Annotated in this window: 52 protein-coding genes and 2 pseudogenes (1 of these 54 only partly in view); 30 read left to right on the forward strand and 24 right to left on the reverse strand. The window is 55.4% G+C overall.

The window, feature by feature from the left end:
- A protein-coding gene (locus J2Y91_RS21135; protein ID WP_133623404.1) for a hypothetical protein crosses the window boundary here: on the forward strand, positions 1–432 show its 3' portion. The gene continues 12 nt to the left of window position 1, outside the view; 432 of the gene's 444 nt are visible here — the last part of the coding sequence; its start codon lies off the left edge, out of view; the stop codon is at positions 430–432.
- Between the two features lie 283 nt (positions 433–715).
- Here the strand turns inward: J2Y91_RS21135 and J2Y91_RS21140 are convergent.
- From J2Y91_RS21140 to icd, 4 genes and pseudogenes are all read right to left on the reverse strand, one after another.
- Positions 716–972, reverse strand: a pseudogene (locus J2Y91_RS21140) (DDE-type integrase/transposase/recombinase); the annotation flags it as partial.
- Positions 973–1,052: 80 nt separating this feature from the next.
- Complete coding sequence (locus tag J2Y91_RS21145) at positions 1,053–1,367, reverse strand: hypothetical protein (RefSeq protein ID WP_133623402.1); 315 nt, start codon at positions 1,365–1,367, stop codon at positions 1,053–1,055.
- 19 nt (positions 1,368–1,386) lie between these two features.
- Positions 1,387–2,100, reverse strand: a complete 714-nt coding sequence (locus J2Y91_RS21150) for a YoaK family protein (RefSeq protein ID WP_133623401.1) — start codon at positions 2,098–2,100, stop codon at positions 1,387–1,389.
- 1,219 nt (positions 2,101–3,319) lie between these two features.
- The gene (gene icd, locus J2Y91_RS21155; protein ID WP_048916323.1) at positions 3,320–4,570 is read right to left on the reverse strand and encodes an NADP-dependent isocitrate dehydrogenase; all 1,251 of its coding nucleotides are present in this window, start codon (positions 4,568–4,570) and stop codon (positions 3,320–3,322) included.
- A gap of 102 nt (positions 4,571–4,672) precedes the next feature.
- On the opposite strand from icd, the gene rluE reads away from it, so the two are divergent.
- The 8 genes from rluE to J2Y91_RS21195 all read left to right on the forward strand — a co-directional run bounded on the left by rluE (position 4,673) and on the right by J2Y91_RS21195 (position 12,566).
- Complete coding sequence (gene rluE, locus J2Y91_RS21160; RefSeq protein ID WP_133623400.1) at positions 4,673–5,329, forward strand: 23S rRNA pseudouridine(2457) synthase RluE; 657 nt, start codon at positions 4,673–4,675, stop codon at positions 5,327–5,329.
- 48 nt (positions 5,330–5,377) lie between these two features.
- Positions 5,378–5,851 carry an NUDIX domain-containing protein gene (locus J2Y91_RS21165; RefSeq protein WP_048916325.1) on the forward strand — a complete coding sequence of 158 codons (474 nt, stop codon included), beginning with the start codon at positions 5,378–5,380 and terminating at the stop codon, positions 5,849–5,851.
- A gap of 67 nt (positions 5,852–5,918) precedes the next feature.
- Positions 5,919–7,037, forward strand: coding sequence for a tRNA 2-thiouridine(34) synthase MnmA (gene mnmA / locus J2Y91_RS21170; protein WP_048916326.1), 1,119 nt, complete (start codon positions 5,919–5,921; stop codon positions 7,035–7,037).
- 24 nt (positions 7,038–7,061) lie between these two features.
- The gene (hflD, locus tag J2Y91_RS21175; RefSeq protein ID WP_048916327.1) at positions 7,062–7,706 is read left to right on the forward strand and encodes a high frequency lysogenization protein HflD; all 645 of its coding nucleotides are present in this window, start codon (positions 7,062–7,064) and stop codon (positions 7,704–7,706) included.
- A gap of 29 nt (positions 7,707–7,735) precedes the next feature.
- A complete protein-coding gene (gene purB, locus J2Y91_RS21180; protein ID WP_133623399.1) occupies positions 7,736–9,106 on the forward strand; it encodes an adenylosuccinate lyase in 1,371 nt (456 codons plus the stop codon).
- Between the two features lie 121 nt (positions 9,107–9,227).
- Complete coding sequence (gene phoP, locus J2Y91_RS21185) at positions 9,228–9,896, forward strand: two-component system response regulator PhoP (RefSeq protein ID WP_048916329.1); 669 nt, start codon at positions 9,228–9,230, stop codon at positions 9,894–9,896.
- Positions 9,897–11,360 carry a two-component system sensor histidine kinase PhoQ gene (gene phoQ, locus J2Y91_RS21190; protein ID WP_133623398.1) on the forward strand — a complete coding sequence of 488 codons (1,464 nt, stop codon included), beginning with the start codon at positions 9,897–9,899 and terminating at the stop codon, positions 11,358–11,360.
- Between the two features lie 78 nt (positions 11,361–11,438).
- Entirely contained in the window at positions 11,439–12,566 is a 1,128-nt protein-coding gene (locus tag J2Y91_RS21195) for a ribosomal protein uL16 3-hydroxylase (RefSeq protein WP_133623397.1), read from the forward strand.
- Positions 12,567–12,738: 172 nt separating this feature from the next.
- Here J2Y91_RS21195 and pepT read toward each other — a convergent pair whose 3' ends face one another.
- Entirely contained in the window at positions 12,739–13,986 is a 1,248-nt protein-coding gene (pepT, locus tag J2Y91_RS21200) for a peptidase T (RefSeq protein ID WP_099754443.1), read from the reverse strand.
- 90 nt (positions 13,987–14,076) lie between these two features.
- Entirely contained in the window at positions 14,077–14,640 is a 564-nt protein-coding gene (locus J2Y91_RS21205; RefSeq protein ID WP_133623396.1) for a helix-turn-helix domain-containing protein, read from the reverse strand.
- Between the two features lie 100 nt (positions 14,641–14,740).
- Here J2Y91_RS21205 and J2Y91_RS21210 point away from each other — a divergent pair, with 100 nt between their 5' ends.
- Positions 14,741–15,913 carry a benzoate/H(+) symporter BenE family transporter gene (locus J2Y91_RS21210; protein WP_133623395.1) on the forward strand — a complete coding sequence of 391 codons (1,173 nt, stop codon included), beginning with the start codon at positions 14,741–14,743 and terminating at the stop codon, positions 15,911–15,913.
- Here J2Y91_RS21210 and cobB read toward each other — a convergent pair.
- From cobB to lolC, 5 genes are all read right to left on the reverse strand, one after another.
- Complete coding sequence (gene cobB, locus J2Y91_RS21215) at positions 15,863–16,774, reverse strand: Sir2 family NAD+-dependent deacetylase (protein WP_133623394.1); 912 nt, start codon at positions 16,772–16,774, stop codon at positions 15,863–15,865. The genes J2Y91_RS21210 and cobB overlap by 51 nt on opposite strands.
- Positions 16,775–16,865: 91 nt before the next feature.
- Positions 16,866–17,792 carry an N-acetylglucosamine kinase gene (gene nagK / locus J2Y91_RS21220; protein WP_133623393.1) on the reverse strand — a complete coding sequence of 309 codons (927 nt, stop codon included), beginning with the start codon at positions 17,790–17,792 and terminating at the stop codon, positions 16,866–16,868.
- 60 nt (positions 17,793–17,852) lie between these two features.
- Positions 17,853–19,097, reverse strand: coding sequence for a lipoprotein-releasing ABC transporter permease subunit LolE (gene lolE / locus J2Y91_RS21225; protein WP_099754440.1), 1,245 nt, complete (start codon positions 19,095–19,097; stop codon positions 17,853–17,855).
- A complete protein-coding gene (gene lolD, locus J2Y91_RS21230; RefSeq protein ID WP_048916339.1) occupies positions 19,097–19,801 on the reverse strand; it encodes a lipoprotein-releasing ABC transporter ATP-binding protein LolD in 705 nt (234 codons plus the stop codon). The genes lolE and lolD overlap by 1 nt, the downstream gene beginning before the upstream one ends.
- Positions 19,794–20,993 carry a lipoprotein-releasing ABC transporter permease subunit LolC gene (gene lolC, locus J2Y91_RS21235; RefSeq protein ID WP_133623392.1) on the reverse strand — a complete coding sequence of 400 codons (1,200 nt, stop codon included), beginning with the start codon at positions 20,991–20,993 and terminating at the stop codon, positions 19,794–19,796. Before lolC ends, lolD begins: the two co-directional genes overlap by 8 nt.
- 458 nt (positions 20,994–21,451) lie before the next feature.
- Between lolC and J2Y91_RS21240 the strand changes: the two genes are divergently transcribed.
- On the forward strand, positions 21,452–22,846 hold the full coding sequence (locus tag J2Y91_RS21240) for a GGDEF domain-containing protein (RefSeq protein ID WP_133623391.1): 1,395 nt from the start codon (positions 21,452–21,454) through the stop codon (positions 22,844–22,846).
- A 51-nt stretch (positions 22,847–22,897) separates the two neighbouring features.
- Here the strand turns inward: J2Y91_RS21240 and J2Y91_RS21245 are convergent, their stop codons facing one another.
- The 6 genes from J2Y91_RS21245 to J2Y91_RS21270 form a co-directional block, all read right to left on the reverse strand.
- Entirely contained in the window at positions 22,898–23,161 is a 264-nt protein-coding gene (locus tag J2Y91_RS21245) for a hypothetical protein (protein WP_048916342.1), read from the reverse strand.
- A 133-nt stretch (positions 23,162–23,294) separates the two neighbouring features.
- Complete coding sequence (locus tag J2Y91_RS21250) at positions 23,295–25,043, reverse strand: putative phage tail protein (protein WP_133623390.1); 1,749 nt, start codon at positions 25,041–25,043, stop codon at positions 23,295–23,297.
- A 267-nt stretch (positions 25,044–25,310) separates the two neighbouring features.
- A complete protein-coding gene (locus J2Y91_RS21255; RefSeq protein WP_133623389.1) occupies positions 25,311–25,610 on the reverse strand; it encodes a hypothetical protein in 300 nt (99 codons plus the stop codon).
- On the reverse strand, positions 25,607–25,921 hold the full coding sequence (locus J2Y91_RS21260) for a DUF7940 domain-containing protein (protein ID WP_396018888.1): 315 nt from the start codon (positions 25,919–25,921) through the stop codon (positions 25,607–25,609). The genes J2Y91_RS21255 and J2Y91_RS21260 overlap by 4 nt, the downstream gene beginning before the upstream one ends.
- Before the next feature lie 29 nt (positions 25,922–25,950).
- Positions 25,951–26,418 carry a glycoside hydrolase family protein gene (locus J2Y91_RS21265; protein WP_133623388.1) on the reverse strand — a complete coding sequence of 156 codons (468 nt, stop codon included), beginning with the start codon at positions 26,416–26,418 and terminating at the stop codon, positions 25,951–25,953.
- Positions 26,419–26,648: 230 nt separating this feature from the next.
- The gene (locus J2Y91_RS21270; protein ID WP_133623387.1) at positions 26,649–27,020 is read right to left on the reverse strand and encodes an antiterminator Q family protein; all 372 of its coding nucleotides are present in this window, start codon (positions 27,018–27,020) and stop codon (positions 26,649–26,651) included.
- 91 nt (positions 27,021–27,111) lie between these two features.
- On the opposite strand from J2Y91_RS21270, the gene J2Y91_RS21275 reads away from it, so the two are divergent.
- The 3 genes from J2Y91_RS21275 to J2Y91_RS21285 all read left to right on the forward strand — a co-directional run bounded on the left by J2Y91_RS21275 (position 27,112) and on the right by J2Y91_RS21285 (position 28,765).
- Positions 27,112–27,396, forward strand: a complete 285-nt coding sequence (locus tag J2Y91_RS21275) for a hypothetical protein (protein WP_133623386.1) — start codon at positions 27,112–27,114, stop codon at positions 27,394–27,396.
- A gap of 146 nt (positions 27,397–27,542) precedes the next feature.
- A complete protein-coding gene (locus J2Y91_RS21280; RefSeq protein ID WP_133623385.1) occupies positions 27,543–28,100 on the forward strand; it encodes a LexA family transcriptional regulator in 558 nt (185 codons plus the stop codon).
- Positions 28,101–28,492: 392 nt separating this feature from the next.
- Positions 28,493–28,765, forward strand: coding sequence for a hypothetical protein (locus J2Y91_RS21285; RefSeq protein WP_133623384.1), 273 nt, complete (start codon positions 28,493–28,495; stop codon positions 28,763–28,765).
- A 44-nt stretch (positions 28,766–28,809) separates the two neighbouring features.
- On the opposite strand, the gene J2Y91_RS21290 is transcribed toward J2Y91_RS21285, so the two are convergent.
- The 3 genes from J2Y91_RS21290 to J2Y91_RS21300 form a co-directional block, all read right to left on the reverse strand.
- A complete protein-coding gene (locus J2Y91_RS21290) occupies positions 28,810–28,968 on the reverse strand; it encodes a YciX family protein (RefSeq protein ID WP_166643173.1) in 159 nt (52 codons plus the stop codon).
- 261 nt (positions 28,969–29,229) lie between these two features.
- Positions 29,230–30,186 (reverse strand): chemotaxis protein, encoded by a 957-nt coding sequence (locus J2Y91_RS21295; RefSeq protein WP_048916349.1) that lies wholly within the window; start codon positions 30,184–30,186, stop codon positions 29,230–29,232.
- 347 nt (positions 30,187–30,533) lie between these two features.
- Positions 30,534–30,671, reverse strand: coding sequence for a hypothetical protein (locus J2Y91_RS21300; protein ID WP_180276764.1), 138 nt, complete (start codon positions 30,669–30,671; stop codon positions 30,534–30,536).
- Positions 30,672–31,077: 406 nt separating this feature from the next.
- On the opposite strand from J2Y91_RS21300, the gene yegR reads away from it, so the two are divergent.
- The gene (gene yegR, locus J2Y91_RS21305) at positions 31,078–31,398 is read left to right on the forward strand and encodes a lipoprotein YegR (protein ID WP_133623383.1); all 321 of its coding nucleotides are present in this window, start codon (positions 31,078–31,080) and stop codon (positions 31,396–31,398) included.
- An 82-nt stretch (positions 31,399–31,480) separates the two neighbouring features.
- Here yegR and J2Y91_RS21310 read toward each other — a convergent pair.
- Together J2Y91_RS21310 and fliE are read right to left on the reverse strand one after the other, a co-directional pair.
- A pseudogene (locus tag J2Y91_RS21310) lies at positions 31,481–31,684 on the reverse strand (IS3 family transposase); the annotation flags it as partial.
- A 397-nt stretch (positions 31,685–32,081) separates the two neighbouring features.
- Positions 32,082–32,393: a flagellar hook-basal body complex protein FliE gene (gene fliE, locus J2Y91_RS21315; RefSeq protein WP_133623382.1), complete on the reverse strand. Its 312-nt coding sequence runs from the start codon at positions 32,391–32,393 to the stop codon at positions 32,082–32,084.
- Between the two features lie 241 nt (positions 32,394–32,634).
- On the opposite strand from fliE, the gene fliF reads away from it, so the two are divergent.
- The 15 genes from fliF (at position 32,635) to J2Y91_RS21390 (ending at position 46,580) form a co-directional block, all read left to right on the forward strand.
- Positions 32,635–34,386: a flagellar basal-body MS-ring/collar protein FliF gene (fliF, locus tag J2Y91_RS21320; RefSeq protein ID WP_133623381.1), complete on the forward strand. Its 1,752-nt coding sequence runs from the start codon at positions 32,635–32,637 to the stop codon at positions 34,384–34,386.
- Complete coding sequence (gene fliG / locus J2Y91_RS21325; protein ID WP_048916353.1) at positions 34,383–35,375, forward strand: flagellar motor switch protein FliG; 993 nt, start codon at positions 34,383–34,385, stop codon at positions 35,373–35,375. Before fliF ends, fliG begins: the two co-directional genes overlap by 4 nt.
- Positions 35,368–36,057 carry a flagellar assembly protein FliH gene (gene fliH, locus J2Y91_RS21330; RefSeq protein WP_133623380.1) on the forward strand — a complete coding sequence of 230 codons (690 nt, stop codon included), beginning with the start codon at positions 35,368–35,370 and terminating at the stop codon, positions 36,055–36,057. The genes fliG and fliH overlap by 8 nt, the downstream gene beginning before the upstream one ends.
- Positions 36,057–37,418: a flagellar protein export ATPase FliI gene (fliI, locus tag J2Y91_RS21335; RefSeq protein WP_048916355.1), complete on the forward strand. Its 1,362-nt coding sequence runs from the start codon at positions 36,057–36,059 to the stop codon at positions 37,416–37,418. Before fliH ends, fliI begins: the two co-directional genes overlap by 1 nt.
- Positions 37,419–37,438: 20 nt before the next feature.
- The gene (gene fliJ / locus J2Y91_RS21340; protein ID WP_048916356.1) at positions 37,439–37,885 is read left to right on the forward strand and encodes a flagellar export protein FliJ; all 447 of its coding nucleotides are present in this window, start codon (positions 37,439–37,441) and stop codon (positions 37,883–37,885) included.
- Positions 37,882–39,183, forward strand: a complete 1,302-nt coding sequence (locus J2Y91_RS21345) for a flagellar hook-length control protein FliK (RefSeq protein ID WP_133623379.1) — start codon at positions 37,882–37,884, stop codon at positions 39,181–39,183. Before fliJ ends, J2Y91_RS21345 begins: the two co-directional genes overlap by 4 nt.
- Positions 39,184–39,338: 155 nt before the next feature.
- Entirely contained in the window at positions 39,339–39,821 is a 483-nt protein-coding gene (gene fliL / locus J2Y91_RS21350) for a flagellar basal body-associated protein FliL (protein WP_048916358.1), read from the forward strand.
- A gap of 9 nt (positions 39,822–39,830) precedes the next feature.
- Positions 39,831–40,838 (forward strand): flagellar motor switch protein FliM, encoded by a 1,008-nt coding sequence (fliM, locus tag J2Y91_RS21355; RefSeq protein WP_048916359.1) that lies wholly within the window; start codon positions 39,831–39,833, stop codon positions 40,836–40,838.
- Complete coding sequence (gene fliN, locus J2Y91_RS21360; RefSeq protein WP_048916360.1) at positions 40,831–41,232, forward strand: flagellar motor switch protein FliN; 402 nt, start codon at positions 40,831–40,833, stop codon at positions 41,230–41,232. The genes fliM and fliN overlap by 8 nt, the downstream gene beginning before the upstream one ends.
- Positions 41,233–41,622, forward strand: coding sequence for a flagellar biosynthetic protein FliO (gene fliO / locus J2Y91_RS21365; protein WP_048916361.1), 390 nt, complete (start codon positions 41,233–41,235; stop codon positions 41,620–41,622).
- Complete coding sequence (fliP, locus tag J2Y91_RS21370) at positions 41,619–42,356, forward strand: flagellar type III secretion system pore protein FliP (protein WP_048916362.1); 738 nt, start codon at positions 41,619–41,621, stop codon at positions 42,354–42,356. The genes fliO and fliP overlap by 4 nt, the downstream gene beginning before the upstream one ends.
- Positions 42,357–42,370: 14 nt before the next feature.
- On the forward strand, positions 42,371–42,640 hold the full coding sequence (gene fliQ / locus J2Y91_RS21375) for a flagellar biosynthesis protein FliQ (RefSeq protein WP_048916363.1): 270 nt from the start codon (positions 42,371–42,373) through the stop codon (positions 42,638–42,640).
- Positions 42,640–43,425, forward strand: a complete 786-nt coding sequence (gene fliR, locus J2Y91_RS21380; protein ID WP_048916364.1) for a flagellar biosynthetic protein FliR — start codon at positions 42,640–42,642, stop codon at positions 43,423–43,425. Before fliQ ends, fliR begins: the two co-directional genes overlap by 1 nt.
- Positions 43,426–44,079: 654 nt before the next feature.
- Positions 44,080–44,715 carry a transcriptional regulator RcsA gene (gene rcsA / locus J2Y91_RS21385; RefSeq protein ID WP_133623378.1) on the forward strand — a complete coding sequence of 212 codons (636 nt, stop codon included), beginning with the start codon at positions 44,080–44,082 and terminating at the stop codon, positions 44,713–44,715.
- Positions 44,716–44,879: 164 nt separating this feature from the next.
- Positions 44,880–46,580: a methyl-accepting chemotaxis protein gene (locus tag J2Y91_RS21390; protein ID WP_133623377.1), complete on the forward strand. Its 1,701-nt coding sequence runs from the start codon at positions 44,880–44,882 to the stop codon at positions 46,578–46,580.
- Between the two features lie 79 nt (positions 46,581–46,659).
- Here J2Y91_RS21390 and J2Y91_RS21395 read toward each other — a convergent pair whose 3' ends face one another.
- On the reverse strand, positions 46,660–56,754 hold the full coding sequence (locus J2Y91_RS21395; RefSeq protein WP_133623376.1) for a non-ribosomal peptide synthetase: 10,095 nt from the start codon (positions 56,752–56,754) through the stop codon (positions 46,660–46,662).
- Positions 56,755–57,115: 361 nt separating this feature from the next.
- Complete coding sequence (locus tag J2Y91_RS21400) at positions 57,116–57,622, reverse strand: Lrp/AsnC family transcriptional regulator (protein ID WP_048915662.1); 507 nt, start codon at positions 57,620–57,622, stop codon at positions 57,116–57,118.
- Positions 57,623–57,671 lie beyond the last annotated feature (49 nt).

Genomic DNA, 57,671 nt, shown 5'->3' on the forward strand with positions numbered 1-57,671 from the left:
TTTCGTATTTCACTTGCCACTTTATTGTCAGCAGCATTTGGATTTACATTTCATGTATTATATGGAAGAGGAGTGGCTGCTGAATACATGGATAATGCCATAAAAACAGGCAAGATGGACGGCGTATTACAAGAGCCTTACCCCTTATATATTATAGTTATCGCTGCGTTGACCTCTTTGATACCTACTATAGGAAAGGTTTTTATCTGGTTGTTTGTTCGTGATAAACTCCCTGGAAATAGACTCTTAACTAAAGGATTTGTTTTCACCTGTCTAATGATTATTGCTGACGGAGGATTATTACGCCAGGACTTCATGAATCTCCTTGTAGGAATGCCTATGGATGTTTGGTTTGTACATGGTGCGGAACAATGGATTATTGTTCCAGTTATGTGCTTTCTTATTGTTTTTTTATCCCCTAAGAAGATATGAAAAAATAATATTGTCAGCATACTTTTTGTAAGCGTCATTATTGATGATTTCAAGTGACCAGCTAAGATCAACCAGACCTTTATCGTTTTCCAGTATTGGTTTTCTGACTGATTAAGTGATTATCAACCGTGATTTTCATGCGTCTGGAGGCCAGTCATGCACTGAGCAGTACGCCACTGCCATTTCCTGGCACTGTTGCAAAGTTCGCGATGAGGTAGCCTTTTGTCTTATTAATAGGCCTCACATTTCAAAAATTCTGCTTATCAGACGCATTTCGCCCAGGCGGGCAACGACCTTCGCATTTGAGTAACGCAGCGCACGTCCATAGTTAGGCGCTTTATCCGTGTTAATGGAGCGTGGGAACTGTCACTTCTTCACGTTATTGAAGATTTTACCCAAGAACCGGTATGCCGCCTTGCTGTTACGACGCTGGGAGAGGTAAAAATCGACAGTGCGGCCCATGCTGTCAACTGTGCAGTACCGGCGAACCGCCCATAGGATGATGTCTCTCTGAAAATGCCGGCCTTTGAATAGGTTCATGTGTTACTCCATCAGCAAATGGGGCGATCAGTCTATCACCTACAGATTTTTGCAACAGAGCCCATTTACTGGCCTTGGCCTCATTCTGGCGCTGTCATTTCAGAGACTTCATGCTGGAAAACGTAAGGGTCTGACAGCAGCTGGAACTGCTCATCATCCGGGTAGGTCACCGCCACGTGATAATCCTCACCCGCGAATGCTTTTACTGCCGTGAGGTCTAACCAGTAAGTCGCGAGGAAGAAATGCTCCCACTCGCCCTGAGTTGCGCGCCGGACAAATGCTCCCTGATTTCCGGGGGTGTTTTGAGAGTGTTCAATACCGGTTTTCTGCAGGTGTGCGCTGAAGCCTTCGGCATGTTTGAGAGGCACGCAGCCGTGCCAGGTTCTGACGATCATGGGCTATTCCTTTTTTTCATCAATCCTTATTCTTATGCAGCATGTTGTGCAATGCCAGCATAATCACACATATCCCTACAAATATCAGAAACCCATATCCCAGCAGATGGAACAGCCAGATACCCGCCACTCCACCGAAAAGAAATGCCCCTAACGTCGAGGCGTGCAGCCTGAGCCTTTCAAGATATAGCGGGGCATCTTTAGGGGATTCTTTGCGTCTGACCACATCAAATAACATGGCCAACTCTATACCTATATCCGTAGACGTTCCTGAAATATGCGTTGTTCTGACTCGTGCGTTGGATATTCGCGTTACCACGGCGTTCTGTAATCCCATCAGAAAACTCAGGCTCAGGATAAGTATGACGCCTGCTGAAACAGGTTTCAGCCAGATTTCAACCATACCCAGTACGACAAGGCCAATCCCCTCACAAATGATGTTCACGGCATAAACCGCGCGCATGTTTCTTCTGCGACCCGCATTGATCATAAAGGTAGAGACTGCTGAGCCGGCGATGAAGATACAGACAATTTCGAAAAAGAAAATGCCGGGTGCAAGGTTGGCTTTAGCAAGGTGATCCGATAGAGAAGAGACGTTACCGGTCATGTTGGCAGAGAAAAAGCCCACAACTTCAAAGGCTGCTGTGTTCAGGGCTCCGGCAACCGCAGCTAGCGTGCAGGCAAGTTTGGTATCTGCACTGTTGCTACGTAGATTTTCAGTACTAATTAACATAGAAGCAGCCGCGTTCAACTGAGGTCATCCTATGTTCCGCTCATTTCAAATCAGGAACAAGACCACAAACTGAAAAAGGAAAATGCTCCGGTTGCCTAAAGCATTGCTGGCGAACGATCTTCACAGGTGCGCAGTTCCGAAAACGCACGCCAGAGTGACAGATGCCTGTCTGTTCATTCATACATACTGATTGAATGTCCACTTATTGTACTACTTCAGCTCAGCTTATGATTGAAGGGGTAGTTATAATGACTCTCAAGTCAATTCCCACTTCAGAACTTCCAGCAAGATTTCGCTGATGTCAGTGCCGCTATCGCAAGGCTCGTGCAAAAGCTAAGACATCTGATTCAGAACACCGAATTTTCGACACTTATGAGTATGGGTATCAGTGCTGGTCTTTCCCGGTAAAGACCTAAAAGTAAAATCAAACGCGGGCGCAGTACCGGTTTTTTTGGCCTGACTTTCCTCCCCTTCTACCTGATACTTGCTCTGTACTCATCGAATTATATTAAAGTTTTTCCTAACGCGAGGAGAGTGCTCACGCAGCTTAGGCTGTGTTTGGATTACCTTTCCCTTGCACGAATTTATGCCTGTGTAACGCAGGCTTTTATCTGCATCTAACGACTTGAGCGAGAGAGGTGCAAAATCGGAACGATGAAGATTAATCATAGTAGCACGCTATCTAATAGCGCATTAATGAACTACCTTAAAGAAAGGATCCATTGCTGGTTCCATTTAGGGTGCAGATTATACCGCCGGCAGCTTGCCGGTTTTTTTTTTGCCTAAAATTGCAATTATAACTGGCACTACTAAACTCAAATTGACACAAGATAGTGTCAACCTCATAGAGCCATGGCTCTGCGTAACAAGGATTTTCGCCCGCCATAACTTTTGCGGGCAATTTTTTGCATGTTTTTTAGTGCCACATTAGACTGGTTTTACTTGCGCATCACCTGCGCAATTGTTACCTGGTAAGAGATTTATCTCTATCAATCGCGAGCGGTTCAGAGCCTCTACTTAGTTCATTTAGGGCATGCAACGTCGCAAGCTGTGCATGGCGAGCTCCATCACAACCACGTTCAATAAAGCCAGATTATATAGAACTGTAATTAGGCTGAGTTTTATACAGTTTGGGGAAGGGTTGTGGGGACGTTTAGAGGAAAAGTTTTCTCGGGGTGAAACGATGGCGGGAACACGCGGTCCCCGCCGACAAACACCATTACATGTGTTTGATCATCGCGTCGCCAAACTCTGAAGATTTCAGCAGCTTAGCGCCGTCCATCAGGCGCTCAAAGTCATAGGTCACGGTTTTGGCAGCGATTGCGCCTTCCATGCCTTTAACGATCAGGTCTGCAGCTTCGAACCACTCCATATGGCGCAGCATCATCTCTGCGGACAGGATAACGGAACCTGGGTTCACTTTATCCTGGCCTGCATACTTAGGTGCGGTGCCGTGGGTGGCTTCGAACAGGGCACATTCGTCACCGATGTTTGCACCCGGAGCAATACCGATACCGCCAACCTGCGCCGCCAGGGCGTCAGAAATGTAGTCACCGTTCAGGTTCATACAGGCGATAACGTCATACTCGGCCGGACGCAGCAGGATCTGCTGCAGGAACGCATCGGCAATCACGTCTTTAACCACGATCTCTTTGCCGGTGTTCGGGTTCTTGATTTTCATCCACGGGCCGCCATCGATCAGCTCGCCGCCGAACTCTTCTTTCGCCAACTGGTAACCCCAGTCTTTGAAAGCGCCTTCGGTGAACTTCATGATGTTGCCTTTGTGAACCAGCGTAACGGAATCACGGTCGTTAGTGATGGCGTATTCGATGGCAGCACGAACCAGGCGTTTGGTGCCTGCTTCAGAGCACGGCTTCACGCCGATACCACACTGCTCAGGGAAGCGAATTTTCTTCACGCCCATCTCATCACGCAGGAACTTGATGACTTTATCTGCTTCCGCGCTACCCGCTTTCCATTCGATACCTGCATAGATATCTTCGGAGTTCTCGCGGAAAATGACCATATCGGTCTCTTCCGGGCGTTTAACCGGGCTTGGTGTGCCGGTGTAGTAACGGACAGGACGCAGGCAGATGTACAGATCCAGCTGCTGACGCAGGGCAACGTTCAGGGAACGAATACCGCCGCCGACCGGGGTGGTCAGTGGGCCTTTGATGGCTACGCGATATTCTTTAATCAGTTCGAGAGTTTCTTCTGGCAGCCAAACATCCTGGCCATAAAGCTCTACCGATTTCTCACCGGTATAAATTTCCATCCAGGAAATCTTACGCTCACCGTTGTAAGCCTTCTGCACAGCGGCATCGACAACTTTAATCATCACTGGAGACACGTCAACGCCAATGCCATCACCTTCGATAAACGGGATGATTGGATTGTTTGGTACGTTGAGTTTTCCCTGGACCAGGGTGATTTTCTGACCTTCCGCCGGAACAACTACTTTGCTTTCCATTAACCTCTCCTATCGAGCGCTTTTTTGTTAATGATTTGTAAGATGCGCGTCAATACTACTTGAATATTGACTCCGCGCCAATCTTCTCGGGTTTGCGGTATAATGCGCCTATTGTTACCAAGTGCAAAGACTATGCGAAAAACTCCCGTTACGAATCACCGCCTTAAACGTTTCAGCCAGCGTAAAGCCGCACCGATCGTGGACAAAGGCCCGCGTACCGTGGTGCTGTTTAATAAGCCTTTTGACGTGCTGCCACAGTTCACGGATGAAGCCGGGCGCGCCACGCTGAAGGATTATGTTCCGCTGCCGGGTATCTACGCCGCCGGGCGTCTTGACCGCGACAGCGAGGGGCTGATGGTGCTGACCAACGATGGCGCACTGCAGGCGAAGCTTACGCAGCCGGGTAAACGCACCGGGAAAATTTATTATGTTCAGGTGGAAGGCGACCCGCAGGAGAGCGACATTCAGCCACTGCGCACTGGCGTAAATCTGAAAGATGGCCCTACTCAACCTGCACAGGTAGAAAAAGTGGCCGCTCCGGAGTGGTTGTGGGATCGTCAACCGCCCATTCGTGAACGCAAGGCCATCCCGACCTGCTGGCTGAAAATCACCCTGTTTGAAGGGCGCAATCGCCAGGTACGCAGGATGACCGCACATATTGGCTTCCCGACTTTGCGTCTGATCCGCTATTCAATGGGGGCACTGCAACTCAACGGGCTGGCCCCCGGCGAATGGCGCGATATCAGCAGTGAAATCTGACGACTTCGCGTGTGACAACCCATGCGCTTTAACCTAATGGAGAGCACCATGTTTAAACCGCACGTAACCGTAGCCACCGTGGTCCAGGCCGAAGGGCTGTTTCTGGTGGTGGAGGAGCGGGTGCGCGGGCGTGCCACGCTGAATCAGCCTGCCGGGCATCTGGAAGCCGATGAAACGCTGCTGCAGGCCGCCGTTCGCGAACTGTCCGAGGAGACCGGTATTGATGCCGTACCGCAGGCTTTCTTACGCCTGCACCAGTGGATAGCGCCGGATAACACCCCGTTTTTACGCTTCCTGTTCGCACTCGACCTGCCAAAAGCTGTGGAAACTTATCCGCAGGACCGCGATATCGACCGCTGCTGGTGGCTGCCGCCGGAGGAGATTATCACTTCGCGCAAGCTGCGTTCGCCGCTGGTGGCGGAAAGCCTGCAGATTTACCTGAGCGCCCCGCGCTACCCGCTGGAGATCCTCAGCGCCTTCCAGTGGCCGTTTAGCGAGAGTGCGCTGATCGCCGACGCATGATAGAATGCGCCGCAATTTTATCAGAGTCGCCTTTAACGACTCCTTAAAACTTAAAGTCGGGTAATTCATGTCAAACAGCTCTAATAGCCAAAAAAAAGTGATCGTCGGGATGTCCGGCGGTGTTGACTCCTCCGTTTCCGCCTGGCTGCTGATGCAGCAGGGCTATCAGGTTGAAGGCCTGTTTATGAAAAACTGGGAGGAGGACGATGGCGAAGAGTACTGCACGGCGGCGGAAGATTTAGCCGACGCGCAGGCAGTCTGTGACAAACTCGGGATTTATCTGCACACGGTCAACTTTGCCGCCGAATACTGGGACAACGTGTTCGAGCACTTCCTGGCGGAGTACAAAGCTGGCCGCACGCCAAATCCGGATATTCTCTGCAACAAAGAGATCAAGTTTAAAGCCTTCCTCGAATTTGCCGCCGAAGACCTGGGTGCCGACTATATCGCTACCGGTCACTACGTGCGCCGCGCGGATGTGGACGGCAAAAGCCGTCTGCTGCGCGGTCTTGACGGCAACAAAGATCAGAGTTACTTCCTCTACACCCTCGGCCATGAGCAGATTGCACAAAGTCTGTTCCCGGTGGGTGAATTAGAGAAACCCGAAGTGCGCCGCATTGCCGAGCAGCTGGAGCTGGTGACCGCGAAGAAGAAAGATTCAACCGGTATCTGCTTTATCGGCGAGCGCAAATTTACCGAGTTCCTCGGGCGCTATCTTCCCGCGCAGCCAGGGCCGATTGTTTCCACAGAGGGCGATACCGTAGGCCAGCATCAGGGGCTGATGTATCATACGCTCGGCCAGCGTAAAGGGCTGGGCATCGGCGGCACTAAAGACGGCAATGAAGAGCCGTGGTACGTGGTCGATAAAGACGTCGCCGGCAATACGCTGGTGGTGGCGCAGGGCCACGATCACCCGCGCCTGATGTCGGTGGGCCTGATTGCCCAACAGCTGCACTGGGTTGACCGCGAAGTGCTGAGCGCCCCGCTGCGCTGCATGGTGAAAACCCGCTATCGCCAGGAAGATATCCCCTGCACCGTAACCCCGATCGATGCAGACCGCATTGAAGTGCGTTTTGACCAGCCGGTTGCCGCAGTGACGCCGGGTCAGTCAGCGGTATTTTATCTCGATGAAGTTTGCCTTGGTGGCGGCATTATCGAACAGCGCCTGCCGCTGGTAAACGCGTAATTCGGTCCGCATACAGGAGTAAACGTGGCGAAGAACTATTATGATATTACTCTGGCGCTGGCGGGCATCTGCCAGTCAGCTCACCTGGTGCAACAGCTGGCGCATCAGGGCCAGTGCCCGCCGGACGCGCTGAAAATCACGCTGAACAGCCTGCTGGACCTCAATCCGTCCTCCACGCTGGCGGTGTACGGTGACAATGAAGCCAATTTGCAGTTTGGCCTGGAAACCCTGATTGCGGTGCTGAACAGCAACAGCCGCCAGGGCCTGGGCGCCGAGCTGACGCGTTATACCCTGAGCATGATGGTGCTGGAGCGTAAGCTCAACGCCAGTAAAAGCGCGCTGAATGAGCTTTCAACCCGCATCGCCCAGCTCGATCGTCAGCTGGCGCACTACGGTCTGGAGTCCGATACCCTGCTGAGCGCCATGGCCGCAATTTATGTCGACGTAATCAGCCCGCTCGGCCCGCGCATTCAGGTCACCGGTTCTCCGGCGGTTCTGCAAAATGCCCAGGTGCAGAGTAAAGTTCGAGCCTCACTGCTGGCGGGTATCCGCGCAGCAGTGCTGTGGCAGCAGGTCGGCGGTGGCCGCCTGCAGCTGATGTTCTCCCGTAACCGCTTAGTCAACGAGGCGAAAGCGATTCTGGCCCGCATCAACGGGACCGCAACCTGATTTTATTAAACCGATCTGGAGCAGCAACAATGGAATTATCCTCTCTGACCGCCGTCTCACCTGTTGATGGTCGTTATGGCGACAAAGTCAGCCCACTGCGTAGTATTTTCAGCGAATTTGGCCTGCTGAAATTCCGCGTTGAGGTTGAAGTTCGCTGGTTACAGAAACTGGCCGAAACCGCTGTGATCAAGGAAGTTCCTGCATTTGACGCCGACGCAAACGCTTTCCTTGATGCCATTGTCAGCAATTTCAGCGAAGCTGATGCTGCGCGCATTAAAACCATCGAGCGTACCACCAATCACGATGTGAAAGCCGTCGAATACTTCCTGAAAGAGAAAGTTGAAGCCGTCCCTGCCCTGCACGCGGTATCTGAATTTATTCACTTCGCCTGTACCTCTGAAGATATCAATAACCTGTCGCACGCGCTGATGCTGGAAACCGCTCGCCGTGAGGTGATTGTGCCTTACTGGAACAAAATCATCGCTGCAGTGAAAGACCTGGCGGTGCAGTATCGGGATATCCCGCTGCTATCACGTACCCACGGCCAGCCAGCCACCCCGTCCACGCTGGGCAAAGAGATGGCGAACGTCGCTTACCGCTTCGAACGCCAGCTGCGCCAGCTGGAACGCATCGAAATGCTGGGTAAAATTAACGGTGCTGTCGGTAACTATAACGCCCACATTGCGGCCTATCCGGAAGTGGACTGGCATCAGCTGAGCGAAGAGTTCGTCACTTCCCTGGGCATTACCTGGAACCCGTACACCACGCAGATCGAACCGCATGACTATATCGCCGAGCTGTTTGACTGCATGGCGCGCTTTAACACCATCCTGATCGATTTCGATCGCGACGTCTGGGGCTACATTGCGCTGAACCACTTCAAGCAGAAAACTATTGCCGGTGAAATCGGTTCTTCTACCATGCCGCACAAGGTTAACCCCATCGACTTCGAAAACTCAGAAGGTAACCTGGGCCTGGCGAACGCGGTGATGCAGCATCTGGCAAGCAAACTGCCGGTATCCCGCTGGCAGCGCGACCTGACCGACTCCACCGTGCTGCGCAACCTTGGCGTGGGCGTGAGCTATGCGCTGATTGCATACCAGGCAACGCTGAAAGGCATCTCCAAGCTGGAAGTGAACCGCGACCGCCTGCTGGACGAGCTGGACCACAACTGGGAAGTACTGGCCGAGCCAATCCAGACCGTCATGCGCCGTTACGGCATCGAGAAGCCTTATGAGAAGCTGAAAGAGCTGACCCGCGGCAAGCGTGTCGATGCGGAAGGCATGAAGGTGTTTATCGACGGTCTGGCGCTGCCGGAAGAAGAGAAAACCCGCCTGAAAGCGATGACGCCAGCGAACTACATTGGCCGTGCTGTGCAGATGGTTGACGACCTGAAGTAACCCCTCCCCACGCGGGCTGGCGCTAGTCAGCCCGTGTTAAGCTGCTGTTTATCTGCTTCCTCCTATACTCAAGGCAGTTTATGCTGTCGACTCCGGCAGTTCTTTGTTTAAGGATTAGATTATGCGTGTGTTAGTTGTGGAAGATAATCCACTGCTGCGTCATCATCTTGCGGTACAGCTGCGTGAGATGGGTCATCAGGTGGACGCCGCCGAGGGCGCGAAAGAAGCTGACTATTTTCTCAATGAGCACACTCCGGATATCACGCTGGTCGACCTCGGCCTGCCTGATGAAGACGGCATGGCGATGATCCGCCGCTGGCGCAGCCAGGAAGTGCGTCAGCCGATTCTGGTGCTGACCGCGCGCGACGGCTGGCAGGCAAAGGTCGAAGCGCTGGAAGCCGGTGCCGATGACTACGTCACTAAACCGTTCCATATCGAAGAAGTGGTGGCGCGCATGCAGGCGCTGATGCGCCGCAATAGCGGGCTGGCCTCACAGATTATTACCCTGCACCCTTTCCAGGTGGATCTCTCGCGCCGCGAGCTGACCATCAACGACAACCACATTAAGCTGACCGCCTTTGAGTACACCATCATCGAAACCCTGATCCGCAATGCCGGAAAAGTGGTGAGTAAAGATTCGCTGATGCTGCAGCTCTACCCCGATGCTGAACTGCGCGAAAGCCACACCATCGACGTACTGATGGGGCGCCTGCGCAAAAAAATGCAGGCGGAGCATCCGCTGGAAGTGATCACCACGGTGCGCGGTCAGGGCTACCGCTTCGACCTGTAAATGCGCTTTAGCTGGCGCCGAAGAAAACCGCTCTCGCTGCGGGTCCGTTTCCTGCTTGCTACCGCTGCAGTAGTGTTAACCATGTCTCTCTCCTACGGCATGGTTGCCGTGGTGGGCTATGTCGTTAGCTTTGATAAGAATACCTACCGCGTTCTGCGCAGCGAAAGTAACCTGTTTTTTACCCTTGCTCAGTGGCAGGACAATAAGCTCAGTATCGTGCAGCCGGAGCGGATGAGCCTCAATTTTCCGGCGCTGGTGTTTATCTATGACGATCGCGGCAACCTGCTGTGGCAGCAGCGCGACGTGCCGGATATCCGCAGCAAAATCCGCCGTGAATGGCTGAATAAATCTGACTTTTACGAAATCGATACCAATAACCACACCAGCCGCGAAGTGCTCGGCAATGACCGTGATGCGCAGAATAAGCTGACCGCCTATGATGACGACGGGGATGACACCTTTACGCACTCGGTGGCGGTTAACCGCTATGAGGCCACGGCTAGCCTGCCGGAACTGACCATTGTGGTGGTCGACTCAATCCCGCAGGAGCTTCAGCACTCGGACGTAGTCTGGTCGTGGTTCAGCTATGTCCTGCTGGCCAACCTGCTGCTGATTATTCCGCTGCTGTGGCTGGCGGCGCACTGGAGCCTGCGCCCGATTGGCGCGCTGGCGGGCCAGGTGCGCGAACTGGAGAGCGGCAGCCGTGAAACGCTCGATCCCGCGCCGCCGCAGGAGCTGAAAGGGCTGGTGCGCAACCTGAATATGCTGCTGGATAACGAACGTCAGCGCCATACCCGCTATCGCACGACTCTGAGCGACCTGACCCACAGCCTGAAAACGCCGCTGGCGGTATTGCAGACCACGCTGCGTTCACTGCGCGGTGGGCAGAACCTGTCGGTGGAGCAGGCTGAGCCAATTATGCTGGAGCAGATCAGCCGTATCTCGCAGCAGATTGGCTATTATCTGCACCGCGCCAGCATGCAGGCGGATCACCACGCGCTGAAACGCGATCTGCACTCCGTCCCTGCCCTACTCGACAGCCTCTGCTCCGCGCTGAACAAGGTCTATCAGCGCAAAGGCGTGGTGCTGACGCTGGATATCTCTCCCGAGCTGATTTTCGTCGGTGAACAGAACGACTTTATGGAAGTGATGGGCAACGTGCTGGATAACGCCTGTAAATACTGCCTGGAGTTTGTGGAGATAACCGCCCGTCAGACTGACAACTCACTCCACCTGATTGTTGAGGACGATGGCCCCGGCATCCCGGAAAATAAACGCGATCTGGTGTTTATTCGCGGCCAGCGCGCCGACACCCTGCGCCCCGGCCAGGGGCTGGGCCTGTCGCTGGCACGTGATATTCTGGAACAGTACGCCGGTGATATCATCGCCAGCGCCAGCCCGTTGGGTGGCGCCCGCATGGAGGTGATCTTCGAGCGCCAGGAGCCGCTGCACAAGCACGAGTAACAGATTTCTGCGTGGTGGTACACAGCAACTGCCGCGCGCTGTTATAATCGTTTCACTTTCGCGTTTCAGGAAATCATCATGGATTATCAGCTCGATCTCAACTGGTCCGACTTTATTCAGCGCTACTGGCAGAAACGCCCGGTAGTGCTGAAACGCGGCTTCAAAAACTTCGTTGACCCGATCTCCCCGGATGAACTGGCCGGCCTGGCGATGGAAAACGAAGTCGACAGCCGACTGGTCAGCCACCAGGATGGAAAATGGCAGGTCGCTCACGGCCCGTTCGAGAGCTATGACCATCTTGGCGAGAACAACTGGTCGCTGCTGGTGCAGGCGGTCGATCACTGGCATGAAGCGTCTGCCGCGCTGATGCACCCCTTCCGCACAATCCCCGACTGGCGTATGGACGATCTGATGATCTCCTTCTCGGTGCCGGGCGGCGGCGTGGGGCCGCATTTCGACCAGTATGACGTATTTATCATTCAGGGCACCGGCCGTCGTCGCTGGCGCGTGGGTGAAAAAACCGAACTGAAACAGCACTGTCCGCATCCCGACCTGCTGCAGGTGGAGCCGTTCGAGGCGATCATCGATGAAGAGCTGGAGCCGGGCGATATTCTCTATATTCCGCCAGGATTCCCGCATGAGGGCTATTCGCTGGAAAATGCGATTAACTACTCGGTGGGATTCCGTGCGCCAAGCGGGCGTGAGCTGATCAGCGGCTTTGCCGACTACGTGCTGGCCCGCGAACTGGGCAGCCGCCGCTTCAGCGACCCGGACGTGCAGCCACGCGAGCATCACGCCGAAATTCTGCCCGCGGAGCTGGCGGGCATTCGCGCCATGATGCTGGAAGTGATTGACCAGCCGCAGCACTTTAATCAGTGGTTCGGCGAGTTTATCTCCCAGTCGCGTCACGAACTGGACATCGCGCCGCCGGAGCCGCCGTATCAGCCGGATGAGATTTATGATGCGCTACAGCAGGGCGAGCAGCTGTCACGCCTGGGCGGTCTGCGCGTGGTGTCGATCGGTGAAGCAGTGTTTATCAACGGTGAGCAGGTGGAATCCCCGCACCGTGCTGCCCTCACTGCGCTGGCCAACCAGCTGACGCTTGGCCAGGAACAGCTTGGTGATGCGCTCGACGATCCGTCATTCCTTGCGCAGCTTGCCGCGTTGGTAAACAGCGGCTACTGGTATTTCCCGGAAGAAGAGTAAACCTTTGCGGGGCGACCAGAACAGCGGTCGCCCCCTACGAAATCTTGCCGTCGTAGGGGCGGACCCTCTTTTCCGGTCCGCCCGCAGATCCCGCCGTGGACACGGGGCGACCGAAACAATAGGTCGCCCCCTACGAAATCTTGCCGTCGTAGGGGCGGACCCTCTTTTTCGGTCAGCCCGCAGACCCTGCCGTTTTCGCCTGTTCCGCCGCCAGCGCCGCAATGCGCACAATCACCTGTACGGCCCGCTCCATATTATCCAGCGAGGCAAATTCATGCCTGCCGTGATAGTTGTAGCCGCCGGTAAACAGGTTCGGGCATGGCAAGCCCATAAATGACAGCTGCGCACCATCGGTGCCGCCGCGGATCGGTTTCACCTGCGGGGTAATATCGCAGTCGCGCATCGCCTGCAGCGCCAGCTCGATACTCTGCGGGCAGGCTTCCACCTTTTCACGCATATTGTAATAGCTGTCCTCGACCAGCAGCTCAATCCCCGCCGCGGCAGGCAGCGTCTGTTCCAGCCGTGCGGCGATTTCCGCCAGCAGCTGCTTACGCTGGCTGAAGCCGCTGCGCGAGAAGTCACGCACAATGTAGTGCAGCTCGGCACGATCGACCGCGCCCTTGATCCCGTGCAGATGGTAGAAGCCTTCGTAACCGGCGGTTTTCTCCGGTACCTCATCTTCCGGCAGCTCACGGTGGAAACGCATCGCCACGTCCAGCGCGTTAACCATTACCCCTTTTGCAGTTCCGGGATGCACATTATTGCCGGTGATCTTTACCGTCACCGAGGCCGCATTAAAGTTCTCGTACTCGAACTCGCCCATGCCACCGCCGTCAACGGTATAGGCCCAGTCAGCGCCGAATGCCGCCACGTCAAAGTTGTGAATGCCTTTACCAATCTCTTCATCAGGGGTGAACGCTACGCGCACTTCACCATGCTCAACGCCGCCCTGCGTTAAGTGCGCCAGCGCGGTCATGATCTCGGCAATACCGGCTTTATCATCAGCGCCGAGCAGGGTTTTGCCATCGGTGGTGATCAAGGTATGGCCGATCAGCTCGTGCAGCACCGGGAACATCACCGGGGAGAGGATCTCATCGCCAACGCCGAGCGCGATATCGCCCCCGCGGTAGTTTTCAATCACCTGCGGATTGACGTTTTTGGCGGTAAAATCCGGCGAGGTATCCATATGCGAGATAAACCCGATCGCCGGCGTCGGCCAGCTGACGTTGGACGGCAGCGTCGCCATGACAATACCCTGCTTGCTGCAGCGGATATCCTGCATGCCAAGCGCTCTCAGCTCTTCACACAGTATCTGCGCCAGGCGTAGCTGCCCCTCGGAGCTGGGTATCTGACGCACGTTAACTTTTGATTGCGACTCCACGGATACATAGTTTAAGAAGCGATTGAGTAAATTGTTCATCTGTCGTCCCTCTGAATGCCAGCGTTTATTATGGGTAGCCGTACCAGGGCAAATATTGTTTCAAATCACTTTGCGTCGGTGAACGCGTGACTAACGCCGGGGATAATGAATCAGATCATGAAAACGCACTTTTTCATTACCCACATTATGGTAGCTGTGCACGCAGTCGGCCTGAAAGCGCAGCGCCTCCCCCCTGCCCAGCCGCTGAACCTGACCATCAACCACCAGTTCCAGCGCCCCTTCCAGCACAATAACATGTTCTATCACGCCCTTCTCATGGGCGGCGGATTCACTCAGCGCGCCGGGTGCCAGTTCAATCACCAGCATTTCGAAGCGTAGCTCAGCATCGAAAGGAAACAGTGAAACGATCTGCATCCCGTTCCCCGCCGGTGAATAGCCCGGCAGAAGGGATTCACGGCGCGGAGCGCGATCATCATCGGCGGCGACCGGTTCAATAAACAGAGAGAACGGCAGATTAAAACCGGTGGCGATTTTCCATAGCGTGGCGATTGTCGGGCTGGACTCGGCGCGTTCAATCTGCCCGAGCATCGCCTTACTCACCCCAGTGATCTGAGCCGCATGGCTCAGACTCCAGCCGCGCAGCGTACGCTGCTGCTTTAGCGTGTTGGCCAGATAATGTTGCAGAGCGTCCACAATGTTCCTCCCGCGATCTTTTGCCGAGTATAGCCGCTTGTACGTTATAACGCACGATGCTACCTTGTGCGTTATAACGTACAACCTGCGGAAACCGTATATGCGCCCTCCACTCACGCTCAGCCATCTGACCTTTCCCGCGATTGTTGCCGGGTTCGTCGCCGTACTGGTGGGCTACACCAGCTCCGCGGCCATTATCTTTCAGGCCGCCGCTGCCGCCGGGGCCAGCCCCCTGCAAATTGGTGGCTGGCTGACCATGCTCGGGCTGGGGATGGGCGCCACATCGCTTGGGCTGTCGCTGTGGTATCGCACTCCGGTGCTTACCGCCTGGTCAACCCCCGGGGCTGCGCTGCTGGTGACCAGCCTGCCCGGCACGCCGCTGAATGAAGCGATAGGGGTATTTATTTTTGCCTCCGCGCTGATCCTGATCTGCGGCGTAACGGGGCTGTTTGCGCGCGTGATGAACGCGATTCCGCAGGCGATCTCGGCGGCAATGCTGGCCGGTATTTTGCTGCGCTTCGGCATGGATGCCTTTGGCGCTCTGCAGGTTAACTTCGCGCTCAGCGGCAGCATGTGCCTGGTCTACCTGCTGGCAAGAAGGCTGCTGCCGCGTTATGCCATCATCCTGACGCTGCTGGCCGGGCTGCTGGTGGCGGCCATTCAGGGCAATATCCACGTTATGCCGGGGCAAAGCAGGGTTATGCCACAGTTTATTGCGCCATACTTCAGCCTCTCCAGCCTGCTCGGCATCGGTATTCCGTTCTTTGTGGTGACGATGGCTTCGCAGAATGCGCCCGGCATCGCCACGCTGAAAGCGCACGGCTATACGCTGCCGGTGTCGCCGCTGATCGCCTGGACCGGGCTGACCGCCCTGCTGCTGGCGCCCTTTGGCGGTTTCACCGTCTGTATCGCCGCGATTACTGCCGCAATCTGCATGGGGCCGGAGGTGCACAGTGACCCGCAGCGGCGCTACTGGGCTGCGGCAGCGGCCGGGGTGTTTTATCTGCTGGCGGGGATATTTGGTGGGGCGATTGGCGGGTTATTTACCGCGCTGCCGCAGGCGATGATCCACACCATCGCCGGGCTGGCGCTGTTGGGGACCCTTGCCGCCAGCCTGCAGCGGGCGCTCAGCGATGAGAAACAGCTCGATGCAGCGGCGATCGCCTTTTTGATCACCGCTTCCGGCGTTACGCTGCTGGGCGTGGGCGCCGCGTTCTGGGGATTAATCGGCGGAGTTATCGCCCATCTGATCCTGACGCAGGCCAAACGCTGACGGCGCATCGGGACCTTTGCGCGCATCAGGCCTGGCGATATTTTCCAGCAGGTCGTGCACCCACTCCGGCACCACTTCGCTGGCCAGGCCATACTGCTTCTCTTCAAACTCGCTGCCAACCTGGCTTGGCTCCAGGTTGAGCTCAACGGTGTGCGCGCCCTGCAGCCTGGCCTCATGGACAAAACCGGCCGCCGGATAGACGTGGCCGGAGGTACCGATAGCCACAAAGTAATCCGCCTGCGCCAGCGCCTGATAGATCTCATCCATCTGCAACGGCATCTCGCCAAACCACACCACGTGCGGTCGCAGCACCGACGGGAACTGGCAGCAGTGGCAGCGATCGTCCGGCTTAACGTCTTCAGTCCAGTGCAGGACCTGCCCACTGCTGACACAGCGCACTTTCAGCAGTTCGCCATGCATGTGGATCACGTTGCGGTTACCGGCACGCTCGTGCAGGTTGTCGATGTTCTGCGTGACCAGCAGGAAATGGTCACCAAGGGCGGCTTCCAGCTCGGCCAGCGCCAGATGCGCAGCGTTAGGCTGGATCGCCGGCTGCTGCAGCTGCTGGCGACGCAGATTATAGAACTGCTGCACCCGTTCAGGGTTGCGGGCGAAGCCTTCGGGCGTGGCGACATCTTCGACCTTGTGCTCTTCCCACAGGCCATCGGCAGCGCGGAAGGTCTGAATGCCGGACTCGGCAGAGATGCCAGCCCCGGTCAGTACCACCACGCGCGGCAGCGGATGACGGGCTATTTCGATATTACGGTCGCGTTCGAAAATGCGCTGACGAAAACGCTGATGTACCTGGCGTCGGGTCTTCTTGTAGCGTGCCAGCCTTAAGCGGCGACGAGGTGTACGCATAACCAAATCCTCTAATCCTTAGAACCTGTCCCATCAGGCTATTTTACTTGCCGTTTTGAACCTGAGCAGTGCTCAAAATTGTCTGCGACAATTACGCCTGTTGGGACAGGTTCTTAATGTGCAGGAATGCGGCACCGCGCATTCCGCCTGCGTCTCCATGACGTGCCTTTGCAAAGCGCGGGGGCCTGGCAACCGGTAACAGGTGTGGCGTTACCCGCTGCGCAAGGTCGTCATACAGCGCATCGAAATTGGACAAACCTCCGCCCAGCACTACCAGCTGGGGGTCGAGCAGCGTCAGGATGTTGCCCAGACAGACTGCCAGCAGGTCACGATAACGTTCGACGTGTGCCAGCGCGGAAGTATCTCCCTGATAATACCGGGTGATTATCTCAGGCGCACTGAGAGTCTGCTGATAAAAGTGCTGCCACAGCCATGAAAATCCTGTTCCTGAGAGATAGCCCTCAATACAGCCTTTTTTTCCACAGCCGCAGGTCAGCAGGGGGATATCACGGCCCAGCACCTCCAGCGCATCGACCGGCAGGCGCATATGTCCCAGCTCCCCGACCACGTAATTGCGCCCGGTGACCGGTTTGCCGTCAACGATCAACCCACCGCCGACGCCGGTGCCGAGGATGATCCCCAGCACCACCGGGTAGCGCTGAAATTCATCATCCCAGGCTTCCGACAGCGCAAAACAGTTGGCATCGTTATCAATGCGTACCTGACGATTCAGGCGCTGGCTAAGATCGGCACACAGCGTGCGTCCGCGTGCCGCCGGAATATTGGCGGTGAACAGCGTGCCGTCATCCGGCACCGGCAGCCCCGGCACGCCCAGCCCGACGCTGCCCTGCAGCCCGCAAAACGCATCGGCCTCAAGCGTTAACTGCTCCAGCAGCGCCAGCAGCTGCGGATAATCATTCTGCGGCGTGGCAACGCGCTGCTGCCAGACCAGCTGGCGCTGAGCGTCATACACTCCAAGGGCGATTTTGCTGCCGCCAATATCAAAGCCGTAATACATGCTGCCCCCGCGATGATTAACCGCTGCCTTACTGTCCACTGTACTTATTGACCGCTGTACTTATTGACCACTTAGCACGCGCGCCGGGTCGATGCGGCTGGCGCGGCGTGCCGGATACCAGCTGGCGATCAGGCTCAGCAACAGGGAGGTCACCAGCACAATGCCAACGTCGCCCCAGTGCAGCTCGGAAGGCAGGAAGTCGATAAAGTAAATATCCCCCGAAAGGAAATGATAGCCAGTCAGCGCTTCAATCGCATGAATGATCGGTGTCAGATTCAGGGCGGCCAGCACGCCCACCACCACGCCGCTGACGCTGCCCACCAGCCCGGCCAGCAGGCCGTACCAGACAAAGATGGCGCGAATTAAGCCATCTTTAGCCCCGAGGGTGCGCAGCACGGCAATGTCGCCGCTCTTATCTTTCACTGCCATCACCAGCGTGGAGACAATGTTGAAGCAGGCCACGCCGATCACCAGCACCATCGCCAGGTACATAATGGCGCGGATCATCTGGATGTCGCGGTACATATAGCCGTAGGTGCCAATCCAGCTGCGGATATAGACGGTAGCGTGGGTGACTTCGCCCGCCGCCCGCACCACGCTCATCGCGCTAAAGGGATCGGTGGCCTTCAGGGCAATCCCGGTGACGCTGTCGCCCATGCTCAGCAGCTGCTGCGCGTCGGCCAGCGGCACCAGCGCCAGACTGTGGTCGAGCATGCCGCTCAGCTTGAGGATACCCGCCACCTGCAGGCGCACCCGCTTTGGCTGCAGCAGCTTATGCCCGGCGTCGCTGTTGGGGATCATGATCGTCAGCCAGTCGCCCTGCTTAACCTTCAGGCTATCGGCAACGCCCTGCCCCAGCAGGATCTGCTGCTTGCCTGCGGCGAAGCTGGCCCAGGCATTATTCTGCACGTAGGAGGGCAGCGCGCTGAGCTGGCTCTCCTGCTGAGGGTCAACGCCCTTCACCTGCACGGCTTCCAGCTTGCTGCCGCTCTCGATCAGACCGGTAAAATTGATATAGGGTGCGGCGGCGGCCACGCCCGGCACCTGGCGGATCTTCGGCAACATCGCCTGCCAGCCGGCAAACGGCTGATCCTGCGGTTCAATCTCGCCGTGCGGCACCACCGCCAAAATACGGTTGTTCAGCTCGCGCTCGAAGCCGTTCATCGCACTCAGCCCGACAATCAGTACCGCCACGCCGAGCGCGATACCGACGGTGGAGATCACCGAGATCAGCGAAACCATGCCGCCGCGGCGACGGCCGCGGCTAAAGCGCAGGCCGAGCAGTAAAGAGAGAGAGCCGGCCATCAGAGGCTACCTGCCAGTTGCACCTGGTCGCTCAGCACGCCGTCGCGCATCTCCATCTGGCGCTGCATGCGTTTCGCCAGGCTCAGGTCGTGCGTCACCACCAGGAAAGCGGTGCCCTGAGTCTGGTTCAGCTCACCCAGCAGCTCAAAAATGGCATTGGCATTGCGTGCATCGAGGTTGCCGGTCGGTTCATCCGCCAGCACCAGGCGCGGGCTGTTGACCAGCGCCCGGGCGATAGCCACGCGCTGACGCTCGCCGCCGGAGAGCTCTGCCGGGCGGTGCGCAGCACGATGATCCAGGCCAACCGCTTTCAGCATCGCCAGCGCCTTCGCCTGCGCCCCGGCCTTCGCCGTTTTGCCAATCAGCAGCGGCATCGCGACGTTTTCCAGCGCGCTAAAGTCCGGCAGCAGGTGGTGGAACTGGTAGATAAAGCCAAGTTCGCGGTTGCGCAGCTCGGCCTTGGCCGCTGACGACATGGCGTTCAGCGATTTGCCGTCAAACACCACCTCACCGGAGGTAGGGGTATCCAGCCCGCCCAGCAGGTGCATCAGGGTACTTTTACCGGAGCCGGAGCTGCCGACAATCGCCATCATTTCACCCGGCTTCACGCTGAAGGATACGTTGCGCAGGACATCGGTCTGCACGCTGCCTTCCTGATAGCGTTTACACAGGTTGTCGCACTGCAACAGGATGTTGTTACTCATAACGTAAAGCCTCAGCGGGTTGAACGGCGGCCGCGCGCCAGGAAGGGTAAAGCGTGGACAGCAGCGCCACCACAATCGCCGTAACGGTGATGGTGGCAACCTGCGTCAGAGAGATATCGACCGGAAGCGCGGCGCCATCAAGGAAGGCACCGATAACCGGCATTAAATTATTTAGCTGGCTGGCCAGCAGTACGCCCAACAGCGCGCCCAGCACCGCGCCCACCACTCCGGCGGTCGCACCCTGCACCATAAACACGGCGACAATCTGGCGACGCGTCAGCCCCTGGGTTTGCAGGATAGCCACTTCACCCTGCTTCTCCATAATCATCAGGCCAAGCGAGGTGACGATATTAAAAGCGGCAACGGCGACGATCAGGCTGAGCAGCAGCCCCATCATATTTTTCTCCATCTTCACGGCCTGGAACAGTTCGCCCTTGCGCTCGCGCCAGTCTTTCCACACCAGCCCTTTCGCCAGCGGCTGCTGGCTGATGGTGTCGACCTGCAGCGGCTTATCCAGCCACAGACGCCAGCCGGTGATATTGCCTGCCGGGTAACGCATCAGGCGCGACGCATCCTGCTGGTTGACCAAAATCTGGTAGCCATCGACATCGCTGTTAGCGGCAAAGGTGCCGATCACGGTAAACAGACGCTGGCTGGGAATGCGGCCCATCGGGGTGAACTGGCTGGCGGATGGCACCATCAGGCGGATTTTATCGCCGCGCTGCACGCCCAGCTGATGCGCCAGCTGCTCGCCGACGATGGTATTGTACTGGCCCGACTGCAGCTGCTGCTGACGCACGTTATAGAGATACGGTGCCAGCGGGTCCGGCTCATCGGGGTTAATCCCCAGCATAACGCCAACGCCCACGCTGGCGGCGCTCTGCATCACCACTTCCCCGGTGGAAAGCGGCGTAATGCGGCTGACGCCGGAGAGATGCAGGCTGCTGGCAGGGGTCTGCTGCGGGTTGATGGAGCCGCTGTCGCGGGTAATTAACGCCTGCGGCATCAGCCCGAGGGTGTTTTTTTCCAGCTCGTGCTCAAGCCCGTTCATTACGGAAAGCACGGTAACCAGCGCCATCACGCCCAGCGTAATGCCAATGGCAGAGAGCCAGGAGACAAACCGGCCGAAGCGGTCTGAGGCGCGCCCGCGCATATAGCGCAGGCCGATAAATAAGGCGACAGGTTGATACATGACATCCGTCTTTTAATGGCCGAAACAATTGCTGGGGATAATAAAGGTTAGTCCGGCGTTATGGAACCACTAAGCCTCTGACTGCGCGCATTGTTTTGTCAATTACTGAAACATTTCAGCGCCGTGGGTCACTGTACCAGGAATTCTCCCAAACCTTCTGATGCCCGACTTTTTTATTCGATCGCGCCGTTTAATTGCGTTATATGTGGCACCACCTAACGGAACCAGCCATCCAGCGCATTCATTTAGCTTAACTTTAGCCGCTCACGCAGCGCATATCACTGGCTCCAAAGGCACCTGGATTAATCTTAAGAAATTGCTTTCAGCAGGGTTGTCGCGTATGTTGTGTGCGCATAAAATTACGCCAGCCCTCAGATCGCAGTCTGTTGTCAACCTGAAGCCAGCCCTTAAATTCGACCGTCCATAAGCGATCCGTTTTAACCGTCCTGAGCCTAAAGATGCCAAAGTATAAAAATAATGTTAATCGGGCAGTCATCCTCTTTGTCCTCGCTATGCTGCTGTCGATTATCGGCCTTGAGGCGCGTAACCTCGGTTCGTTGTCACTTTTCTGGCCGGGCAACGCGATACTGCTTGGGCTGCTCATTCGCTTTCCTTCGCTGGACAAACGCAGCACGCTGCTCACGCTCTTTTTGGGTATCCTCAGCGCGGACATACTGTACGGCACGCCCCCGATCATTGCTGTTGGCCTTGATGGGGCAAATATTCTCTTTATTGCCTGCGCGCGCTGGATACTGCTGACCAACCACTTTACCCGCGGTTACCCCCGCCGCCTGCAGGCGCTGCTGCACGTTTTCCCGGCCTCACTGTTCGGTGCCGCCGGCTGTGCGCTGGTCGGTGCGATTGTCAGCGAGCGCTACTTTGAGGATGAGCTGTTTAAGGCCTGGTTCTCATGGTTCTCCGAGCAGATGTCGACCTCCATCCTGCTGCTGCCGCTGGTCATTAGCCTGCCGCGCCGCGATGAGCTGGCTCAGCTGGCCAGCGCCCTGCGTGAATGCACCGTGCTGCCGCTGGTTGCGCTGATTGCCACCACTCTGGCCGGTACCTGGGTTGGCGGCGGCGGCAGCATGCTGTTTCCCCTGCCCGCGCTGCTGTGGTGCGCCATCAGCTACCCGCTGTTTATCACCTGCTTCCTGACGATGATCACCGGAATTAGCGAGATCATCCTGGTGGCGGGCAACGTGCTTAATATTCAGGGCAAGGACGATCTGTTCCGCATCGATTCTCTCTCTTCTGCCCGCCTCGGCGTGGCGGCCATGCTGATCAGCCCGCTGATTGTGGCACTGAGCAGCACTTCCAATAAAAAGCTGGTCGCGCGCATCACTAAGCGCGCCGACTATGACTTTTTAACCGGCGCACTGACGCGCAGCGGGCTCTCCTCAAAACTTGAAACGCTGGTGACGCCCCGCAATCGCCCGCACGGCTTTTTCGGCGCGGCGTTTTTGATCGATATCGACCGCTTTAAAAATATCAACGACACCTACGGCCACGCCGCCGGGGATTTTGTGCTGGCGAAAACCGTCGAGTGCATCCGCCAGTCGCTGCAGCAGACCGCGCTGGTGAGCCGAATGGGCGGTGAAGAGTTTTTGGTATTAATCGAAGGGATTTCTCAGCCGCGCGCGTTTCTGCTGGCGAATCGCCTGCGCCACAGCATTGAACAAAACAGCATTATGCTGAACGGCAACGATCTGAGCGTGACGGTGAGTATTGGGATTAGCACGGTCAACCTGAAGAACGTCAACAGCCTGGATGAGTCAATCAAACAGGCTGATGAACAGTTGTATCTTGCGAAGAGTAGCGGGCGAAATCAGGTTCGCCCGGAGTTTGTTCTGTAGGGGCCAGGTTTGCCCGGCCCGCTATAACTTAGCGCGGTTTCACCCGCTGCATCAGGCTTCGTTTTCGATGCGGTTAGCTTCGATTTCGAAGTCCTGGATGGCGGCGTCTAACGCCTCCAGCAAAGTCCCCTGCTGATTCAGCAGCTGGTTAATCTTTTCCGCAGCTGACGGATCTTTATACTCGCCCTCATCAAAGGCCAGCCACTGGCTGGAGAGCGTCTCAGTATTGGTCTGCGCGTAATGGCGCATCTCTTTTAGCTGTGAAGTCACGTCGCGTAAGTGTTCAGTCTGCGTTTTGCTTTCGATCTCACTCATGGATATTTCCTTTCATAGTTAAAAGATGACTACATAAATCGGACCGAAGCGGTGCCAGAAAGTTCACAACAAATTTCCATCAACTCCAAAAAAAGCAAAAAAAAGGCCGGGTAGCCCGGCCTTAACTCTCTGATTAATAATAAGCAATTTTACGATCCGTGCCGTTGATATTAACGGTGATATATCCGGCTGCGGTGGTGGTGGTAGGCGCCGTCGCCGGGGTGGTTGCCAGCGTCAGCACCCCTTTCTCGTTGGCCCCTACGCCTGCCAGCCCGTTGTGCATGCTCATGCGTGCCGCGGGCGTGTTGGTGCCGATGGTGGTGATATCGGTGGTCTCCGTTAAGTCCGGGGTAAACAGTGAGCACTCGCCGGACTCAAAGCGCGTTGGCCCGGTGGATTTCAGGTTAAACATGGTATCGCCGCTGGCGGCCTTCAGCTTCACCCAGATCTCCGTGGTGGTCACGCCGATGCGGTTATACTTGATATCCAGCACTGCCGGGGTGCCATGATGACGAATATCCGCATAAATCGCCGTGGCGCAGCGTGAGATACCGAGATAACTGGAGCAGGAGGAGACCGACGTGACCGGGCTACCCGCCGTGCCGGTTACCGCATCGCTGGAGACCTTGCCAATCATCTCAATAATCCACTGCTGATTCTCTTTCGGCATAAACACCTTGCCGAGCTTGTACCATTTGTCGGCGCTGGAGGTATTGGTAATTTTGTAGCCGGTATACCAGCCGGCCCGCATCGAACCGGTCATCAGCGTGCCGAAACTCTCCTCGCGCCGCCATCCCGCCTCATAGCCGGACAGCCAGCGTGTGGTGCTGGTACCCTGACTGAGCGATGCCCCAGCCTGCAGATTGAGCTGGCGCAGCTGCACTCTGGCATGGTCGAGGATCAGCGGGCTGGAGCAATCCTCAAGGCTCAGAGCATCTATCAGCCACTGACCGTTATTAAGGTCGCCCGGCGCGCGGGTATGCTCAATCCATACGTTGCGCAGTACCCCCTGCGTGACGCGCGGCATCATCAGCGTAGCGTCGCCATAGCCGTACTGGAAATTGGCATTCGACAGTTCAATGGCCGTTGAGTGGTCCCATACGCCCTTCACAGTATCCGACCAGCCGACGTCAAATACCCGGCCGTAGGTGTTAATGGTGTAGATTTGGTCGAACTTACTGTCGAGCGTATCCAGCAGTTTGAATATCGTGCCACCGTTGTTCTGGCCGCGGAAGCAGCTGATCAGAACAATTTCCCCCGCCACGGTGGTGTTTTCAAAAAACGGCTGCTGATTGGAACACATGGCGGAGGTGATCACGCTTTTATTGGCGCTGACATCCGCACTCGCCTGCCCGTTCCAGCTGATCCCCTTGATGGCCGTGCGCCGCGCCTGCACTTTAAATACCGGGCTGGTCGATTTGTCAGAGATAATCGTCGTGCGCGGAATGCCGCCCTGCGGATTGCTATCGCCGTACAGGTAGAAGAACGGCAGTTCGCTGGCCGAAAGGTCAATGGGATTGATCAGGAACTTGCCGCCCGGAAAACGGACCCCAAGATCCTTACAGCTGCTGCTACAGGTCTGCGCCCAGCTCATCATCAGCTTAAATGCCCCACTGTCATCGGTATAGCCATCGCCTTTGGCGCCGAAGTGCAGGATATTGACCTCGTCGTAGTCGTTAATTACACGCTTCCAGTAAAAGCCGCTGCCGACCGCCAACGTTCCGCTATCATCCGCAGGAAGCGTGGTCGTGACAAATCCGACAAAATTACCGCCGCCGCGGAAGGTGGAGTCTTTATCGTAATACCGTTTGAGCAGGGCAATATCGCCAGATTTAGCCGGCGCGGTAGTACGTAATTCAGCAAATGAGTTAACTTCAATCATAATAACCTCCTGGCGGCGCGCACGGGCAGACCGCCTTATTAAGGGTAAATTAGCAGAATGAGCGGGGAGAGAAAGATAACTAAATTCCTGTCACCTCCTGGCAGATAATTAAATCCGCGGATCTATTTTTTATTACCACAAAGCGAAACCCACAGATCGTTATGGGTATTAATCTGCCTGACGGTTCTGATATCCATCAGCTGGGCATCCTGGTTGTGGGTATATATCGGCGAAAATAACGTACAGCTTGCGTCGGAAATCACTTCGTTATTTATCGTCGGCGTGGAATGGCGACTGCTGCATCCTGCGGCGAGCGTCACCGTCAGTAACAGCAGCATTGTCTGCTTGAACACGTTTTGCCTCCTGACTGTTAGCGGCCTGTTGTTTAGCAACGGCCGAGATTTGCTGCGCACTCTTTTGCGCGGCGGCAATATCGGATGTCGCGCGCTGCTGGCTCTTGCCGACCTGCCTGCCGCCAAACCATGCGGCAACAAAGGCCGCCACCACGGCGCCAATGGCCAACAGCCCACTCCAGCCGCCGCTGACCAGCGAAATTAGTGTGCTCATACTTTGCCTCCTGCGAGGGTATCACGCTGTTTAGAGAGGTTTTTCTGGCGGATAAACTGCGCCATCACCGCCATCGCCACCATAAATGCGCCGATCATGCCGAGGAAGTTATGCGGCAGCCACGATTTCACATCCTCAGGCAGCGTACTCCAGGCGCTAAGCGCCGAGTCAGGAAATGACTGCACCCAGGCACTGAGCGCGGAGCCAGCCGAGGCCAGCCACACCGACCAGGTCTTAAACAGCAGGCGGGCGTGATTGACCACCACAACTTTGCCGCAATGCACAAACAGCAGCACCGCCAGCGCCAGCATCGCTACCAGCAGAATAAATAAGGTGAATTTCATAGAACCTCCTGATAACTGGCATAAGTGCCGCTGCGCATCATCTCTGCCTGCCGCTGCGCGCGCTTCGGCGTCTGGCGCGCCCACAGGCTGGCGAGCATCGCCTCTGCGGCTCCGCTGAAGTTGCCGTTGGCAATCATCAGCAGGGTATTTTTAAAGGCCGCCAGCCCGTCCACCCCCAGCTGGTAAGCCATGCTGTAAAGCACATCGCTGCGCGGAGGATTACACTGGCGCAGCGCGGCCAGCATCGCCGGGCGCTGCTTCATTTCAGCAATTTTGCTGTTAAGCATCAGCTGCATCCAGACATCGCCAACGGTGCGCGGCAGCGTGAAGGTGTAATTTTCCAGCGCCGCCCCTTTCGGACCGAGTTTAATTCCGCAGCCAACGGTGGGATATCCCTCGCTATCGCGATAGGGCTGCTCTTTATATCCCTCTTCGAATACCAAAATCTGAATAATATTGCTCATCGTTCACCTCGCTTCCAACCAATAAAAAAAGGCCGCCTCAGCAACCTTATTCACTATTCAATCTGATTTTTCACTTTCACAACCGTGGCCCGACCATTTCAATAGCGCCGGGCGTTTCCCCTGATGCCGCCAATCCGACATTAACAGTCTGGATCATAAATTGCGTACGCAATCCAGAAAGTGAAATTAATCTATTTCCCTGCTGATTAATGATTAATAAATATAAGAAATCAGATCGTCTCTTCGCACTCTAATTCACACTCCAGCGCGCTTAATACGCCAGCGATAAACCCTTCGGCGGTCTGAATCTGTTTGCGGATAGTGCCGTCCGCGCAGCGGCGGCGGCGGGCGATGGCGCGCAGGGAGATCTGCCAAAGATAGTGAGCAACCAGAATGTCGTGCTGCTCGGGATGATTCTTTTTCAGACGGCTGATGCAGGCGTCGAGGATCATACCGTCATTGTCGCTACAGCTCGGGCGTTGCCCCGGGCGGGAATGCACCAATCCCCGGAACCCGGCAGCCACTGACGAATAGCCCAGACCGCGTTCACCCGTTGCCGCCCAGCCCCCCCAACGCTCCAGTAAATTTTTCATATCGCGCATGATGTGCCCCTTTTGTCAGCTGCAACCTGCCGCCAGATATCATCATCCGGCAGCAGAGACTCATTTAACACGGCGTCAGCGCGGCTGAAGGATGACTGCCACGGTGACGCAGGAGTGGCAGACGATGCTGCCAGGGAGTTTGCCAGCGATTAGGCTGGACGGCCTGATTGATAAAGAGCGGGTAATCGTTGAGCGGCATGCATCCGGCAGTGCGCTACGGCGTGGCGGCACCACCCTGCAGGCACTCTGGTTTATACTGGTACTGAAAGTCGGCGATAAACTCGTCTCTTCAGCACCACAGCGAACCAGACTCGGCAACGGCAGCGGTACGCTGGGTTATGCGCTCAGAAAGCCGTTACCGACGCGCATTCAATAACTATGGTTATAGCAAAAGCGTCATTAATAGCAAATAGTATTACCACAGTTAATAGCAAAGCGTGTTTGACGAAAAATACGCATCGCTATAAATTCTGGTATATGAAACCGAATACACTCGCCTGGCGATTGAACATGGCTATGACCATGATGGGAATTACACAGGGTGCTTTAGCAAAAGCATCGGGCGTCTCACAGCCAACAATCTGGCGGCTGACAAAGGGAGAAGCAGAAGGCTCGCGCAAGCTGGTGGACATCGCCAGAGCGCTTGATATCAGCGTTGAGTGGCTGGCAAGTGGTGCTGGCGAGATGCGCGGCGGTCACGCCGGCAGCCCGATTGATAAAGTTAAAGCTGGCACTACGGTTGCCCTGTGGGACAGCAACGGTAAAACCAGCGAGCAGGTCAGTACGCCTGGCGGCGCCAGGGCGCGCAAGAGCTGGCGTGCTTACATCCTCGACCGCAACAGCGGCTGTGCGGAGGCCAGCGCAGGTAGCATCGTAATTATCGATACCGAGGTACCAGCAGAATCTGGAGATCTCGTTATGGCCAGGATGAACTCACGCATCTCGGTTTACCGTTTTCTCGAAGGCCCCTCCAACGGTTTTTTAACCGTCGATGACCCGCGTTTACCCGCCGTTGAACTGTCGGACGATGTGCAGTTAATTGGCGTAGCTATCTTTCTTATCCGCGACTTACGTCGGTAGTCGCTGACCTCCTGCTCCGGCAGGAGTGTCTCTTCGTAGTGACCGCCAGACACCCTGAATAACACAGAAACCATCAGTTTTTCCTCGCGGTGACCCATCAGCGCCCTCTCATCATGACCCTGACAGTGTTGTACAATCGATATAACTGAATAGATTAGTAAAGCTTTTGGAATCTTTGGGTCTTAATTTTCAAAAAATGACAATAAAAATATTAAAAATCAACTATTTCAACAAAATAACTCGATAACTTAAGTTATTTAATCAATAACATTTGATATTGATAATAACTATGGCTATCGTTTTTAGAGGCGGGATTCATCAGAAGCCTTAAGCTAAGGATTTCAGGTGAGCTCAGTTATCAATGGCTCTTACTCTTCTCAGCGGAGGTCAACATGGCGACAATTATCTGGAAAAGTGCGGCGCCGTCAGGAACCTGCCGCAGTCGTTACAAAGCACGACGCGCTGCGGCCGTGGCGCAACGCCGGCGCGACAAGCTGCTGCTGCGTAAAATTAGCCAGCTGCTGGACCCGCAGGCGGGGATGGGGATCGGTGGAGGAATGCGTCAGGCTTTTTCTGCGGCGCGCGCCTGCCAGCAGTGCGGTCTGCCGCGCCAGCTGGAGTCGCGATATTGTTCATTCTGTCAGCCGCAAGCCGGCGGTAATTAGCCTGAGAAATGAAAACAGGCCGCACCGGGCGGCCTGTCAGGCAGTTAATCGTCTGTGCGATCGTCATCTTCAAGTAAAGATTCAATAAACGTCCGTTGTGCGGGTGTTAACACCCAGTGATCCAGCGCTCCAGGCACCTTTTCATCCCCGGACTCTGCACTGCCAGGTAATTCAGCAGGTGTTTTTTTATCGTCGTTGTCCATAATATCTTATCAATGAACACAGGCCAGCAAGCGAATCCAGCCCGAAACGGCATGCTTTGCATCTGGCATTTGTTCGAAACCCTCACCAACCCCAGCTCGCCTCCCCTCATTCTGCTAATGACGATTTCATTTTAGGATCTTTCCAGCTTGTGATAAGTGAATAATTCTGATGTGTGCTGTCGCACAGGGAATAGCGCGCCGTCGCCAGGGTGACAGCGGCGTCAGAGGGAGCGGCAGGCGCGGAGTCCTGCCGCTGAAGGCTTACTCGACGGCGTCTTCCAGCACCTGGTGGATCACCGCCGAGAGCTGATTGATTTCGAATTTCGCCACATAGCCATTGGCTCCGACCTTGCGCACATGGTCTTCGTTGGCGCTGCCGGACAGAGAGGAGTGGATCACTACCGGGATATTTTTCAGGTTCAGATCGCTTTTGATATTGCGCGTCAGGGTAAAACCATCCATTTCTGGCATTTCCAGATCGGTGAGAACCAGTCCAATCTTATCGTGAATCGAGTGCCCTTCGGCCTGCGCTTCCTGGTGCATCTGCTTAATCTTGTTCCACGCTTCCAGCCCGGTAGTGTGCATCAGCGCCGGGATGCCCATCGCCTTCAGGCCCTGCTCCAGCATCTGACGCGCCACCTTCGAATCTTCCGCCACGATAGCCACCGCACCCGGCTTCATCTTGAAGGATTTAATCTGTATATCGCCCTCTTTAACTTCGCGCACCGAAGGGATCACGTCATGCAGGATCTGCTCCACGTCGAGCACCATCGCCATGGTGCTGTTGTTATCGAGGCAGGCAATACTGGTGATATTGCGGGTGCTGACGCCCGACTCAGCCGCATGGACCTGGCTCCAGTCAAGGCGCACGATATCTTCCACCGACTCGACGGCGAAGGCCTGGGTGCTGCGCGCATATTCAGTGACCAGCAGCAGATTAAGGCCGGTTGCCGGGGTGCAGCCCGCAACGGCAGGTAAATCGATAACCGGGATCAGCTGACCGCGAATGTTGGCCATCCCCAGCAGCGGCGACTTCATCCCCGCCGCTTTGGTGATGTTGGTCATCGGCACGATTTCGCGCAGCTTAAACACGTTAATGCCGAATAACTCAGGCTTATCTTCCTGATGAGCAGACCCCAGACGGAATAACAAAAGTTCGAACTTGTTCGATAATGCGAGATTCGCTCTCTCATCAATCTCTTTCTGAAAATTATCCATCTCTACCTCAGGTTATTATTCGTTGTTGTTGGCTTATTAGGTGCTCTGCGTGCATAGAGAGTGCACGCACTGTTCGCTATAACAACTTATCGGCAGTTCTGGAAAAAAGTGCAGGAAAGTTTTTGCGCACTCGTCACACGATCACATCATCAGACCCAAAAGGCACTTTGGCGCTGAAGGCGGGGGAATACGGTGAGGCATCACCTCAGCTCTGACAGTGAAGCGCCCCTGATGTGATGAGGAACGTTATTGAGACGGCTATGTGCCGGAGGGTGAACGGGTTGAAGTAAAGGGTGATCCCTGGCGAATTTTTGATTATTTTGCGAACAACTACTTTATTATTTTTTTCAGTGCGTTGGGTAAGGCCAGTGTGGGTCCCATCCTAGTGCTGACCAGGCCCCGGTCGCGACCATCCAGGCCAGTAGAGCCACAAACACCACAATCAATGACACTTCCATCAACCGTACAACTTTAGCCTTTCTCATCGATTAATCCTCATGAATTACAGGGTGAACGCGCCATATAACCCTAGAATGTTACCGGTAAAGTCACAATAGAAAAGGGGCTTATTTCGCGTTGAAAATGTTAAGTTTCATTTCTATAAATAAGACCTGAATATCATTTTCGCTTAAACGGAGGGCAGGATTTGACTACAGTGGGGAGGTCAGTCCATTAGACAGGTATCGACATATCATCATTAGGTTATCTGGCAGGTGTTCCCTGGGCGAGGCCAGTTTGATAATTTCAGAACCCTTCAATCCACTAAAAATTAAATGCTGAAAATCCAATGTGATAGATAGGCTTCGAGTGACTTAAAGCTTCCAGTTTACGCAGTGTTTAATTCCAAATCGTAATATAGCAGCCAACAAAACATATAAGGGATTTTGTCACATGAAAACTTCAATCATTGCTACCACTATTTTAATCGGTTCTTTTCTGACCGGATGCTCTGTGCAAAATGATAAAACACAGTTTCAAGGCCTGGGGTTAACCTATCAGTCAGATATCAAAAAGCTTGATAATGGAGACTACCTCACGGAAGTGGAAGCGGCTCCTGCTGCAGGCCGCATACAAGGTGCTGTTGGCACTGCAAATAAAAAAGCTTCTGACTTTTGCCGGGTTCAAAACAAATCAATGAAAGAGGTCAAAACGGATATCGATACACACTTGCTGGTTAATGGCGTGGCTCGCCTGACTTTCAAATGCGTCTAAATATCGCCAAGCTTCATTGCTTTTGATAAGACCTGGAGAGCCATTGTGAAGGTGGCTCTCTAACACCACATAATGTATGTGGTCAACAAAAACTGGCCTCGACTTTAGAGTTTCTCCGCAACAATCGTTCTGACTCATTCGGCGTCAAGCCACCATTATATTGATGGGGTCTACGCTGGCTGTAATATACTGTTGTTGAGTTCGTTATCGCTGCGCTGGCTTCGCTAAAATCAGCGTATCCATTATCCGACATCCACTACGTTTTCAGGCTTCTAAAAAATGCCTGGTTAGTGTTCTGTTTCGATTACTTTTGGTATCCTCTGCTTTTCGAGTGACACTTAGGGTCAATATGAAGACTTTGGTTTTTGCCTGCGCTCTGCTACTTACTGGCTGTAATACTAAATGGTCATGGGTGCCTGATCTTCCTGTAATCAGTTCCGACCACTGCCCGCCGGGCAAGGGGCCAGTAGGGACTAATCAGGATTGCCGTTAACTCATTTCAAACACTGCTCTCTGGGGGGGGATCCAAAAGATGGTCTACCAGGTCTATGGGGCCCGGATGGCTGAAACGATGACGCGCAATTGAGCCTGATGAACTCAAAACTGAACGACTTTGCCCCACTACTGCCCCACACTCACACTGGATAGCCTTATAATCTATACTATTCAGTTACTTAACTAATCTAAACCTGCATATTCATAATATCGCTGTACGCGCTGACCAGCTTGTTACGCACCTGAATACCCATCTGCATCGAGACGCTGGATTTTTGCAGGTCAACCATCACGTCGTTCAGCGACACCCCCTCTTTGCCCAGCGCAAAATCCTGCGCCTGGCTGCGCGCTGTGGTTTGCGTTTCGCTGATCTTGTTCAGCGCCGCCTTCAGCTCTGCACCGAAATCTGCCTGAGAAGTGCTGTCTGTGCTTTTACCGCCTGCCTGCAGAGCTGCTGTCTGCATGGCCTGCATCACGCTTTCAATACCCTGAATCGCCATGTTTTCTCCCAAATGGATGCTGAAGTGACTACCGACGCCGAGTAACTTAACACCGATGTCAATAAGACAAAGCCTCTAATTAGAAGTAAAAAACACAGCTTATCCGGCCATCGAATTTCCCATTTAAGAAAATAATGGCACTCCATTAAGGTGGAAATTTTTTAAGCCAGCGCATCAGGGAGTCAGTTTTGTTACGACACTACACGCAACAGTCCGGTCAACTGTCAGGCAGGAAGAAGTCATGAATGCAACTGTCACGCAGGATAATCCAGAGAAGAAGGGTCTGAACGACCTGTTCGCTCGCCTACGCGCTAATCCTCGCATCCCTCTTATTGTGGCTGCGGCGGCCGTTGTGGCCGTCATTATTGCGATGGTGCTATGGGCGAAGCAGCCGGATTATCGCGTTCTTTATAACAACCTCAGCAATGAGGATGGCGGCGCCATCGTCACGCAGCTGACCCAGATGAACGTACCCTATAAGTTCGACGATCAGGGTGGCGCGTTACTGGTTCCGGCAGCCCAGGTGCATGAACTGCGCCTGCGCCTCGCTTCACAGGGTCTGCCAAAAGGCGGCGCGGTGGGCTTTGAACTGCTGGATAAAGAGAAATTCGGCATCAGCCAGTTTAGCGAGCAGGTTAACTACCAGCGTGCGCTGGAGGGCGAGCTGGCACGCACGATTGAAACCCTCGGCCCGGTGAAAGGCGCGCGCGTGCATCTGGCCATGCCGAAACCGACGCTGTTCGTGCGCGAGCAGAAAGCCCCGTCCGCCTCCGTGACGCTGGCACTGCAGCCAGGCCGCGCGCTGGATGAAGGCCAGATCAATGCCGTGGTGCATATGGTCTCCAGCAGCGTCGCCGGTATGCCGCCGGGCAACGTGACCGTTGTCGATCAGGCTGGCCGTCTGCTGACGCAGAACGACCCGACCGGCCGTGACCTCAACGATACCCAGCTGAAATATGCCAGCGATGTTGAAGCCCGCTATCAGCAGCGCATTGAAGCCATCCTTGGCCCGATTGTCGGCAACGGCAATGTCCATGCCCAGGTCACCGCGCAGATTGACTTTAACAGTCGCGAGCAGACCGACGAGCAGTACAAACCGAACAGCAATCCTGACCAGCAGGCTATCCGCTCTCGCCAGACCAGCGACAGCGAGCAGCTGGGTGGTCAGTATCCTGGCGGCGTGCCGGGCGCGCTCTCCAACCAGCCCGCTCCGGCTAACGCGGGTCCGGTCACCACGCCGAATAACAATGCCAACGGGGCGAACGGTGCCAACGGGGCGAACGGTGCCAACGGGGCGAACGGCCAGGCGGCCAACAATGCGGCGACCAATGCCGCCACCACGACTGCGCAGAAAGCGGTGCCGTCGAACACCCGCAGCGACAACACCACCAACTACGAAGTCAACCGCACCATCCTGCACACCAAGATGAATGTCGGTGAAGTGCAGCGCCTGTCGGTGGCCGTGGTGGTGAACTACCGCGCCGATGCCGCAGGCAAACCGATTGCATTGAATGATGCTCAGCTGAAGCAGATTGAAAACCTGACCCGAGAGGCGATGGGCTATTCGGAACAGCGTGGTGACAGCCTGAACGTCGTCAACTCACCGTTTACCGAGAACGATGATGTCGGTGCCGAGCTGCCATTCTGGAAACAGCCAGGCTTTATTGACCAGATGTTTGAAGCAGGCCGCTGGTTACTGGTGCTGATTGTTGCCTTCATCCTGTACCGCAAGCTGGTGCGCCCGCAGCTACGCCGCAAGGCCGAGCAGGAGAAAGCCGCTGCCGAAGCCGCCGTGGCTGCCGCCCAGACCCGTGCCCAGGATGATGATAAAGGGGTCTCCGTCAAGCTGTCGAAAGATGAGCTTGATCAGGAACGTAAATCTCAGCACCGCATGAGTGCTGAGGTCATGAGCCAGCGAATTCGCGAAATGTCAGAAAATGACCCACGCGTGGTGGCTCTGGTTATTCGCCAGTGGATGAAGGACGAACTATGAGTCTCACCGGTACTGAAAAAAGCGCCATCCTGATGATGACCATTGGCGAAGATCGCGCTGCCGAAGTGTTTAAGCACCTCGACACCCGCGAAGTGCAGCATCTGAGCTCGGCGATCTCGAATATGCGCCAGGTGTCGCACAAGCAGCTGACCGACGTGCTGCGCGAGTTTGAGATCGATGCCGAACAGTATGCGGCGCTGAGCCTCAACTCCAACGACTATCTGCGCTCCGTGCTGATTAAAGCGCTGGGCGAAGAGCGTGCCTCTACCCTGCTGGAAGATATTCTCGAAACCCGCGAGACCACCAGCGGCATGGATACGCTGAACTTTATGGAACCGCAGGCGGCTGCCGACCTGATCCGCGACGAACATCCGCAGATCATCGCCACCATCCTGGTGCACCTGAAGCGCGGCCAGGCGGCCGATATCCTTGCTCAGTTCGACGAGCGTCTGCGTCACGATGTCATGCTGCGTATCGCCACCTTTGGCGGCGTGCAGCCGGCAGCGCTGGCGGAGCTGACCGAAGTGCTCAACGGCCTGCTGGATGGTCAGAACCTCAAGCGGGCGAAGATGGGCGGTGTGCGTACTGCGGCCGAGATTATCAACCTGATGAAAACTCAGCAGGAAGAAGCGGTTATCGAAGCGGTGCGCGAGTTCGACGGCGAACTGGCACAGAAAATCATCGACGAGATGTTCCTGTTCGAAAACCTCGTCGAAGTGGACGACCGCAGTATCCAGCGCCTGTTGCAGGAAGTGGAGTCCGAGTCGCTGCTGGTGGCGCTGAAGGGTTCCGAACAGCCGCTGCGCGAGAAGTTCCTGAAAAACATGTCGCAGCGTGCGGCCGATATTCTGCGCGACGATCTCGCCAACCGGGGTCCAATGCGTATGTCTGCGGTAGAGACCGAACAGAAAGCGATTCTGTTGATTGTTCGTCGTCTGGCCGAAAGCGGCGAGATGGTGATTGGCGGTGGCGAGGAAACCTATGTCTGATCATTCCTCCCTGCCGTGGCAGCGCTGGCAGCCTAACGATCTGGCACAGCGCGATCGGCCGCTGATTGAAGAGCTGACGATCCCGGAAGTGACGGAAGAGCCTGCCGACGATCGGCAGTTCCAGCTGGAGCAGCTTCAGGCTCAGGTGCGCAATGAAGCACAGGGCCTCGGCTATACCGAAGGTCAGCAGCGCGGCTTTGCCGAAGGCCAGAAAAGCGGTTATGACGCCGGTTTTCAGCAGGGGCTGGCGGAAGCTCAGCAGCAGCAGGCACCGTTACAGGCGCGCATGCAGCAGCTGGTTTCCGAATTCCACCACACGCTGGAAGCGCTCGACAGCGTCATCGCCTCGCGCCTGATGCAGCTGGCGCTGGAAGCCGCACGCCAGGTGATTGGCCAGGCACCCCACGTTGACGGCACCGCCCTGCTGCGCCAGATCCAGGGGATGCTGCAGCAGGAGCCGATGTTCAGCGGCAAACCCACGCTGCGCGTCCACCCGGACGATCTGCCGCGGGTGGAAACCACGCTCGGCGCTACGCTGAGCCTGCACGGCTGGCGTCTGCTCGGCGACAGCACCATTCACCCGGGCGGCTGCAAAGTCAGCGCCGAGGATGGCGACCTGGATGCCAGCATCGCCACCCGCTGGCATGAACTCTGCCGTCTGGCCGCACCGGGAGAACTGTAATGACCACTCGCCTGTCGCGCTGGCTTGGCGCACTCGACAACTTTGAACAGCGTCTGGCCCAGGTGCCCGAGGTACGTCGCTATGGCCGGCTGGTGCGCGCCACCGGGCTGGTGCTGGAAGCGACCGGCCTGCAGCTGCCGCTGGGTGCGACCTGCGTGATTGAACGTCATGACAGCCAGGGCATTGGCGAAGTCGAGAGTGAAGTGGTTGGCTTTAACGGCCAGAAACTGCTGCTGATGCCGCTGGAAGAAGTAGAAGGCATCATTCCCGGCGCGCGCGTTTATGCCCGCGTGGCAGGTGATAACCAGCACAGCGGCAAACAGTTGATGCTCGGGCCAGAACTGCTGGGGCGCGTGCTCGACGGCAGCGGTCGCCCGCTTGACGGCCTGCCTGCACCGGAAACCGGCTATCGCGCCCCGCTGATCACGCCGCCGTTTAACCCGTTACAGCGCACGCCGATCACCGACGTGCTGGATACCGGCGTGCGGGCGATTAACGCTCTGCTTACCGTCGGTCGCGGCCAGCGTATGGGGCTGTTCGCGGGTTCCGGCGTCGGTAAAAGCGTGCTGCTCGGCATGATGGCGCGCTACACCAAGGCAGACGTGATCGTGGTCGGGCTGATTGGCGAACGTGGCCGCGAAGTCAAAGACTTTATCGAAAACATTCTCGGCACCGAAGGGCGTGCGCGGGCGGTGGTGATTGCCGCCCCGGCGGATGTCTCTCCTTTATTACGTATGCAGGGTGCTTCTTACGCCACGCGCATTGCCGAAGACTTCCGCGACCGTGGCCAGCACGTGCTGCTGATCATGGATTCCCTGACGCGTTACGCCATGGCCCAGCGTGAAATAGCGCTGGCGATCGGGGAGCCGCCGGCCACCAAAGGCTATCCGCCTTCCGTGTTTGCCAAGCTGCCCGCGCTGGTCGAGCGCGCCGGTAACGGCATCGACGGCGGCGGTTCGATTACCGCCTTCTATACCGTTCTGACCGAAGGGGACGACCAGCAGGACCCGATCGCCGACTCCGCGCGCGCCATTCTCGATGGCCACATTGTGCTGTCGCGCCGCCTGGCAGAATCCGGCCACTACCCGGCTATTGATATTGAAGCCTCGATCAGCCGCGTCATGGCACACCTGATCGATGAGACGCACTACGCCCGCGTGCGCCAGTTTAAACAGCTGCTTTCCAGCTACCAGCGCAACCGCGATCTGGTCAGCGTGGGGGCGTATGCCGCCGGGACCGACCCGACGCTGGATAAAGCGATCAAACTCTACCCAGAGCTGGAGGCCTTCCTGCAGCAGGGGATGTTTGAGCGCAGTACGTTTGATGATGCCAGCCTGCATCTGCAGGCGATCTTTGGTTAAGTCTGAACAGCGGAGAACTTATGGCTAAGACAGCTTCCCCGATCGATACCCTGCGCGATCTGGCACATAAAGATGTGGAAAAAGCCGCCATTCAGTTAGGCGACGTACGCCGGGCGCAAAAGCAGGCAGACGATCAGCTGACAATGCTGCTCAACTACCAGGACGAATACCGCAGGAATCTCAACACCACCATGAGCGAAGGGATTGCCAGTACGCGCTGGTACAACTACCACCAGTTTATTCAGACGCTGGAAAAGGCGATTGAACAGCATCGCGCCCAGCTGATGCACTGGAACACCCGGGTGGAAAATGCCCTGCGCTTCTGGCGCGACAAACAGCAGCGGCTGCACGCCTATGAAACGCTTCAGGCGCGGGCGCTGGCAACCGCACTCTTACAGGAAAACCGTCTCGATCAGAAACGGATGGACGAATTTGCCCAACGGGCATCATTGAGGAAAGGCGAATGATTACCTTACCAACCGCAGTGGCGACCACCAGCGCCAGTAGCAAAACCGGTGCGGCTGCCACCACCCCTGACAGCACGCTGGACGCGACTCCCGGCGGCGACAGCGCCGCCAGCGGTGAAAATTTGCCGCAGGGGTTTCTCACTCTGCTGGGGAACCGACTGCTATCGCTGGCGCAGCAGGGTGCCAGCGCCGCCCCTCAGGATGACACGGCGCAAAATGTTACCGCCGATGGGAAAGCACCGGCAAAAACCAGCATCAGCGATCTGCTGGCCGCGCTGGATAAGCCCGAGACGCTGACCGCGCTGCTGCAACCGCAAAAAGCCAGCACGGAAAAAAGCCCGGACAGCGAGGAGAAAGCCGCGCCGGTGGAGCTGAGCAGCAGCGATTTGCAGGCGTTACAGGCGCTGTACGCCATGCTGCCCAACGCTGCCGCAGTGCCCGTCGCCAGCGGTAACAGCAGCAGCAAAAACAGTGACCTGCTGAGCAGCGATCTGAGCAAGAGCAGCAAAGGCTCGACGCTGAACGCGTTAAGCGCGGCGTTGGGTAAAGTGAGCAGCGACGACGCTGACGCCGCGGGCACAGCCACCACGAAAACCGGCAGCGCTGGCGTACTGCTGCCGGGCAACTCCGACAGCGCGACTGCTGCGGCAAAATTCAGCGCTAACCCGGGTGCGCAGACGCTTGACTCAGCTTTTCAGCAGGTTATGAGCCACGTCAGCAAAGATAACGACAAAGAAAATTCAAGTTCTGCCCTCAACGCGACGATAACCAATAATGTGATCAGCGCCGCTTCTTCCGCGCAGACCCCGACTTCAACCTCGGCGGTCAGCGCGCCGGCAACGCCACTGCTGAATTCTCAGCTTGGCAGCCCGGAATGGCAGCAGGCACTGGGACAACAGATCCTGATGTTCAGCCGCAACGGGCAGCAGACCGCCGAGTTGCATCTGCATCCGCAGGACCTGGGCAGCATCCAGATCTCTTTGAAGCTGGATAATGACCAGGCCCAGCTGAGTATGGTGTCGAACCATAGCCAGGTCAGGGCCGCGCTTGAGGCCGCTATCCCTCAACTGCGTACCTCACTGGCTGAAAGCGGCATCAGCCTGGGTCAAAGTAATGTCAGTAGCGATGCATTCCAGCAGGGTCAGTCCTTTAATGGCCAGCAGGAACAGCAGCGTAATAACAACGGAAACCCGTTTAGTCTTGCTAATGAAAATGACAGTGATGTGACGCAAATTGCCGTACCTGCCGCCCTGCAGGCGCGTGCAGCTGGCTCCAATGCTGTTGATATTTTCGCCTGACGGCAACAAACGCGCAAGCTGATGGCAAAACTCGCGTCTTTTCTGCCTATTGTTTGGCGCAAGACGCGGGATAATTCGCTCATAAAGCCGTGGGACAGTGAGAAATATGACGTGGCACCGCCCCTCGAAAATAATCACAGGAAGTTACAGCTAATATGACTGATAACGCTAAAGCCAAAAGCGGCAAACGTAAGCTCCTGATACCCGTGTTACTGATCGTGACTCTGGTCGCTTGCAGCGTGGCGGGATATACAGTCTGGCACATGATGAAGGCGCCGAAAGATGCCGCTGCGGCTGCAAAGCCTGAGCCGCCACCTGCCCCGGTCTTTTTTGCTCTGGATACGTTTACGGTCAACTTGATCAACCCAGACAACGACCCGGATCGCGTGCTTTATGTCGGCTTCACCCTGCGCTTGCCGGATGAAGAGACCCGTCGTCGCATGAACGATTATCTGCCGGAAGTACGCAGCCGTTTACTGCTGCTGCTGTCGCGTCAGAATGCTACGGGCCTCGCCAATGAGCAGGGCAAGCAGCAGTTAGTGACACAGATTAAACAGGTACTGGCACCTCCGCTGGTGCAGGGACAACCACAGCAGGTCGTGACAGATGTACTGTTTACGGCCTTCATTCTGCGGTGATGGATATACATGGGCGATAACATTCTTTCTCAGGCAGAAATTGACGCACTACTCAATGGCGACAGCGATAGTGCGGCAGAAGATAAGGTCAGTACCGGGGGCGAAAGCGATATTCGCCCTTACGATCCCAATACTCAGCGCCGCGTGGTACGCGAGCGTCTGCAGGCACTGGAGATCATCAACGAACGTTTTGCGCGTTCTTACCGTATGGCGCTGTTTAATCTGCTGCGTCGCAGCCCGGATATTTCCGTCGGTGCGATAAAGATCCAGCCATACCATGAGTTTGCCCGCAATCTGCCGGTACCTACCAACCTTAACCTTATCCACCTCAAGCCGCTGCGTGGCACGGCGCTGGTGGTATTTTCGCCGAGTCTGGTGTTTATCGCCGTTGATAACCTGTTTGGTGGTGACGGCCGTTTTCCGACCAAGGTCGAAGGACGCGAGTTTACCCACACCGAACAGCGGGTGATCCGCCGTATGTTAAAGCTGGCGCTGGAAGCCTACAGCGAAGCGTGGAAGCCGATCTATCCGCTGGACGTAGAGTACGTGCGTTCGGAAATGCAGGTGAAGTTCACCAACATTACTACCTCACCGAATGACATCGTGGTCACCACGCCGTTCCAGGTGGAGATTGGTAACCTGACCGGTGAGTTCAACATCTGTATCCCATTCAGCATGATCGAGCCGCTGCGTGAAACGCTGGTGAACCCACCGCTGGAGAACTCGCGTACCGAAGATGAGAACTGGCGTGACACGCTGGTGAAACAGGTTCAGCACTCGGAGCTGGAGCTGGTGGCGAATTTTGCCGATGTCTCAATGAGAATTTCCCGTCTGCTGGAGTTAAAGCCCGGCGACGTCTTACCGATTGAAAAACCGGACCGCATTATCGCCCATGTCGATGGCGTGCCGGTGTTGACCAGCCAGTACGGAACACTGAATAAACAGTATGCACTGCGCGTGGAACACCTGATCAACCCGATTTTGAATTCGCTGAATGAGGAACAGCCCGATGAGTGATACCAATAAGCCGTCCGACGACGACATCTCTGCGGACGACCTGTGGGCTGACGCAATGAACGAACAGGTAAAATCCTCTTCAACCGGCGGCGTGTTTAAATCGCTGGAAAATGGCGATATTGCTGCTGGTTCGCAGGATATCGACATGATTATGGATATCCCGGTGAAGCTCACCGTGGAGCTGGGCCGTACCAAAATGACCATTAAAGAGCTGCTGCGCCTGTCGCAGGGTTCGGTAGTGGCGCTGGACGGCTTAGCCGGGGAGCCGCTGGATATCCTGATCAACGGCTATCTGATTGCCCAGGGTGAAGTGGTGGTGGTCGCCGATAAATATGGCGTGCGCATTACCGACATTATCACCCCGACCGAACGTATGCGTCGTCTGAGCCGCTAAATGAATACCACCCAGCAGCAGCCAGCCATCGGGCAGCCGGCCATTTCTACCGGTTCAATGCTGACTCAGGTGAGCGGGGTACTGGCGGCGATTATTATTCTGATCCTCGCCTGCGCCTGGGTGGCAAAGCGCTTCGGCTTTGCCACTAAGCGCAGCGGCAGTGAGAAACTGAATATCAGCGCCAGCTGCCAGCTGGGACAGCGTGAACGCGTGGTCGTGGTTGATGTGGATGATGTGCGTCTGGTTCTGGGCGTCACCGCTCAGCAGATCACCCATCTGCATACCCTGCCGGCGAAACCGCAGCAGGAACTCCCGGAAGCACCGGCTGTGACGGCAGATTTCCGTCAGGTTCTGCAGTCGTTAATGAAAGGTTCCGGGAAGAAAAAATGAAACGTCTCCTTCCACTGTTAGCACTGGTTTTGCTGATGCTGACTCCGAACGTCTACGCGCAGCTGCCTGGGCTTATCAGTAAGCCGATGGCTAACGGCGGCCAGAGCTGGTCGCTGCCGGTGCAGACGCTGGTATTTATTACCTCGCTGACCTTCCTGCCGGCAATATTGCTGATGATGACCAGCTTTACGCGCATCATCATCGTTTTCGGCCTGCTGCGTAACGCGCTGGGTACCCCCTCTGCGCCACCTAACCAGGTGCTGCTTGGCCTGTCGCTGTTCCTGACCTTCTTTATTATGGGCCCGGTGTTCGACAAAATTTATACTGATGCCTATCTGCCGTTCAGCGAAGATAAGATCAGCATGCAGGAAGCCATTGATAAAGGTGCGCAGCCGCTGCGTGAGTTTATGCTGCGCCAGACGCGTGAAGCGGACCTTGCGCTGTTTGCCCGCCTGGCTAACACGCCACCGATTGCCGGGCCGGAAGCGGTGCCGATGCGTATTCTGCTGCCGGCTTACGTCACCAGTGAACTGAAAACGGCTTTCCAGATCGGCTTCACGGTATTTATTCCATTCCTGATTATCGACCTGGTGGTCGCCAGCGTGCTGATGGCGCTGGGGATGATGATGGTGCCCCCCGCCACCATCTCCCTGCCCTTTAAGCTGATGCTGTTTGTGCTGGTGGATGGCTGGCAGCTGCTCATCGGCTCACTGGCCCAAAGTTTCTACTCTTAAGCGAGGCCACAAAAATGACTCCTGAATCGGTAATGGTTTTGGGCCACGACGCGATGCAGATTGCGCTGGCGCTGGCCGCCCCGCTGCTGCTGGCAGCGCTGGTAAGCGGCCTGTTAATCAGCCTGCTGCAGGCGGCTACCCAGATTAACGAACAAACGCTCTCCTTTATTCCGAAGATCCTTTCCGTGGTGGCAACCATCGTTGTGGCCGGTCCGTGGATGCTCAATCTGATCCTCGACTATATGCGTACCCTGTTCTCCAACCTGCCTTATCTGATCGGATAATGATTCTTTTTGACAGCAGTCAACTTTTATTCTGGATAAGTCAGCTATTCTGGCCGCTTGCTCGCGTGCTGGCTTTGATCATGACGGCGCCGCTGCTGAGCGAAAAATCGATTAGCCGCAAGGTGAAAATTGGTCTGGGCCTGATGATTACCTGGGTATTGATCCCGTCGTTACCCCCGACCAACGTTACGCTGTTTTCGGTTGGCGGCTTCTGGTTGCTGATTCAGCAGATACTGATTGGCGTAGCGATTGGTTTTACCATGCAGTTTGCCTTTGCGGCGGTGCGTACCGCGGGGGAAGTGATTGGTTTGCAGATGGGCTTATCCTTTGCCACCTTCTTTGACCCGGCCAGCCGACTGAACATGCCGGTTCTGGCGCGCTTTCTCGATATGCTGGCGATGTTGCTGTTTCTCTCCTTCAACGGTCACCTGTGGCTGATTTCGATGGTTGCGGACAGTTTTCATACTTTGCCTATTGGTGGCGAGCCGCTGAACAGCAATGCGTTCCTGGCGCTGACCAAAGCCGCCAATTTAATTTTCCTTAACGGCATGAGATTAGCGCTACCGTTAATCACCCTGTTACTCACCTTAAACCTGGCCCTGGGTTTGTTAAACCGCGTTTCACCACAGCTGTCGGTTTTCGCTATCGGCTTCCCGGTCACCTTATCGATAGGTATGGTGTTCATGAGCCTGATGATGCCCCTGCTGGCGCCCTTCTGCGAGCATTTATTCAGTGAAGTGTTCGACTTACTGTCGACATTACTCAGTGAACTACCCGGCAAGTAAACTTTAGTATTCCCCCTCTTATACAAAAGCATTGTTAAGCCATCGAAATATATCAGAGCATTTTTCGCGCCATTATTTGCAGAATAACCTTAAGGAAATTCTGATAAATGGGCTAGCACGATGAAAATAATTCTTATTAAAACCCAGTTAGCGTATTTTAAATCCTCAAACCGGTGATTTGTTGCGAAACAGTTAACGGTTAAAAAATGGGCAAATGTCTGTTTTTAATGAAGATTTTATTTTTCTCGGTTTTTCTTGTTTTAAAATTCATTTTACGGCATTGTCAATACTCCCCGCATGCCTACACTTTCGGGGAATGAATGTTTTTAGGATTCGTCCTATCAGAGTTTTCCTGATTCTGCGCGATAGTGTCGACGTCAGCGGAAAACTGTGTCAGGTGCTGTACTAACTCAGATGTCTAAGCAGTCTCGCTGCCAGCCCTCTGAAGTGGGTGACTTGTCAGAGCATCGCTCTGTCAAAAGCCAAATTAGCAGTCAGCAAGGACGCATGAGTACTCTCGCCGTAGATGGCAAAGCTTTATTCAGGCTGGGTAAAAATAACAAGATCGTGATTAAGAACTCTTTGCTCTCGTACCGCAAGCACGTAATTCATCGTTGATTTAAACGGAAAACAAATTTGGTGAGGGTAGCTATTATGCCAACGATTATTATGGATTCATGTAACTACACACGACTAGGCTTAAGCGATTATATGGCGGTAAAAGGGGTTAAAAAGAAAAATATAACCTCCGTTAACGACATGGACCAATTGCAAATTAAATGCCAGCAGCTTCAACCTGGCGTGGTTTTTATTAATGAAGACTGTTTCATTCATGAGTCCGATGCAAGTCAGCGTATCAGAGACATTATCATGCAGCACCCTGATACCCTGTTCTTCATCTTCATGGCTATCTCCAATATCCATTTTGAGGAATACCTCTACGTTCGTAAGAACTTGATTATTACATCAAAATCGATAAAGCCGGCGACTCTTGATACGCTGCTTAGCAGCTACTTTCAAAAGAAAGTCAGTATGTCACCCCGCTACAATTCAGGCTTCGACGTCCATCCATTAACGCTCAGCCAGACTGAGTCTAATATGCTTAAGATGTGGATGTCAGGTCACGATACAATACAAATCTCAGATAAAATGCAGATTAAAGCCAAAACGGTTTCATCGCATAAAGGCAATATAAAACGTAAAATTAAAACGCATAATAAGCAGGTTATTTATCATGTGGTTCGTTTAACTGATAATGTCACCAGCGGTATTTACGTCAACGTAAGATAACGCACCGGGCAGGTCCGCCTTCGCTGACCTGCCCGTTCTCCATTTGCAGAATGCTCATTCTGTGAGCCTGCTCCCACTTCAAGACCTAATCCTTTTCACTTCTTTGCCGATGGTTTGTAGACGACCGGAGCGTTCCTTCGTCCCTACTGACAGAGAGCAAGGATATGAAATCACCATTACAATCTCACGAGCAGCCGACCATCAGCTTTTGGCAACATTTGCGCCTGGTCCCCCTGTTCGCCGCCATTCTTGGCGGAATTCTGCTGTTGTTTGCCCTGTGTATCGGCCTCGCCAGTTATTTTTTAGTCCAGAGTAATAAGTCGCTGAATGATATTACGCAAGAAATTGCTATCCGCATGGCGATCTCAAACAGTTCTAATAATCTGCGCGCTGCGCGTTTGACGGTGATCCATGCCGGTGCCGCTGCACGTATCGGTGAGATGGATGAATTCAAAGCCAATCTCACCAGTTCAGAAAAGCGCATCACATCGGCACGCGACAATTTCAATATCTATCTCAACCGCCCGGTCAAAACCCCGGCAGGGATAGCGCTGGATGTGGAGCTGAAAAAACGCTTCGACGCTTATATTAAGCAGGGGCTTGAGCCGATGCTGAAAAGCGCGGGGGATGGCAGCTTTGAAGGGGTTATCGCCCAGGAGACGGATTACACCCGCAAACTGGATGACGCTTATAACGACGTGCTGTTTAAAGCGATCAAGCTGCGTACTGAGCGTGCCGACGGGCTCAATCAGCAGGCCGCTGCACAAACCCGCCTCGGCTTTATTATGATGGCGGCGGCATTCGGCCTCGCCCTGCTGCTGACGCTGGCGACCTTTATCTTCCTGCGCCGGGTGGTGATTACGCCGCTGCGCCAGGCGGTAGAAAGAATTGAGCAGATCTCCCACGGCGATCTGACCGCGCCGCCGCAGGTCTGGGGACGCAGTGAGATCGGCAGCCTGGGGAATAACCTGCAGCTGATGCAGCAGGCGCTGGTTAAAACCGTAGGAACCGTGCGCGAGGGGGCGGTGGCGATCTATCAGGGATCGAGCGAGATCTCCGCAGGCAATACCGACCTCTCCTCACGCACCGAACAGCAGGCTTCCGCGCTGGAGCAGACCGCTGCCAGCATGGAACAGCTGACCGCCACCGTGAAACAGAACGCCGAAAATGCCCATCACGCCAGCCAGCTGGCTGCCGATGCGTCGGGTAAAGCGCGCCAGGGCGGAGAGATTGTCACCGGCGTAGTGAATACCATGAACAACATCTCCAGCAGCTCGAAGAAAATTGCCGAGATCACCACGGTGATCAATAGCATTGCCTTCCAGACCAATATCCTGGCGCTGAATGCCGCGGTGGAAGCCGCGCGAGCCGGTGAACAGGGGCGCGGCTTTGCCGTGGTCGCCAGCGAGGTGCGCAACCTGGCGCAGCGCAGCGCCGGAGCCGCGAAAGAGATTGAGGGGCTGATTGCCGAGTCGGTAGACCTGATTGGTAAGGGGTCGTCGCAGGTGGGGCACGCGGGCAATACCATGGGTGAAATCGTCGATGCGGTGCGCCGCGTGACCGATATCATGGCCGAGATTGCCGCCGCATCCGACGAGCAAAGCAAAGGGATCCAGCAGGTCAGCCATGCGGTCACCGAGATGGACAACGTCACCCAGCAGAACGCTTCACTGGTGGAGGAAGCCTCATCTGCCGCAGCGTCGCTGGAAGATCAGGCGGCGCGCCTGACTCAGGCGGTGTCGGCATTTAAACTGAGTGGTGGCGCGGTTGCTGCGGTGAAAAACAGCAGCGTCAGCAGCAAACCCGCCGCGTTAGCCGCCACGCGCCCGGCGCTGGTCAGTCATGAGAATTGGGAAACGTTTTAAGCGGGGTTGAGATGGATAATCAGGGCGAGGCAGGCCTCGCCCTGACGAGAGTTGAGGGGTTCGTTGTCGGGTCGACCTGTTACCGGTCGGCCCGTTGTAACAACTCTGTAGCCTTATCCAACGCTATGCCCTCTTTATTACGGATAATCACTTCGCCAATCTCCTCTGCACATTGCAGAATATTATGGTGGTGGCACGCCAGCGGGATCACCGTCAAATCTTCGCAAACTTGCTGCAATCCATTATCCTGCACTGCCAGAAGCTCTCGCATTACGTCATCCGGCAGCTGTGGGTTGGGCTGGGTCGCTTTGAACAATGTCACGCGTGTGGTCATCAGCCTGCGCGAAATAACACCTTGTGCAAGCCGCTGTTCCGTTCCTGCAATGGCCATTGCCCGCTGTGCCGCCTCCGCAGTAATGCCCAGGGCGGACAGCAGATCGGATGATGGCTGTTCTCCCACGGCTTGCTGATAGAAACTGTCGAGCAGATACAGTGACACCTGGCCGACGCCCCTTGCTTCCAGCAGCGCGGCAACCTCCAACGCGATCAGTCCCCCCAACGACCATCCGACAATCTGTACTGGCGAACTTCCGCTTAACAGCCCGTGTGCCGTCATCTCATCAAGATAGCGAGCGGCAAGCGTGGGCAGAGAATCAATCGGCGGCCGATGATAAAGATTGTAGTTGTCGATACCGAAGCAGTTTATGCGGCCCTGGAAGGCCTGCGCAAACGGATAAAACGCTTCAGCGCCAACCAGTGCCGGATGGATCATCCATAACGCAGATGCACCGGGCGCAGGAGTGTTGAGCGCTATCACCAGGCTGTTGTGCTGGCTGGCTAACAGATTTTTCAGGGTACGGCACTGGAACAGTTTCACCACCGGGACCGGTGACCCCAGAATGTCAGCAAGCCTGATGCACAAAGAGATCGCGATAATTGACGTTCCCCCGGCGCGGAAAAAATCATCGGTCATACCGATGCGTTCGCAGTGCAGCGTTTCCTGCCACAGCGCACACAGCTGGGCCTCCAGCGCATTTTTCGGGGCAACATAATCAGTTTCGCTACTGCTGGCCGGGGCAGGCAGTGCTTTGCGATCCAGCTTACCGCTGGAGCTAAGCGGCAACGCATCCAGCCTTACCAACGCGGTCGGGATCATATATAGCGGCAGTTGCTGACTCATGAATTCCAGCAGCTCAACTTCCACCAGCGGCTCCTCACAGACGTAGTAAAGGACCAGCCGTTGCTGGCTGTCGTCATTTCTGACAATCGCGCAGCAGGACTTGATGGGACTGAATGCCATTGCGCAGTCTTCGACTTCCCCCAGCTCAACGCGATAGCCATTCAGCTTCACCTGAAAATCCATACGGCCTAAAAATTCAAGGTTGCCATCAGGCAGATAACGCCCAGCATCCCCGGTACGGTAAAGCCTCTCCCCCAGCACCGGATGCCAGATAAAACGCTCATCGGTAAGGGTGCGATTACGGTAATATTCGCGCGCCACGCCTGCCCCACCGATATACTGCTCACCCGGCAGACAAGGCGGTAGGATACGCATATGGCGGTCAAGCACGTAAAAGCGCTGGTGCGCCATCGCTTTGCCGTAAGGCACGCTGGGAGCAAGTATCGGTCCGTCAGGAATCTCATAGATGATCGACCATATAGAACTCTCGGTGGCCCCCCCCGTACTGCTAATACGACAGTGCGGCTGCCACTGGCGAATACGCGCGGGAAGCTGTCGGGAGATCACTTCCCCCACCAGCACCACATTGCGCAAGGCGGGCCAGCTGGCGCCGGGCTGCACGCCGGACTCAAGATACTCAACCAGCAATGTCATCACTGACGGGGCAGAGTTCCAGAACGTCACGTCGTGCTCAATCATCAGGCGATGCCAGGCATCTGGCTGATAACGCTGGGCTTCCGACGGTATCACCATCGTTGCACCAGCCGACAGAATGCCAAAGATATCAAATGCAGAAATATCAAAGCTCAACGCGCTCAGCGCCAGCCCTCGATCGTGCGGGCCAATGCTCAGCTGCCGCAGCGTATCAACAATACTGTTCACAGCGCCGCGATGCTCAACTGCCACCCCTTTGGGTGCCCCAGTAGAACCGGAAGTGAAGATGACATACGCCAGTTCACCCGACGCCGCGAATACCGGTTCGCCCGGCTGCGGCTGCGGAAGTTCCGCGACGCAGCCGTGACTATCTATCGCCAGCAGGCGAGCATTGTCGGTGGACTGCCAGGGGGCACTGCTAATAATGACCCGTGTTTGTGACTGGCTGATGATGGCGCGCCGTCTGCGCTCCGGCCAGGAGCCATCAAGCGGCAGATACGCCCGGCCGGCCATCAGGATAGCCATTACGGCAATAATCTGCGCGCGCCCTTTATCCACCATCACTGCAATAGTCTCCGCCTCCATATCGGTAAACTGCCGTAGTTGCAGAGAGAGATGCAGCGCCGCCTGATACAGTTCGCCGTAGCTCAGTGCCCCGTCGCTGTCTATCAGCGCCACCCTCTGCGGCTGCCGCCGGGCATGCTGGATAAAGTCATGATGAATGGCACGCTCAAAGTCATACTGCGGCAGGCTGGACTGCCACTCTGCTCGCTGACGCAACACGTCGGCTGGGTCGATCAGATGCATCTCTTTAATCTGCAGGCGGCTATGATTCACCAGCTGTTGCAGGATGCGCAGATAGTAACGCGCCAGGTATTCAATGGTTTCAGCACTGAACAACGCCGTGGCGTAGTTAAATATCAGCTGCGTCCCCTCCGTTTTTTTCTGTACGCTCAAGGTCATATCAAACTTGGCTACCTGATAATTTTTGTTCAGGCTTTGTGGGATAAGCCAGTCAGGGAATGACGGATTAACGTCCTCATCTTCCAACAGGAACATCACCTGGAACAAAGGGTGAGAAGCCAGGTCGCGCGGCACCTTCATCATATCGATCAGCTGGTCCAGAGGCAGGCCCTGATACTGCTGAATTTCCATCACCTGGTCGAACACACCCTGTATGTACGCGGCAAGCGTGATGTCATCATCGATCTGCGAGCGTAGCGGCAAGGTATTAACAAAGAAGCCAATAACATTATGCACCTCCTCCGTCGGGCGGTTAGCGACAGGCGTACCGACCAAAATATCCTGCTGACCGCTGAAGTAGCTCAGCAGCAGGTTAAAACTGGCGAGAAACAGCGCGAATGGCGTTACGCCATGCTGCTGAACAAAATGCTCACATTGAGCACCCAGTTCTGTTGGTAACCTGATGCAATAATTGGCCCCCCGATGATCAACCTTTGCCGGGCGGGGGTAGTCGAGCGGCAGCTCAAGAGGTTGCCAGTTGTGCAGCTCATCCCGCCAAAAGTTTTTCAGCGCCTGCGCCCGCCCGGAGTCAAGATACTCTCGCTGCCAGCAGGCATAGTCACCATACTGTAACGCGGGTGCGGACAATGGCAGCGTGCTGCCTAAACAGCAAGCGGGATACAGCTCGGCCAGCTCGCGGATAAACAACGCTTGCGACCAGCCATCGAAAGCCAGGTGATGGATAACAACCAGGCAGTAAACGTCCAGCGTATTCCCCTCATACACCTGGTAAATCGTGGCGCGGGTCGGAATTTCTGTGCTGAGATTAAATGGACGGTCGATATCCTGCTGCAGCTGCCGCGGCCACTCACCCGCAGCCAGCATCATGCGAGCCACCTCGAGCGCTGCATCAGTTCGCACTGACTCGGCTAGCTGCGCCTGCTGCTGATGGATCACGCTGCGCAGCACTTCATGACGGGCAACAATCGCCTGCAAACTGTGGCAACAGGCGTCAATATCTGTGCCTGGCGCCAGCCGGAACAGCATCGGAACATGGTACAGATTGCTGCCACCGTTAAGATTTTCAATAAACCACAGCTGCATCTGTGAGTAAGAGAGGGGCCAGCGGTCGCGTTGCTGGGCCGGGATAGAAATACCCGCTGTCTGCGGCCCACTCTGCGCCAGGTAAGCGCACAGCGATCTGATCGTGGGGTACTGCCCTATTTCGCTCAGCGTAACCTGCTTTTTCAGCCTTCGGCTAAGCTGGTAGCTGGCCTGGATAGCCAGCAGGGAATTGCCCCCCAGCGCAAAGAAGTTGTCCTCTACGCCGATTGGCTCCACGTTAAGCAATTCGCGCCAGATATCGCAACAAATCGTCTCTTCATGACTCGCTGCCTCCACAAAAGCCTGCGCCTGAGGCACTGCTGGCGGCAGTAAATCGCGCGCGACTTTGCCATTCAGCGTCAGGGGGATCTGCTCAAGCTGCATAATGGTTTTTGGCACCATGTACTGCGGCAGCTGGGCGCGTAACTGCTGAAGCAATAAGACAATATCAATCTCTTCACTGGCAGTGATATAGGCGACCAGAACCCTTTGGGGAGCGGAAGTCAATATCACGCAACAGCCCGTTATCCGCGGATAAGCCAGCACCACGTTTTCAATTTCACCCAGTTCAACCCGGTAGCCATTGATTTTGACTTGCTGGTCAATGCGCCCCATGAATTCGATATTGCCATCGCTGAGGAAACGCCCGTAATCGCCAGTACGATACACGCGCTGCTGCAGCTGGTGATGCCAGAAGAAACTGGCGTTGGTTCGCTCTTCATCATGATAGTAACCGCGCGCTAATCCCTCTCCGGCAATAAAGAGCTCGCCTTTAACCCCTTCGGGCACGGGCCGCAGCCAGCGATCCAGGACGTAAAATTGTTCATGGGGCAGCGCCCGACCATACGGGATACTGACCGTCAGCACCTTTTCAGGTGGAACTTCGTACAGAATTGAGAAAATGGCGGCTTCTGTCGCGCCGCCTGCACTGCAGAACTGGCAGTCAGGTGCCCACTGGCGACAGCGCTCGGGTAAGGATGTGGCAATCCAGTCCCCTCCCACCATGACCAGCCGCAACGCCGGACGTGGGCGATCGAGGGATCCGGCATTAATAACGTAATCCAGCAACAGCTCCAGCAAGGCCGGAGCACTGAGCCAGAGGGTCACCCGATGCGACATCATCAGCTGATACCATGCCTGCGGACTGGCGCGATGTTGCTCGGCAGGCATCACTACGGCGCCACCGACGGAAAGCGGGGCAAAAATGTCCCAAATGGCAAGGTCAAAACTCATTGCGCTGAGCGCCAGGCTGCGATCGTGCTTATCAATGCTGAAGCGACGCTGTACCCCTTCCAGGGTATTCACCGCGCTACGATGTTCAATCGCGACCCCTTTCGGCGTACCGCCAGAGCCGGAAGTGAAAATAATATAGGCCAGGTCATTCGCGGCCACCTCCACCGGCGGCAGTAGCTGCTCTGCCAGCGGCAGTTCCGATGCCAGCCCCCTGCGGTCCAGCAGAATGACCTTGACGGCTTCAGTGGCCCACGCTTCGCTGCTCAAAACGGTGTTAATCCCGGCCTGCGCCATGACCGCCAGTCTGCGCTGCAGCGGCCAGGCCTTATCCATTGGCAAAAAGGCTTTACCACACATCAGCACCGCGAGTATCGCAACAGGCTGCTGTCGCCCCTTATCCGCAAGGATAGCGACAGCTTCTCCAGTCACTTCCCCCTGTAATCGTAACTGGGTCGCCAACATTTGTGCGGCCTGATACAGCTCACCGTAGCTCATCTCGCCCCGATCATCGAACAGCGCTGCTGCCTGCGGGTTTTGCTGGGCATGACGAATAAAGTCCTGATGTAGCGGACGTTCAAAGTGATAGTCAAATGCTGCTTTCGGCGGCGATAGGGCGATACCCGCCCCCAACCCGGCTGCCGCTAGCGGCCGTTCCTCATGCTCTATCAGCTGTTGCAGCATCTGCAGATAGTAGTGGGCGAGCCGGGAAATCGTTGATTTTCTGAAGAGTGCACTGGCAAAGTTGAAGCGCGCACGCATCCCCTCCTGGCAAGGCTTGAGCGTCAGAGTCAGATCAAATTTCGCCGTTCTCTCTTTCTCACTCAGATCCACCAAAGACAGCCACTGCGGCACAGCGTCAGAGTGCTCCTCGCTTTCCAGGCTGAACATCACCTGAAACAGCGGATGATGGGAAAAGTCACGCGCAATGGCAAGATGGTCCACCAGCTGCTTCAGGGACATATCCTGATGCTGCTGCACCTGACGGGTGTTGTCCGCCACCTGACGGATAAATTCAGCGACAGAAAGTTGATTGTCCAGCTGGTGGCGCAGCGGCAGGGTATTCACAAAAAAGCCGATAAGATTTTCCAGCTCCGCCTGTCCGCGATTAGCCAGCGGCGAACCCACCACCACGTCGTCCTGCCCGGTATAACGGGATAACAGCAGCACAAAACCGGCCAGGGTCACGGCATGCAGCGTCACGCCCTGCCTGCGGGCCAACGCGCGTAACGCCTCGATAAGCGCCGCCGGCAGCAGCACTTCAACATTGTCACCCCGCACATCGGCAAAGGCTGGCCGGGAAAAATCCATCGGGATATCAAGTGGCTGAAGCCCGTCAAGCGCCCGAAGCCAGAAGTCCAAAGCGCTTTGCTGATTCGCCGCCTGCTGCTGCTGCCACAGGGCGTAATCCAGATATTGCCGTTCAGGCACGACGGGATCCGCTGACGCTGTCTTAGCGAAGTGCTGATATAAATCGTCGAGCTCCCGCATCACCACATTCAGCGACCAGCCATCAAAGGCAATATGATGAAATACCAGCAGGCAGGCGATACGTGCAGTGCCCGACACATCCTGATAATGATAAATCGTGGCCCGTATCGGAATCTCACGTTTCAGATCAAAGGGTTGCTGCAGTGCCTGCTCGACGCTGGCTGTAACATGGTCTTCCGTTGGCAGATGTTTCTGCGCCACTGTCAGAGTCTGTTGGGTAACTTGCTGGCTCGCTTCGCCCTGCTCATCCTGCACTATCAGGCTGCGTAATACCTGATGTCGCGCAACCAGCGCCTGCAGGCTGATAGCCAGCCGTTCGCAGTCAATTGTCGGGTCAAGCTGGAGCATCAGCGGCGTCAGATAATGTGTTGCCTGCGCAGACAGCTGCGCCATAAACCAGAGCTGAGACTGCTGGAAAGAGAGCGGTCCGCTGTCACGTCCCATGGCTGGAATAGTGACCTGTGGCACCGTTTCGTTGCTCAATGCCAGCTGATGGCTCAGCGTGGCAACGGTAGGATACTCACTCAGGGTTAAGGGCGACACATGCAGGCCAGTCCGCTTGTAAATCTCATGGCAGTATCTGATCGCCAGAATGGAGTCGCCTCCGAGAGCGAAGAAGTGATCGTCAGTGCCCGCCTGGCATTTTAATAGCTGATTAAGCAGCGCCAGAAGCTGGCTTTCCAGGGCATTGGCAGGCGCCCGATAGTGAGTATAGCTGTCAACGCTCTGCGGTTCGGGCAGCGCCTTATAGTCCACTTTGCTGTTGAGCGTCAGCGGGATCGCCGCAATCGCCCTCATTGCGCCAGGAATCATATACAGCGGCAGCTGAAGTTTAAGCACCTGTAAGATCTTTTCTGCCGTGAGAGTGCTGCCTGGCGACAACACGTACCAGGCTCGCAGCTGGAGCACAGGTTCGCTCTGCACGGCCGCGACCGCCCCCTGCACGCCTGGGATAGCGCGCATCACACTTTCGATCTCACCCAGTTCAATGCGATGACCGTGAATTTTTACCTGCTGATCTTGACGCCCGCAATACTCCATACTGCCGTCAGGCAGGCGGCGCGCCTTATCGCCGGAACGGTAAAAACGTTGATAATTTTCACCCTCCTCCAGCAGATTGTCCGTAAAGGTGCTCGCCGTCAGCTCCGGTAGGTTGAGATAACCGCGGGCCAGCCCAATCCCCGACAGGCAAAGATCGCCAACCACGCCAGTCGGCAATATGTGCCCCCGTTCGTTAACGACATAGCAGCGCATATTGTCTATGCTGCAGCCAATATTACGCGCGCCATTATGCTGATAGAGGTTCACACTCACGCTGACCGAGGCTTCCGTGGGGCCATAGAGATTTGAGACGCGCATTCCCTGCGCCAGATAGTGGTTCAGTACCTCCTCCGCCACCGACTCGCCGCCCATACCGATGTAGCGCACAGATTCAGGGAACGCCGGGCAGGTACTGAGCAGGGCCGGTGGCAGGAAGCAGAAATGAATCTGCCAGGCGGCCATTTGCTGCGTCAGCTGCTGTAAATCTTTGCGCTGCTGTTCGCTGGCGATGTGCAGGCTGTGCCCGTTATGCAAAGCGATAAAGACTTCATAGACATGCGCGTCAAAAGCCAGGGTGGCAAACTGCAGGCAATTCAGCACGCCGCGCTCATCCGCAAGAATGCGGCGGGTGTGGCCGAGAATGGTATTGATCGCCCCACGGTGCTCACAGAGGGTCCCTTTGGGGCGCCCGGTGGTGCCGGAGGTGTAGATGACATAAGCCAGCTGTCGGTTATCAATCCGCGGCAGGTGTACCACTGGCTCATCGTCGTTGCACGGCGCCAGCGCATCTATCAGCAGGCAGTGTATGTTTTCTGCCCCTGTGCGAGCACGGTCCTGCAGGCTGGTTTGTGTCAGGATGATTGGGCTAGCCACATCCTGCAGGATCCAGCTCAGCCGCTGCTGCGGGGTGTGAGGATCAAGCGGCACATAGGCTCCTCCTGCTTTCATGATCGCCAGCATACCGATGACCGCATCGTTGGTTCGCTCAATAAACAGCGGGATCAGGGTCTCCGACAGCATCGGCTCCCCCGTCAGCTGCCGGAAGGCGGTGTGCAGCTGGCTGGCCAGACGGTCAACCCGCTGTGACAGTTCGCCATAGCTAAGGGAACCCTGTTCGTCGCGCAGGGCAATCCGCTCGGGATGGCGGCTGGCGTGCAGTTCAAAACCGGATAGCAGTGTGGTAGAGCTCTGTATGACCACCTCGGGCTCGCTGCTCCACTGGTCGCGCAGTCGTGATTCCTGCTGGGCCGTGATCAAAGGGAAATCGGACAGCGGCCTGTCCGGCTGCTGCAAAGCCGCGTTCAGCAGATCGCAATACTGTTCCGACATCTCAATCATCTGATGCTCATCGAACAGATCTGTACGATATCTCAAGCGAAAATCGAAGCCATCATCAGCGGGTTGATACTCCAGAAGCAGCTCTGAACCGGATAGATCAATATTAAAACGATTGTTGATGCTGAGCTGGCAACCTTCCAATGAGAAAGGCGCATCCTTGAGATAAGCCTGGGAAAAGTTAACATTCAAATGTTGAATGCCAGTCTGTCTGATAACTTCATAAATCGGCAACTGAGTATGGCGCAATTTTCCCGACGCTTTAATTTTTCGGATATAATTGATGCTTAGCTGATATATATCACGAAACGTCGACTCAGCAGAGAGGCTCAGAGGAAAAATCCCCATATTCACCTGAGCACCGTAATACATCTCACTGCCGCCATCAATAGACACCGGATAGCCAATACAGACCGATTTTTCCTCTGACATTCTGGCAAGAAGAGTTGCCCATAATGTTTTAAAAATCAGGAAATGGCTCGCGTATTTCACACCGGACTTAAGACTATTCCACTGAGTATAAGAGATGTGAAAACGGACCTCAGACGAGTGTATCTGACCTTGCAGGGGGTTCTGATGGATTTTTGGAATATCATTAACTTTTTGACAACCCGCCAGCATCTCTTGCCAAAAATCTACTGAATTAAATTCAGTGCGCAGGCGTGATATCTCTTGCCTGAAACGGGCATTCTGTTCATCGAGGGTTTCTCTGTTTTTGCGGCCGAACGGCTGTTGGCCCCGGTGATTATAATAGTGAGATAACGCGTCAATGAACTCCTGCCCCGAAAGGCCATCGAGGAGGGTATGATGCAGGATGACAATCAAATCATGGTGATGCGCATCATGCCTTACCAGCAAGAAGCGGCAGAGTGGGCCACTACGCAGGTCAAAGGGGGCCTTTACTTGCGCGGACAGATCGCTCGACGGGTCAAGCTGCTCAAGTATGATACTTTTATTACCCGGCACCCAACGGAGTTGGTCGCCGCTATCACTCAGCACGTGACTAAACAGAATATTTTCTTCGACTAACTTTGCAATCGCATTTTCCAGACGTGCGATATCTAATGGCCCATTTATCGCCTGGTCGACGACTAAATTATACTCACAGGATTTTGGATTGATTAAGAATTCATTCCAGAAAGTTTCAGTATATGGCGATACCGAAAAACCAATCATATTAACTCCATTTAAATAAACACAAACTTTTACTCTCGAATTGCTACCGGAGTATATTTAGAAATTAACAATAAATACGCCTAATTTCACACGAACAACTTATCTCAAAAAACGATGATAAATAAAATTATTTTTTAAAAAAATGAAGAAAAGAGCAGAGTTCACCAATGCCATAAAATTGATTAACATAAAATGACGTAGGTTATGGTGATTTTTCCGATTTACAGAGAGGGGGGTGATCATTTTCGGTCAAAGTAGTGAGCTAAAAAACCTTCGTCAGGGTATCAACGGGCACGGCAAGCCCCGCCCCTGCACTCGTTGAGGGGGTCAATAGCAGAGGTCGGGCATGCCCGACCCGCTGTTAAAATTCAACCTGCGTATGGCGAGCGATCAGCGAGCGTAGCGGCACGCTGCTTTTCATAATCGGTGACTTGATCACGATATAGCTGAAGTACTTGTCGATGCCGACCTTGGCATCCAGCAGCCCTTCAATAACTTCCTGATAGTGCTCAATACTGCGGGTGATAAAGCGCAGCAGATAGTCGTAGCCGCCGGTGATCAGATGGCACTCCATCAGCTCGTCCACTTCGCGGATCGCATTTTCGAACTTGAGGAAATCTTCGCGTCGGTGGCCGGAGAGCGTCACTTCGGTGAACACCGTGACTGAATCGGTGATTTTAGTCAGATTAATATGCGCTTCATAACCGGTGATAAAGCCCGCAGTTTCCAGACGCTTCACGCGTTGCAGGCAGGGGCTGGGCGAAAGCCCGACGGCGTCGGCAAGATTGACATTGCTGATACGGCCATCTTTCTGTAGCTGTACCAGAATGTTGATGTCGATACGGTCCAGTTTCATTAAGCCGTTCATAAAACCCCTCATTGGTTCACGTCACCCAGATGGTATAGCACGCTTAATC

It is taken from the genome of Erwinia aphidicola (assembly GCF_024169515.1).
GTDB lineage: Bacteria > Pseudomonadota > Gammaproteobacteria > Enterobacterales > Enterobacteriaceae > Erwinia > Erwinia aphidicola.

Excerpts from the sequence above, each read along its gene's own strand:
- J2Y91_RS21390 (WP_133623377.1), top strand. The coding sequence starts at position 44,880 with ATGAAATCACCATTACAATCTCACGAGCAGCCGACCATCAGCTTTTGG.
- pepT (WP_099754443.1), bottom strand. The coding sequence starts at position 13,986 with ATGAACAATTTACTCAATCGCTTCTTAAACTATGTATCCGTGGAGTCG.
- purB (WP_133623399.1), top strand. The coding sequence starts at position 7,736 with ATGGAATTATCCTCTCTGACCGCCGTCTCACCTGTTGATGGTCGTTAT.
- J2Y91_RS21265 (WP_133623388.1), bottom strand. The coding sequence starts at position 26,418 with ATGAGCAATATTATTCAGATTTTGGTATTCGAAGAGGGATATAAAGAG.
- cobB (WP_133623394.1), bottom strand. The coding sequence starts at position 16,774 with ATGCGTACACCTCGTCGCCGCTTAAGGCTGGCACGCTACAAGAAGACC.
- J2Y91_RS21210 (WP_133623395.1), top strand. The coding sequence starts at position 14,741 with ATGCGCCCTCCACTCACGCTCAGCCATCTGACCTTTCCCGCGATTGTT.
- fliG (WP_048916353.1), top strand. The coding sequence starts at position 34,383 with ATGAGTCTCACCGGTACTGAAAAAAGCGCCATCCTGATGATGACCATT.
- lolE (WP_099754440.1), bottom strand. The coding sequence starts at position 19,097 with ATGGCCGGCTCTCTCTCTTTACTGCTCGGCCTGCGCTTTAGCCGCGGC.
- fliE (WP_133623382.1), bottom strand. The coding sequence starts at position 32,393 with ATGGCGATTCAGGGTATTGAAAGCGTGATGCAGGCCATGCAGACAGCA.
- nagK (WP_133623393.1), bottom strand. The coding sequence starts at position 17,792 with ATGTATTACGGCTTTGATATTGGCGGCAGCAAAATCGCCCTTGGAGTG.
- J2Y91_RS21150 (WP_133623401.1), bottom strand. The coding sequence starts at position 2,100 with ATGTTAATTAGTACTGAAAATCTACGTAGCAACAGTGCAGATACCAAA.
- J2Y91_RS21290 (WP_166643173.1), bottom strand. The coding sequence starts at position 28,968 with ATGGACAACGACGATAAAAAAACACCTGCTGAATTACCTGGCAGTGCA.
- fliH (WP_133623380.1), top strand. The coding sequence starts at position 35,368 with ATGTCTGATCATTCCTCCCTGCCGTGGCAGCGCTGGCAGCCTAACGAT.
- mnmA (WP_048916326.1), top strand. The coding sequence starts at position 5,919 with ATGTCAAACAGCTCTAATAGCCAAAAAAAAGTGATCGTCGGGATGTCC.
- yegR (WP_133623383.1), top strand. The coding sequence starts at position 31,078 with ATGAAAACTTCAATCATTGCTACCACTATTTTAATCGGTTCTTTTCTG.
- fliO (WP_048916361.1), top strand. The coding sequence starts at position 41,233 with ATGAATACCACCCAGCAGCAGCCAGCCATCGGGCAGCCGGCCATTTCT.
- J2Y91_RS21165 (WP_048916325.1), top strand. The coding sequence starts at position 5,378 with ATGTTTAAACCGCACGTAACCGTAGCCACCGTGGTCCAGGCCGAAGGG.
- fliP (WP_048916362.1), top strand. The coding sequence starts at position 41,619 with ATGAAACGTCTCCTTCCACTGTTAGCACTGGTTTTGCTGATGCTGACT.
- J2Y91_RS21395 (WP_133623376.1), bottom strand. The coding sequence starts at position 56,754 with ATGATTGGTTTTTCGGTATCGCCATATACTGAAACTTTCTGGAATGAA.
- fliR (WP_048916364.1), top strand. The coding sequence starts at position 42,640 with ATGATTCTTTTTGACAGCAGTCAACTTTTATTCTGGATAAGTCAGCTA.
- lolD (WP_048916339.1), bottom strand. The coding sequence starts at position 19,801 with ATGAGTAACAACATCCTGTTGCAGTGCGACAACCTGTGTAAACGCTAT.
- J2Y91_RS21195 (WP_133623397.1), top strand. The coding sequence starts at position 11,439 with ATGGATTATCAGCTCGATCTCAACTGGTCCGACTTTATTCAGCGCTAC.
- J2Y91_RS21250 (WP_133623390.1), bottom strand. The coding sequence starts at position 25,043 with ATGATTGAAGTTAACTCATTTGCTGAATTACGTACTACCGCGCCGGCT.
- J2Y91_RS21295 (WP_048916349.1), bottom strand. The coding sequence starts at position 30,186 with ATGGATAATTTTCAGAAAGAGATTGATGAGAGAGCGAATCTCGCATTA.
- fliI (WP_048916355.1), top strand. The coding sequence starts at position 36,057 with ATGACCACTCGCCTGTCGCGCTGGCTTGGCGCACTCGACAACTTTGAA.
- J2Y91_RS21275 (WP_133623386.1), top strand. The coding sequence starts at position 27,112 with ATGACTGCCACGGTGACGCAGGAGTGGCAGACGATGCTGCCAGGGAGT.
- phoP (WP_048916329.1), top strand. The coding sequence starts at position 9,228 with ATGCGTGTGTTAGTTGTGGAAGATAATCCACTGCTGCGTCATCATCTT.
- icd (WP_048916323.1), bottom strand. The coding sequence starts at position 4,570 with ATGGAAAGCAAAGTAGTTGTTCCGGCGGAAGGTCAGAAAATCACCCTG.
- fliL (WP_048916358.1), top strand. The coding sequence starts at position 39,339 with ATGACTGATAACGCTAAAGCCAAAAGCGGCAAACGTAAGCTCCTGATA.
- J2Y91_RS21145 (WP_133623402.1), bottom strand. The coding sequence starts at position 1,367 with ATGATCGTCAGAACCTGGCACGGCTGCGTGCCTCTCAAACATGCCGAA.
- J2Y91_RS21270 (WP_133623387.1), bottom strand. The coding sequence starts at position 27,020 with ATGCGCGATATGAAAAATTTACTGGAGCGTTGGGGGGGCTGGGCGGCA.
- J2Y91_RS21240 (WP_133623391.1), top strand. The coding sequence starts at position 21,452 with ATGCCAAAGTATAAAAATAATGTTAATCGGGCAGTCATCCTCTTTGTC.
- J2Y91_RS21255 (WP_133623389.1), bottom strand. The coding sequence starts at position 25,610 with ATGAGCACACTAATTTCGCTGGTCAGCGGCGGCTGGAGTGGGCTGTTG.
- J2Y91_RS21280 (WP_133623385.1), top strand. The coding sequence starts at position 27,543 with ATGATGGGAATTACACAGGGTGCTTTAGCAAAAGCATCGGGCGTCTCA.
- J2Y91_RS21245 (WP_048916342.1), bottom strand. The coding sequence starts at position 23,161 with ATGAGTGAGATCGAAAGCAAAACGCAGACTGAACACTTACGCGACGTG.
- fliQ (WP_048916363.1), top strand. The coding sequence starts at position 42,371 with ATGACTCCTGAATCGGTAATGGTTTTGGGCCACGACGCGATGCAGATT.
- J2Y91_RS21400 (WP_048915662.1), bottom strand. The coding sequence starts at position 57,622 with ATGAACGGCTTAATGAAACTGGACCGTATCGACATCAACATTCTGGTA.
- rluE (WP_133623400.1), top strand. The coding sequence starts at position 4,673 with ATGCGCCTATTGTTACCAAGTGCAAAGACTATGCGAAAAACTCCCGTT.
- rcsA (WP_133623378.1), top strand. The coding sequence starts at position 44,080 with ATGCCAACGATTATTATGGATTCATGTAACTACACACGACTAGGCTTA.
- fliJ (WP_048916356.1), top strand. The coding sequence starts at position 37,439 with ATGGCTAAGACAGCTTCCCCGATCGATACCCTGCGCGATCTGGCACAT.
- fliF (WP_133623381.1), top strand. The coding sequence starts at position 32,635 with ATGAATGCAACTGTCACGCAGGATAATCCAGAGAAGAAGGGTCTGAAC.
- fliM (WP_048916359.1), top strand. The coding sequence starts at position 39,831 with ATGGGCGATAACATTCTTTCTCAGGCAGAAATTGACGCACTACTCAAT.
- J2Y91_RS21300 (WP_180276764.1), bottom strand. The coding sequence starts at position 30,671 with ATGAGAAAGGCTAAAGTTGTACGGTTGATGGAAGTGTCATTGATTGTG.
- J2Y91_RS21285 (WP_133623384.1), top strand. The coding sequence starts at position 28,493 with ATGGCGACAATTATCTGGAAAAGTGCGGCGCCGTCAGGAACCTGCCGC.
- J2Y91_RS21260 (WP_396018888.1), bottom strand. The coding sequence starts at position 25,921 with ATGCTGGCGCTGGCGGTGCTGCTGTTTGTGCATTGCGGCAAAGTTGTG.
- J2Y91_RS21345 (WP_133623379.1), top strand. The coding sequence starts at position 37,882 with ATGATTACCTTACCAACCGCAGTGGCGACCACCAGCGCCAGTAGCAAA.
- fliN (WP_048916360.1), top strand. The coding sequence starts at position 40,831 with ATGAGTGATACCAATAAGCCGTCCGACGACGACATCTCTGCGGACGAC.
- lolC (WP_133623392.1), bottom strand. The coding sequence starts at position 20,993 with ATGTATCAACCTGTCGCCTTATTTATCGGCCTGCGCTATATGCGCGGG.
- phoQ (WP_133623398.1), top strand. The coding sequence starts at position 9,897 with ATGCGCTTTAGCTGGCGCCGAAGAAAACCGCTCTCGCTGCGGGTCCGT.